Below are 57671 nucleotides of genomic sequence, written 5' to 3' on the forward strand. Positions count from 1 at the left end.
AACGCCAAGGATATGACCGGAGCTGAAGCCCATGACCATTTCACTCCTCCTTCTACGAGTATCACCATAAGAGTGGATATGGATAACGTCAATAGCGCTGCACCTAGGTAATCGATATCACGTTTTTTCTTTTCGATTTTTTCATGAAGGAAAAACCAAATCCCAATAAAAGATAACAAGCCTAAAGGAACATTAACCCAGAAGACAAGCTTCCACGTCAGGGATTCAACGAGCACGCCGCCCAAAGCGGGTCCCATTACCGCTGAAATGCCCCAAACGCTCGATAGATACCCTTGAACGCGGGCCCTCTCTTCATTTTTATAGATATCACCAACAATCGTCGACGCTACAGGAGCTACAGCCCCAGCCCCGAAACCTTGTACAAAGCGATAAATGATGAGTTCCGTCATAGAATCTGCAAAGCCGCAAAGAATGGAGCCAATTAAAAAGACAACGATTCCAAATAATAGGACAGGTTTTCTCCCGAGAATATCCGATAGCTTACCATAAATCAAGACTGTTACGGCGTTCATTAGCAAATAACTTGAAAACACCCAGCTGTAAAGTGAAAAACCACCTAAATCACTTACAATGGCTGGCATTGCCGTCGAAACGATCGTTCCTTCAATAGCATTCATAAACATAGCCAACATGATGGCAGCTAATATGAAGGGACGTTTCAACTTTTTATTCTGCACCTTAGCACTATTCACTTCTTGGCCCAATTTCAGCATCCTCCCCATAGACCCTACCTGTTTATAGACTTTACCACTAGCTGGATCGAATATGTAAAAAACAAGAAAACTCGCCAACTGGCGAGTCTCGAGGTTAACCATCATTTTATGCCTTGCTTATTTATCAGGTGTATTTTGTTTAAATACCTTTTTCAAGATTGCCCTTCTCGTTAAGATACCTTCAAATACATGTTCGTCATTTTCTACACAGACAAACGGATGATCAATCAACAATTCCACACCTTTTGTCAATGTATCTTCAATATGAAGGCGAGGTATTTCTATATTCATTATTTCGGAAACTTTTTTATTCTCAAGATTATCAAATTCAATTCGTTCCAGTCCCAAGATTGAATCAAGAATGACTGGTGTGCTAATTAAACCATGCAGTTTATACATCGGATCTAACACAGGAATGGCCGTATAACCGCTCTTTGTTAATACCAATAGTGCATGTTCTAAATTATTGGTTACCTGCACGTGGGCCACGCGTTCAGAAGAAATCATTAAGTCTTTAACGCTGGATTCCAATAAATCCCCATCATGAGTACCGATCATGTTAAAACCCCTTACCATATGTTTTTATATACAGCTCTTTCTATAGTTTAACATATGTAAGCGGAAAAGGCTCCTTCCTAGACCAATAAAATCCCAAACGACGGGATTTCCGCAATAGACCCTTAGCCCTTACTTGTTTGGATGTTAACCTGTTTAAAACCGCATTCCGGGCATTGGTAAATCACATTTTGATTGGATTGTGCCGTTAATACATTTTCCATTTCCCTTTCCTCACCGCATTCCGGACATATTACCATTGGATTTTTCATTTACATCCCTCCAATTAATAAGATGTCGTAAAAATCACTACTTCATTCAAGTAAATATTGACCGGTTCACAATAAAAAAGCCGCTTCCAATGGAAGGCGGCTTTTTGTGATTTTTTTAAGATTGAAGAAGATCAAAGATTTCAATGGTAATCATATCAATATTATCGAATTGATATTTAGATGATTTCCCTTTATCACTGTATACTTCAAGCTCGAACATTTCTGTTTTGCTGAAATATGTAACCTGGCACTTTTTCACACCATCTATTTCAAAAAAACGTTGAGCAGATTCAGATTCCTTCGCTTGCTCTTGAAGACTTTTCAATCTGGTAAGGATGCCCTGTAATTGAGACATACTCCCTCTCCTTTCTGAATAAAACCTTTTCGATAGGTTCCACTATACCATACTTTTCTATCCAGTAGCCACGCTGAAATAAATTCAGAATAATTTAAAACTTCATTCTTTACATGGCACTATTAACAGAATAAAATAAGGAATGGATTTTGTACATGAAAAAATTTCTGGGGGTAGATTCTGTTGCAAAACATTAGTGAGCTTGGATATCGCATTTCATTGATTGATGGTTTTGATTTGGATAGAAGAAATCGTACAGGAACATATGTAATTGCCGATGAAGACATCACCTTAGTCGAAACTTCTGCCAGCCCTTCCATCCCCCGCTTAATGAAGGGGCTCGAACATTTGGGAATCGCCCTCGAAGATATTACATATATCATTCTTACCCATATTCATTTGGACCATGCAGGCGGAGCTGGACTTTTTTTACAGCATTGTCCGAATGCGAAAGTGATCGTCCACCCAAAAGGTGCACGGCATCTAGAAGACCCAACACGTTTGATCGCTGGGGCTAAAGCAGTCTATGGTGAAGAATTCAACAAGCTTTTCGATCCGATATTACCTATTCCATTAGATAGAATCCTGACTAAACATGATAGGGAAACGCTAAAAACAAGTGAAAATTCCAAGTTGACCTTTTATGACACGCCAGGACACGCAAACCATCATTTAAGCATTTTCGATTCAGTTTCTAAAGGGATGTTTTCAGGTGACACCGTAGGCATCTATTATCGTGAACTTGATGAAGAAGGTTTGGAATTTTACTTACCTTCCACATCGCCAAACCAATTTAATCCCGATGCGATGCTTGCTGCAGCGGATTTGTATGAAAGCATCGGCGTCGAACGTATATATTTTGGTCATTACGGGGTATCGGAAAATCCTAATGAAGTCTATAAACAACTTCATTACTGGCTGCCTAAATTCGTTGAGACTGCCAAATCGGCATATAGGGAATATGCTAGCTTCGAGGAACAAGTGGCAGCTACCAGTAAAAATATTTTCACGGAGGTCGCTGTTCATTTAGGTGAAAAAGGAATCACCGGTGATCATCCTGTTTTTGATATCATTGCCATGGACCTTAACGTTTGTTCTATGGGATTGATAGACTACCTGATAAAACAGGAAAAAGATCGGTAGAATGTTCCTTAAGGTTTTTTCCTATTCAAATGTCTTGGCATTCTCTATAATGAAAAAGTAAACCTTACCTAAAGCATATATGGAGGAATGAAATGAAAGACGTTACGCTCTATACCCAACCTGATTGCCCTCCCTGCAAAATCATGAAAATGTTCTTTGATGATAATAACGTCGTATACAAAGAAAAAGATATTAAAGCGGATGGACACGCACGAAATGAACTAATGAATAAATATGGCGCGTATTCCACACCGACGGTCGTCATCGATGGGAAAGCCATTATTGGTTTTGAATTGGACGAAATAAAGAAAGAACTGAATATATAACAAAAAGTCCAGGGAAGGCTGTAGCCTTCCCTGGACTTTTTCTTTTTAGCCTCCATACTTTTCAGCTTTGAAGGACTTTCCTCTAAATCACTTATTTCATTTTTTCGCTTCCATACTCAACTTCCGTTATTTTCCAAGTTCCATTTTCCTTTTTCAAAGTAACTGATTCAACATGTTTTTCCATCGATACAGGTCCGTCCCCTGTGTCCTGGAATTCCTCCTGTACATAAATGAAATCACCGTTTTTGCCATATATAATTTCCGTATTTTTGTCGTAACTGAAAAATGGGATATAATATGGAGCGAAATCTGATCCAAATGCGGTATAACCGCCATCAACTTTCACTACATTCGCTTGGACGAACTTCTCGATGAAATCATCTGTGAAATGTTTATCCAACTTCCCTTCAATCGCTTCCTTAGTACGCACTTCCTCACTGATCGAGCCTTGATTCTCCATGGCATCCTGTACTAAGGACAGTACTTCCTCTCTATGTAAGCCCTCCGCTGAAGCAGTGAACCCTCCACTTAAAAATAGAAGGATACTGGCAAGACATGCAACTAAATATTTACTCATTACAATCATCTCCTCGTTATAGAATTTCTTCTAATGATTCGGATTTGCCCATATCTTTCAATACCCGTCCAGATCAAAGCCAAACTACAAAATCACATTCTCCGTATTGCCCATCCTTTACAATAAAAAAAGAAGATTCCATTATATTGAAATCTTCTTCTTACAGCTATCGAAAAGCATAGTAAAAAATAAAACCGGCAACCAAAATCGTCCCAACTAAAAGAGAAACGAATATCGGGTTCTTTAAATAAGGATGTTCTTTAACTGAATCATCGATAGTTGAATCATATTTGGCTTTCACTTTCTGTGCCCTTGCCACAGAATAAGTATAAAAGAGCAGATATAACGCCATGACTGTAACGATTATGATTAGAATCCAGATGTACGTGCTCAAAATATGTCTCCTCCAAGCGCATCATTTCTGCTTATCGTTACACATTTAAAGCGATTATATTCATGTTTCGTTTTTTATAATAGTGCTTCATTTTCATATAAATAACTATAAGAAAGATCACAGAAAATGTATTCCTTATTATTCAGGGGATATGAAAAGGTCCGAATGGTTTCTCCCGTTTCGATATCACTGTATAAATCGGATAGTATTCCTGTTTTCCGATTACGCATCTTTACGATATTTTCGAGAAAATAAGGTCTCCAGCTCCAATTTTTATTCATATAGCTCGGTTGGACTAACCATTGCCCGTCCTTATGGAGGATATTGGGGGATTTTTGGTACCCCTCTTCATCACAAATATAAAGCCGGAAACATACGGAATCCAACTTTTTCGCCAAAACTCCGAGAAACTCTTCATGGGAGCCGGCCCGCTTATGCTGTTTTAAGAAGTTTTGCATATTCTCGTTGAATTGCAAAGTCTTTTGATAAACTGCTTCAAGCTTCTTGGTCTCTAAAGAAATGAAAGATTGACATTCTTGATGGAATTTTTCACGAAGTAAATCTTTATTAATGAACTCGCCTTCCGGTTTCGCCAGAAAATACCCTTGATAATATCGTCCCCCATTCTTCCATGCGAAGCGAAGCTGGTATTCGGACTCAATGTTTTCAAATAGTAAATTGGCGCCGATTTTTCGTGCAAGCATGCTTAGAGAAAACAAAATGACCTGATAGGCATCTCCACCTGAAATGCGAAGCTGGTCCAGGTTAACTTTTAAAATATTCGGAGAAATCTGGGCGATTCGGTCCAATTGCGTATCTTCCCCTAAATGATCTAAAGCTATCTTAATCCCATATGTTTTAAAGTAAGCAAGCACATGCTGCAAAGGATCTAAGTTTTCCGGACTGATCGTATCTGATAATTCCAGCACGATCCGGTGCATTTCCTCCGGTTGAAAATGACGATGTAAAATCTCCATGAATTCTTCGCCATGATCCAACATAAGCAAATTAGGATCTCTGTTGATAAAGATAAGAAAATCTTCACCATAGTCTTTTATTCTCTCCAAGGCAATTTCAAGTACGTAATTATCCACTTCCACCCTATACTCTTCCGGCACTGCAGAATCGTGAAAAAAAGGGCCAAGGCTTTTATATTCCGCTTGTTCCTCATAGCGCCCTAGAATTTCATACCCGATTACCTGATGTTGATCTGCACTGAAAATCGGTTGAAAGAATGGTGTCACCTTGTCTAAATTCTTTAATATCTTTTCTGTATCCATGATGCATCTTCCCCCTAATTACGAAAACACCAATATGCCAAAATTATACCATTAGTTTCTGGCATTGATAATAAATAATTTTAATTCCTACTGAACAACTCTTTTTTCAGAGCATTAAAATCCCCGTTCATCTTATCGATTTTTAAAAAAATATATGGAAAAGGCATTGTCCATAAATGGAAACAATGCCTTAAGTCTGATCAAAATGGGAAGAACCACGGAATGGTGATCACCATGATAACACCAATGAAGATCTGTATGGATATCCCGATCATGATAAAATCTTTATGCTTGTAATCACCTGCCGTCATGACAAGCGCGTTGGTAGTGGCCACCCTTGGAGTGGATAACGCCAAACTGCCAGCAACGGCCAGGCATAGAAACACAGGAAGCGGATCGATTCCTTGATTCACCGCAGCTGTCAGGGCAATGGGCGTCATGATTACCGTCGCGGCTCCATACGGGATGAATTGGCTCAGTATCAGTGTCAGGAGGTAAAAGACCGCCAATATGCCGTGTGCCCCGATATTACTGAATAAAACGGCCAGCCAATCACTTATCATTCTCACACCACCCGTATTATCCAAAGCAGCCGTTATTCCGAACATGGCAGCAATCAAGAGAACAGGTTCCCAGTTAATCTTTTGGTAAGCATCCTCCATCGAACGGACACAGCCAGTGATCACCATCAACAAGGCTGCCGTCAATACCGATAGTACAGCAGGGACGGACTCCATCGATAAAAGAATGACCATCAATGCAGTGATTCCCAAGGCGATCCATGCTTTACCCCTGGAGTGGACCGGAGAGCCATCATCCGAGGTACTTCCAATAACGATGACATCCTGTAAATCCGAGGAAATCCTCTCAATGTTCTCCCATTCCCCATGTATCAGGATTGCATCCCCCGGTTTCAAGCGTTCCGTTCCGACGTCCGCTTGAATATATTCGCCATTCCGATTGATTGCCAGCACATTACATTGGTATTTCTCACGAAAATGCACATCTATCAAGGTTTGATTTTCATAATCCGAATTCGGGACGATCAATATTTCTGTCAATCCAAATCTACTGCTAAGAAAATGTTTCTTTATTTGTTCGGTATTGAAATGTTTAAACTCCAGTTCATAGTTAAGTGCCAATCTCTCAACTGCTTCCTCTTCTCCAAACACCAAAATGACATCTTCAGGATGAAGAACTTCATCCGCCCTGGCTGAAATCGTCAACTGTCTTTGCAGCAGCGGCAATTGCTTATCCTTTGGCTTTCGCTGGATTTCAATCAAAGTCAATTCATACTGAATAGGAAGCTGGAGGTCTGACAGCCTTTCTCCAACAATATCGGAAGTAGCGGGTATATGCAGATAATGCAATCGGTCATATACTTTGTACATGCCGGCAAGCTCCCCTGCCGACAGTCCCTTGACACTGTTGTTTGCGGCAATCGTTTTCTCGGGAAGCAACAGGCGCCCGAGTGTCAACATGAAGAATAACCCAGCTGCAAAGGCGATTAAGCCAACAGGTGTAAAGTCAAAAAATTCTAAAGTGCCTATTCCGTTTTGCCGTAATACATCTGCAACGATCATATTTGAGGGAGTACCGGTAAGTGTTAATAGCCCCCCAATACTGCTTGCATAGGCAAGGGGCAATAAATACCTTGTCGGACTTGTTTTTTGTTGTAAGGCCATGCTCATAACGAGCGGAAGCAGTATGGAAACAATTCCTGTTCCGCTTAAAAATGCACTTAATATTCCTGCAGTCAGCATGACGATAAGCAGCGATTTCCATTCACTGCCCCCACATAACCGCAACAACTTATTCCCTGTTTTTTCCACGATCCCTGTATTTAACAGGCCGGCACCGACAATGAATAGCCCAGCCAGCATGATGACCACTTGATTCGCAAACCCGGCCACCAGTTCATCCAGGGTAAGAATCCCCAATAAACCCAGTATGGATAGTGCACTAAGTGCAATTAAATCAGCTCGAAATTTTCCTTGTATAAAAAGCGCAATCGCGCATAGAAGTATAATCAGTGTAATAAACATTGGTTCGGTCATCATGTTACCTCCGTATAGATGTTCAATTTCAAACCGGATACGGTTTCATCAAACCCCAGTTTACATGTTTTTCATAGGCTCATAGAAGATATTTTCTTCAATTTATGTATATTGTTTGTTAGTATGAGGAAGTAACATTTTTATATTAGATAGGTTGATTAATTTGAATAAACCCATATCAAGAAGAACATTCTTAAAGAAAAGTCTTGGTACCTTGGCTACCATAACCGGTTTAGGTATTGGCGGAAACTATTATGCCCATAATTTGGAGCCGAAATGGTTAGAAACCAAGCATAAAATCATCAGCCACCCGCTTATCCCAAAAGGTTTTCATGGAATGAAAATGGTCCAATTCAGTGATACGCATTTAGGCTTTCAATTTCAGCTTAAAGATTTACAAGCAATTGTCAATAAGATAAATCAACTGGACCCTGATGTTATTTTATTTACCGGAGATTTAATGGACCAGCCTAATAAATACAAGGCTCATCAGAAAATCCCTCTCGTTTTGAATCAGCTCAAAGCGCCGCTTGGAAAGTTCAGCATCTACGGGAACCATGATCATGGGGGATATGGCTCAGAAATTTACAGCGATATCATGGAAAAATCCCATTTTACCATGTTGCAGAATACCTCAGCTAAGATAACCTTATTAACGGCTGAAGAAATAATCATTGCCGGGGTTGATGATGCCATGCTAGGAAAGCCGGATTTTGAAAAAGCCCTTTCCGGCATCCCGGAAGAAGTGTTCACCATTATGCTTTCACATGCCCCTGACCTTGCCGACATATCAAGGACTTACGACATCCAATATCAAATAAGCGGCCACAGTCATGGAGGCCAAGTACAAATTCCGTTTGCCGGTGCACTTGTAACTCCTCCATATGCTGAAAAGTATCGGGAAGGCACATATGAAATCGATTCATTAACGTTACATGTTAATAGAGGGCTTGGCACTACCCGTCTCCCCTATCGTTTTCTTTCACGTCCGGAGTTGACTGTTTACGAATTACAAGCCGAAAAATGAAAGAAAAAGAACACAGGGGAAAACCGCCAGACTTATTAACAAAACCTGTGCGGATAAAACAACTAGTTGCCATGTATCATTTGTAATGGACTCCTATGAATTATAGCATTAGAAGTATATCCGAGAAAACCAGGTTTTTTTTACCAGCATCAACGGCAATGCCATAAAGGTTATACCACACTTAAATAGCCACAGAGGAAAGTGCCGATGCACCCTAAAACAGACACCGTTATATAGATAAGGCTATCTATATAACGGTGTTTTCTAATAAGTTCAAGCGTTTCCATACTGAATGTCGAAAAGGTCGTAAAGGCTCCCAGAAAACCTATCGTCAGAAAAACCTGCAAAGATAAAGCCCAGCTCTCTTTTTGCGGAATCACCAACCCCAGCCCAAAGGAACCTATAAGGTTAATCAGTAAAATGCTAATGGGTATAGAGACCGCTGGCAATAGCCTATTAAAAATAAGCTGCAAGACATATCTAGAGGCCGCCCCAAAAAAGCCACCTATAAAAACTGAAAGAACCTCAATCAAAGGGCGTCACCTCTTTGACTATTAAAAAGGCCCAGTCCGAGGAAACCAGCGACCAAACCAAATAAAAGCGTAGCTCCAAGATAGAGTCCCGCCAATGCCAGAGAAGTCTGCAGTAGATTCACCACTTCTTGGGAAAATGTGGACATTGTGGTGAAGCCGCCGCAAAACCCGCTGCCCATCGCTAAAAAAACAAGCGACTTCTTTTTCGCGGCGAAATAGCCATTGATCATTCCAAGCAAAAAGCTGCCTACTATATTTATCAATAGGGTTCCAAACGGGAAGAAGGAATGGCCAGCAATCAAGATTACACAATATCGCAATATCGCTCCTGCCGCTCCTCCAAAACCGACTGCAAAAATGCTTTTTAATCGATCCATTAAGGTCCCCCCGAATTTTTCTCATAAGTAGACTCATTATAACAGATTAAGATGAAACAGGCTCTTTTCTTAAAAAAAACCATACTATGTAAAGAATTTGAGAAAAGGAGGCTAATTATGCAAACACAGTATTTTCCTTACTACCACTATCCACAGACCATGATGCTACAGAACGAATACAGAAATGTATATGGGAATGAATATGGACCTGAAAATTGGAATGACGAGCGCTTCTTTCCTTTCTTTCCTCTATTGGCGCCTGTAGCTTTTGTTGCAGGATTGGCAATTGGACCATTGCTATTCAATAACCGTCCACCTGTCTATCCTCCATATCCTCCTCCATACCCGCCCGCTTACCCTCCTTACCCTGCTTATCCAGCTTATCCTGCTTATCAAGGCTTTCAGGGTTACCAGCAACAACAATTCGGCGCACAGGCTGGAGTATCCGAAAATATCAATATATACACTCAATAAAGATTGCACAGAAGGCGACATTGAACGCCTTCTTTTTCTTGGACCAAAAGCCGTCAGATTGAATTTTACTTCCCTATATATTTTGAAGTGGTATAATATGAAAATGAATAGATGGTAAAGTGTTAGGAAATGATGGTCATACCCTAGAGATGTACATGCATTGTTTTTTCACTGTTTCTGCCTGGTTGCATATACGTCTCTATTTCAACCAATATATAAGAACAGGTTTTGATTGAAGGACGTCTGTTTGTAGCGTCCTTCTAACCTTATTAAGAAAAGGAGTTTCCATGATGAACCAAACGAAAGGACATTCTGAAAGGGATGAGTTTTCGATTAACTCCATTGCCCAAGCCGTGTTTATTGTCAATAAACATGCAAAGACCGCATTGGAGCCCAAAAATTTATATAATTTAAAACGGCTCGCATTAAGCAAGCTTATGCAAGAAGGAAAAGCGAAGAAGATTGGACTTCATTTCTCTGATAACCCTCGCTTTGCAGCACAACAATCCGACGTCATTGTCGAATGCGGATCATATGTTTTTCATTTACCTCCCACTAAGGAAGATTTGAAAAAACTACCCCACCTCGGCAGCCGGGCAGCCTCCATACGGAACCCTAAAGCCGCATTGTCATTATCCAAGGCAAAACAGATTCTGCAATCTTACGTTGGACAAGCAGGTGAAAAACAACCGAATCCTGCCAACACCGAGAAAAGGGCTCACGGGCGTGGGTCGGTCAAGCAACCTTTCCACAATCCATTCCCATCCTCCTTTTTAGGAAAAGGTTCCAAGTATTGATCATTGATAAACCAAACGGGCCGTGAGGTAATGCCTCACAGGCCCGTTTCCCATTCATAATACCAATCTGTCTATCAACTTTATTAGCTCTGCAATTTCAGGCTTGCTGATTTGTGCGTCAGCCCCTACGACCTGACCTTTATGACGCAGGCTATCCGTAATCAAAGAAGAGAAAATAATCACCGGCAATCCAGCGAGTTCCCCGTTTTCCTTTATTCTTCTAGTCAAATGATGCCCATCCATTTGAGGCATCTCAATATCGGTAATCACCAGTTGCACTTCTTCTTCAACCAATTTTCCTGATTCGATTAAATTCTCCAGATAATTAAATGCATCAAGTCCATTTTCATAAAACTCCAAGTACTTGAATCCAGCTTCTGACAATGTTTCAAACAGCAGCTTTCTCAGTAATGGAGAATCCTCTGCAATCAGGATTCTCTTGTCTGAATTTTGCCGGATACCAAGCTTTTTAACCTGTTGGATGTTTATTCCTGATTCTGGATTGATTTCGACCACTATTTTTTCAAAATCGAGTAACAGTAACATTTCACTATTTAATTTTATTACTCCGATAATCTGACTTTCAAGGCCTTGATACATATCCGAAGGCTTTTCGATTTGTGACCAGGAAATACGATGGATCTGTGTTACGGTATGGACATGGAAAACCACTTTTTGCTGATTGAATTCAGCCACTATGAATTTATCCTGCTCAGGAGTTTCAGATGGCGGAAATCCTAAAGCATCCGCCACATTCACAACTGGCAGGACTTCTCCGCGAAGCTCAATGATCCCCTCCACATTTGGATGCGAATGCGGGACAAGCGTGATGGGGACAGGATTGATGATTTCCTTCACCTTAATTACGTTAATGCCGAATTTATTCTTTCCGAGACCGAATTCCACGATCTCAAGCTCATTCGTTCCACTTTCAAGTAATATTCCTTTATTTGCTTCCATTGTTTCATCTCGCCCTTCTACTTTTTCATTTCATCATCCATAAATCATTTAACCGCCAGGAAAAATATCATGGTTTCATCAATGAACTCATACCTAATAATTCGGTTAAATATTTCTTTTGTTTAGAGGACAGCTAAAAAAAGAATCAAGAAGTGATTATTTATTAATACCAAACTAAAAAGGGACCCATCAGGGTCCCCTTTTTCCATTCTCATTTTCCACCGCTGCCATTCCTGCCATCCTATCGATCGTAAGGCTGTCTCTTCGATAAAAGTGATCAGCATATAACGCCTTGCGGCCCTTCCAAATCCACTTAAAATAGGAGGTCAGTTGGGTCTTTTCACTTCCTTCGAGACCTTTTCTTTGGATTGAGCCAACCTTTTTTTACAAAGAATAAAAACATCATCAAGGCAATTCCGCCCATCATTCCGAGAATGAGGAAATAGCCATAATGCCAATTTAATTCCGGCATATATTCAAAATTCATTCCATATACGCCCACTATGAAGGTCAGCGGCATGAAAATGGTAGTGATGACAGTCAATGTCATCATCGTTGAATTCATATTATTAGAGTTCACAGACAAATAGCTATCTCGGATATCGGACGAAAAATCTCGATACGATTCAAGCATTTCAGTCAATTTAAGAAGGTGATCGTATACATCATTAAAATAAAGGTGCTGATCTTTCAAGTAATTCAGACGCTCAGATGAAATCATTCTGTACAATAAGTCACGCATCGGCAATATGGTCCGACGGAGCCTGGACATATCTGTACGTAAATCGAATAGCTGATCCATCAATTCGTTAATCGTGTCATTTTCAGTATTTTCCTCAATGCTGCCCAATTCACTTTCAATTTTATAAACAGGCGGGAAAAATTCATCGACGATCCTGTCAATTATCCTATGCATCAAGAAAAATGGACTTTGCTTCAACATTTTGTTACCAGCAATTTCTTCCCATACTTTTTCCAGTTCAAGCATATCTTCCTTATGAAAACTGACTATCCATTTTTCACCAACAAACATATCCAATTCCACTGCTTTAAATACCTTCTCCCTTAGAGCATGTATTACAAGAAATTGGTAGCCCTCATAAAAATCCATTTTGGGACGTTGGTTAAAATCATCCAGGCAGTCTTCGATTGCCAGTGGATGAAAGTGAAAATGATTGGTTAAAAGTTCGATTTCCTTGTTTGTGGGGTTGGAAAAATCCACCCAGAACCACTCGATATCCGGATTATTCATTTCGGTTAGCGGTAAACCAAAACTGACTTCATGATTAGAAGTTATTGCGCAAGTCCTTATCATATGTATCAACCCTCAAAATTTTCTTATCAAACATTATACCTTTAATTCATTAATCTCAAAAAGTTTTCTCCCCCTCAAAACTAAATGATAAAATAGAATGAATGAGTCAAACATAGTACATAATTCATGAAGTTAGAAAAGGGAGGACATTCATAGATGGAACATTTAATAAACCCTCTAGTAAAAGACGTTAAAATATCAGGAATCCGTAAATTCTACAATATGGTAGCTGATATCGAAGGCACCATTTCCTTAACGATAGGACAGCCTGACTTTCCAACTCCGATGCATATTAAAGAAGCTGCAAAACAAGCCATCGATAATGATTATACCGTTTATACTCACAATGCGGGCTATTTGGAATTACGGGAAGCCGCTTCAAATTATGTAAAGGATAAATACAAGCTTAACTACGATCCGGCGAATGAAGTGATAGTGACCTCTGGTGCCAGCGAAGGCATAGACATTACCTTTCGGACGATCCTCATCCCAGGGAACGAAGTCATATTACCGGGTCCGGTATATCCGGGATACGAACCCATCATTAAGATGTGCGGGGCAACACCTGTTTATGCCGATACAACAAAAAATGGATTTCGTTTGACTGCAGATATACTTGAAAAATACATAACGGAACATACTCGGTGCATCGTTCTGCCCTATCCATCGAATCCGACCGGGGTTACATTATCTGCCGAAGAATTATTGGACATTGCCGAACTTGTTAGGGGCAAGGACATCTTCATATTGGCTGATGAGATATACAGTGAACTGGTATTCGATCAGGAGCATGTTTCGATTGCCACTTTCTTAAAAGAACAAACCATCGTCCTGAACGGACTTTCCAAGTCCCATTCCATGACCGGGTGGAGGATCGGCCTTCTGTTTGCGCCTGCAGCCATCTCTCAGCATCTTTTAAAGGTTCACCAATACAATGTGACCTGTGCCGCCTCGATATCGCAGAGAGCTGCCTTGGCAGCATTGACGGCAGGCAGAGATGATGCCATTCCCATGAAGACTGAGTATGCTCGGAGACGGGATTACGTATTCAGCCGCTTACAAGCGATGAACCTGGAAACAGTCAAACCAAACGGGGCCTTTTACTTCTTTATAAAGCTGCCTGAAGGCTATGCCACTTCGCTTGATTTTTGCCTAAAGCTTGTTCAACAGGAAAAAGTGGCAGTGGTCCCTGGAGATGCATTTTCTCCCCTTGGTGAAGGGTACTTCAGGATATCTTATGCATACTCCATGGAAACCCTGGAAAAGGCTTTGGATCGTATTGAGGCTTTTTTAGCCATAAAGTAACCGAAAAAAAGTGGCCTTCAATTGAATGAACAATTGAAGGCCATTTTCCTATTTTCAAAGATGTCATCCCTACCGAAGGTTTCACCAAGTCAGTCAACTAATACAGCCTCCGTAAGAAACGAATTTCCCGATATCCCTCTTCCTTATTTGTCGTGGTAAGACTCACTTCAACGATTGACCCAAGTAAATCCGCCATCACTTCTTCAAATTCCTTTGCAGAGCGCGGCTTTGAAAAACCTAAACTCTTCAATTCGCGCATCAGGATCTGAAAACCGGCATTCGTTTCGATATGACTGAATTTCACCGGCAGTATCAGCGGACTTTCATTCATTAATTTCAGATCCCAACGAATGGGCTTTGTTTGATGAATGGTTTTTTCTCGCTTAAAACCTTCAATCCTTACAATATATCGACCATCTTCTAATTCCTGGAATTTCATATTGATATCATCGAATTCGCCCATAGCTATCACTCCTTTTTGTAAAGGCTGTCGCTATCAGCTTATTCATGATATAGAAATGCTAGCACTTATTATAATGTTTATATAATGCCTGTGTACCGCTATTTTCCTCACCAGCTTCTGCCAGCCCCTCATATAGGGATTTGCTCAGGCTTAATCCAGGAGCGTCCATTCCCATTCTTTCCGCTTCATCAAGTGCAATCTTCATATCCTTGATAAAATGCTTGATATAAAAACCCGGCTCAAAATCCCCTTCAACCATTCGCGGTACAAGATTGGACAGTGACCAGCTTCCGGCAGAGCCCGATGATATGCTCCTTAAAACCCGGTCCGGATCCAACCCCGCCTTTTTGGCATAGGAAATCGCTTCAGTCACTCCGATCATATTGGAAGCAATGGCGATTTGATTGCACATTTTCGTATGCTGTCCTGAGCCAGCCGGGCCTTGATGGACTACATTGCTGCCAATGATATCAAAAATGGGCAGGACAGCTTCAAATGCCTCACTAGAACCGCCGACCATGATCGTAAGCTTCGCATCACGAGCACCAATATCTCCTCCGGAAACCGGTGCATCCAATGATTCCATGCCTTTTTTCTTGGCTTCCTCTGCTATTTTCACTGCCAAAGATGGAGTGGAGGTCGTCATATCGATTAAATGGGTTCCTTGTTTCCCGTTCTCAATAAGCCCATTTTCCCCAAGATAGATTTCTTCCACATCACTAGGGTATCCTACCATGGAAATGATCACATTAGCTTTCTGCGCAATTTCCCTTGGTTCAGATGCCCACTTCGCACCCTTTGAGAGCAGTTCACTTGCCTTATCTTTCGTCCTTGTATAAACAAACACCTCAAATCCCGCCTTAAGAAGATTTGCGGCCATGCTTTTTCCCATCACTCCTAAACCTATGAAGCCGATCACTTTGTTCGATTGCATATTGCAGATTCCTCCCAATCATTTTGTTTCAAAAATCCTTAAATGGACTTTATCATTCCTCCGTCAACTAGATACGACTGGCCCGTTAAATATGTATTGGCGCCTGAAACAAGGAAAGTAACGAATTTTGCAAATTCCTCGGGTTCCCCATAACGGCCAAGAGGGATTTTGTTAATCGATTGTTCAGTCACCTTCTCAGGAGTGATGCCTAGTTTCTCCGCATTCATTTCATCAAGGTGCTGAACCCGGTCTGTTGCGATTCTTCCTGGACCGACTGTATTGATCAAAATCCGGTCCGGTGCTAATTCTGAAGCTAACGTCTTTGACAATCCAACGATTGCCGTCCGGAATGTATTCGATAATATCAAACCTGGAATCGGTTCCTTAATAGATGAAGAAGCAATATTAACAATTTTCCCGCCCTGTTTTTTTAAATGTGGCAAGCTTTCACGGATCGTCCTTATGAAACTTAGTAAATTAAGTTCGAAGGACTGTTGCCATTCTTCATCATTGAAATCTGTAAACGAACCCCCTGGAGGACCTCCGGCGTTATTAATAAGGATATCGATACCGCCGAATTCCTCAGCAGTTTGCCCAACCAGGCTTTTAATATCTTCAGCTTTTGTTATATCCGTTACCATATAAGAAACTTTACCCGTCCCAAGCTCGGATAACTCCCTTTGTACTGCGGCAAGCTTTTCTCCATCACGGCTTGCCAGCATGACATTTGCCCCTTCCTTAACCAATTCAGCTGCCATAGCCTTCCCCAAACCTTGACTTGAAGCTAAAATCAAGGCATTTTTCTTTTTCAAATGTAATTCCATATTATATTTAACCTCCATTTTCTTAAAATCATAATTCCATTATATCGCCATTACCGTAAAGTGAAAAATCTGAATAATCATTATTGTGATTTTTATTTACAAAAAAATAGCCGGTTGGATAACCCAACCGGCGTCAAAGGGGGAAATGAGAATGTCAGCTGCCCTAATAGAGCCAAACAACTGTGCTTGCTTTTTATTTACCCCGATTTTAGTGCAATAAACATTTTTTCTTAAATGTTCAAGAAAAAATTACAGGAAAGCACCCCATCCGAAGATTCTGTGGATGGGGTGCCATTTTTCCTCATTTTTTTTATTTCTTCAAAGCGTTAATTACCGCTTCTTTCACATTATCATTCGTATCCAGCCCTAAAACTTCCTGAGATAGTTTTTTCATCTCTTCAAGCGAAAGTTGGCTAATTAAAGCACGTGCTTTTAAAATCGAAGTGGCACTCATTGAGAATTCATCAAGACCCAATCCGATCAAAATCGGTATGGCAATTTCATCTCCAGCCATTTCCCCGCACATCCCGGCCCATTTCCCTTCTTTATGAGCTGCATCTATGACCATTTTAACCAGGCGTAGAATCGCTGGGTTATATGGTTGATATAAATAGGATACTCTCTCATTCATTCGGTCAGCGGCCATCGTATACTGAATCAAGTCATTAGTGCCTATGCTGAAGAAATCGACTTCCTTAGCAAATATATCCGCCATCACTGCAGTTGAAGGGATTTCAACCATGATTCCGACTTCAATTTTTTCGGCAACCTGAATACCATTGTCAAGCAATTCCTGCCTAACTTCAGCCAAGACGGCTTTAGCTTCACGGAATTCAGCAAGCGTGGCAATCATCGGGAACATGATTTTCAAATCTCCGTAAATGCTTGCACGAAGCAGGGCACGGAGCTGGGTCCGGAAAATCTCCTGTTCATTTAAGCAAAGGCGAATCGCACGGTATCCAAGGAAAGGATTCATTTCCTTAGGAAGCTCTAAGTAAGGCAACTCCTTGTCTCCGCCTATGTCAAGCGTTCTGACGACTACAGGCTTACCTGACATTCCTTCCAGCACCGCTTTGTATGCCTCGAACTGTTCTTCTTCACTTGGAAAGTCGTTTCTGCCCATATAAAGAAATTCCGTACGATATAACCCGATGCCTTCACCGCCATTTTGATGTACGCCCTCCAGGTCTTTCGGCGTACCAATATTGGCTGCCAATTCCACATGATGGCCATCATTTGTAACGGTTTTTTCATTAACCAGCTTCGCCCACTCAGCCTTTTGCCTAGCATAAGCTTCCTGCTCCTCTTCGTAGCGTTTCACGAGTTCAGGAGTAGGATTGATGTGAACTTCACCCTTTAATCCGTCAATTATGACCAAGTCACCATTATCAATGGAAGAGGTCACTGACTTCGCTCCAACGACTGCTGGAATTTCCAATGAACGTGCCATTATGGCTGAATGGGATGTACGTCCACCGATATCGGTCGTAAATCCTTTAACATATGCCGGATTCAACTGCGCTGTATCGGATGGAGTCAAATCCTCCGCAATGATGATCACTTCTTCAGCAATCATGCTCGGATTTGGAATATGAACACCTAAAAGATGCGACAGCACCCGTTTCGTGACGTCACGGATATCCGCTGCACGTTCCTTCATGTATTCATTATCCATTTGTTCAAACATCGTAATGAACATGCTTGCGGTTTCATTTAAGGAAAACTCAGCGTTGACGCCTTCTGATTGAATTTTATCCTGAATTGGAGTGATAAGTTCCGGATCAGCCAAAACAAGCAGGTGTGCGTCAAAGATAGCGGCCTTATCCGCCCCTAAATCCTTTTCGGCTTTATCCCTGATTATCTCCAATTCATTCGTTGACTTTTGAATAGCTTCCTTAAAACGGGATATTTCAGCCCCGACATCTTCTATGCTTCTTTTTTCGATCGATAAATCAGGCTCAGTCAGTCGATAGGCTTTAGCGATGGCTATTCCGTTTGAAGCTGCTATTCCACTAATCAAAGTGGACATTATTCTGCTAATCCTTCTCTATTCAACGTTTCAGCAAGTGTGTTCAGTGCATCATTTTCATCGCTTCCTTCAGCAGAAATCGTAATTTCCGCCCCTTTGCCAATACCTAGAGACATTACACCCATAATGGACTTAAGGTTCACTTTTTTCTCTTTATAAGCAAGGTTTATTTCTGAATCGAATTTTCCTGCAGCTTGTACAAGCAATGTAGCCGGACGAGCGTGAATTCCTGTTTCTGCAGTTACTGTAAATGTTTTTTCTACCATATAAATCAATCTCCTTTAAGATAAATTAACAAAAATAGGTTATGTAAGGGGTTTTCTCCATCCAATCAGGAAAGAAACGAAAAAAAGAAATGCCCTTTTCCTTATCAGGATAGCATTATCATTCCCAACAAACAAACCAAAACTATTGGTACCTACAAAATAGTACAAAAATATAGAAAGAACTGCAACTATTACTTTTCAGATTCTTCAATGATTAAATGGACAGCTGTGCATTTTTGGTAAAAAAAGCCCTGAAACTCAGCATAATGAAAAGGACCACCGTTAAAGAAACACTTCCGAGAATCCCGATTAGTATCGCAATCTGGTATTCAATAGCGATTAGCGGGTTTATCCCCGACAGAATTTGCCCTGTCATCATTCCTGGAAGGAAGATAATCCCCATCCCGAGCATATTGTTCAAAGTCGGGAGAACTGCCGAGTCGAATGCAGCATCCACATATTTCTTCACAGCCCTCGCTGGAGTCGCTCCAAGCATCAACATTGCTTCTACCTTTTCACGATTACTGCTAATCCCATCATGGAGGTTTTTAAGCGCCAAAGTCACTCCTGTCATCGCATTTCCCACGATCATCCCTGCAATTGGAATGAAATACCTTGGCTCATACCATGGAGTGAAATGGATCACGACCACATTAAAATAAAACAAGGCAGCCATGGGACCTGACAACATACTTAGGATAACCATCCTTTTGATTTTCTTATTAAGTGTATGGGACACTTGCTTAAAAATATTATGGATGGAAAAAAGGGTCATCGCACATAAAAATCCTAAAGAAAGTAAAGGGTGGGGATTTTCAAAGATATATGTCAAAACATATCCGGCGAGAATGAGCTGGACCGTCATTCGCACCGTAGCGAGCATGATTTGCTTTTCCCGTGAAATTCCGCGCCACTTCACGATTATGAGCAGGATTACTACAAACACGTAGGCCGCACAAAGACGCCAGAACTCAATATCTATTATCCCATTCGCCTCCATTAATAATCACCCTCTTTCGCCTTTTTCAGAACGATCCTTTTTTCAGAACAGGTGTCCGCAAGCTGTTTTGAATGGGTAATCATGATGACTGTTCCTTTTTCCCGCTTTACTTCTTCTAAAAACCGGCTCATGACCGCCAGCTCAGCTTCCTCATCAAGAGCTGAAGTGGGCTCATCCAGTAAATACACCTCAGGTTTCAATAAAAGTAACCTCGCCAGTGCCAGCCTCTGTTTTTCCCCGCCAGAAAGATTCTCAGCCCCCTCGTCTAAAGACTTCTGCAACTGGACGGTTTCAAGTGCTTTTACCAATTCGGCTTTATCCTTTTTTTCCTGTTCTGTCAATTCCAGGCCAATCTGAAGGTTTTCTTCAATCGTACCCGGTAAAGTGAACGGTGCCTGGGAAAGCATTGTGACTTTACGCCGGAGCTCAATCGGGTTGAATGTATCCAGCAGCTGATCCTGATAATAGATCGAACCGCTATCCGGGTCATCCATCCTGTTCAATAATCGGAGCAGTGAGGTTTTTCCTGCACCGCTTTCCCCAGTCAAGCAAGTAACCATACAAGCTGGTATTTTCAAATCATCAATTTTCAAAATCCCTTTATACGTAATATTTTCAAGCCTAAATATCAATTTGCACGCCTGCCTCCCTTACTCCACCATATCATTATAAGAAACTATCATGATATGGGGTAGCGATGCATGTTAAAATTTTCATTTTCTTTCGCTTTTTTATGGGTTAGTATTAGTCCTGCCGAATATATCCATGACGGACGTGGAAAACACCTTAATAAATGGAGGGACTATCATGAACGGAAATTCCTTGTTACATTCTTATCTGAATGTTTTTCTCCTGACTGCACTTTGCCTGATCACGTTGTCTGGCTGCCAGGCAGCATCAGATAACCAGGTTAATCAATCCAAGCAGGAAGATTCAATTTCAAATGAAGTAAAAGGCAAGACATTCACAGCCGAGATCATCAAAGTTGTTGACGGAGATACAGTAAAAATCAAAATGGCTAATGGAAATGAAGAAACGGTCAGGCTCCTATTGGTAGATACTCCAGAAACCGTGCACCCATCCAAGCCCGTTCAGCCTTTTGGACCTGAAGCAAGCAAGTTCGCCAAGGAACTCATGCCTGCAGGCTCTGAAGTGGAAGTAGAAACCGGCATAGGTGAAAGGGATAAATACGGCCGGCTGCTGGCCTATTTTTATGTTGATGGTAAAATGGTGAATAAACTCCTGCTGGAAAAAGGACTGGCAAGGGTAGCTTATGTATATGCACCGAACACGAAATATCTTGATGAATTGGAAGATATTCAGAAACAAGCCCAAAGAGACGAAATCGGTATTTGGTCTATTGAAAACTATGCAACTTCAAATGGGTTTGATGAGTCCCGGTCAAAGGAAGTATCGGTGGAAAAGCCGACTGGCTCTTGCAGTAACCCGCAAATTAAAGGGAATATAAACTCTAAAGGCAATAAAATATATCACATTCCTTCGGGCCAATATTACGAAATAACTAAACCAGAAGAAATGTTTTGTACTGAACAGGACGCACAGGATGCCGGTTTCCGAAAATCGCAAAGTTAACAAATTCAACGGTATATCAATATGCCCGCTTCCGTATTTATAAAAACTAAATGATGATTTACCTTTCTAAACTCCTTTTGTCGACAAACGGAGCATTCATGTGTTTGGCTTTACATTGAATGAAGAGGAAAAATTAAAAGAAGACGCAGTGAAATGTTTCGGCACATCCAATATCAGGATGTGCTTTTTTCATTTGGTCAACTTTTTCAAGATTATCTGAATCTACGTTTTCCCTTCAATAAGGTTCTTTTTAGCTCCCTTGAAAACCCACTTTTTCCCCCCTCCATTTTTCCGTTACGCATTTTGGCTATATATGATCGATTTATTTATGGTAGAAGCACCCGGGAATACAGGAAAGTGCACTTTCTAAAGGTGACTTGCTTAATGGAAGATTTCTCAGCACTGACGAAGGAATTCACCCCGATGATCCATCATATTATCCGCTCACTTTCCATCTATAAAAATAAGGAAGAATATTTTCAAGTAGGCTTGATTGCTTTATGGGAGTCATTGGGGAATTTCAATGAGGAATACGGAAAATTCTCCAACTATGCCTATACGGTAATCAAAGGCAAAATTCTGAACGAATTAAAGCATCATCATAAATATGAGATTCGTACCGAACCCTTTGATTCCTTCATATTAGAGATTAAGGATCCTTTTGCGATGCATGAAGAGGCCTTTGCCATCGATAATATCCTAACCTACACCGAAGGATTGACACTGAATCAGCAACGCTGGCTTTTACAGACATACCTCGAAAATAAAACGGTATCCGAAATAGCTGATGTCTATCAAGTCACTGCAGCAGCCGTCAAATCATGGAGAAAGTCCGCTTTAAATAAATTAAGGAAACAAGTGATTTTTCCATTGTAAATGATTAGGGGTGGCTCAAACATGAGCCACCCCTAATCATTTACATCGATTAACTTCTCGCTTCTTCTAAATACGTATAAATTATCACACCGTCATGTTGGGCATTTCCCCGAAAATGTTTAAAGTCTTCCCTTTTAACTAGAACCTCTCGAAAAGCTAAAAATTCTTCTTTTGTTATCCTGAATTCATCCATTTCCCGATTTGCCAGTTTATCGAGTACATCTTTTGCTTCATCTGCATTCATCATATTATCCTCCTTAATTATCAAATGTTCCATCATATTTAGTCAGGAGAAATTCCGTTTTCATTTTAACATAAGCATGCCACTAAATATAAATCAGAATTTTTTGAGGCCCTCTTGCTACATTATTCTTTACGTATGCTTTAAAATAGTGCAAACTGTATAGTAAAATATCATATTGTAAAATGATTGGCATATTTTGTACATAGAATTACATACTGGTACGTATAACTGCGTTTTCAAGATATACCAAATTATGCCACTTTATTACAACTGCTCCATTTCAAAAATCGCATCTCTTTAAAAGTTTAGCTTACTGTACCGACATAAGAGATAACTAATTCTCTTACTAGCACTTCCCACGTCAAAATCTAAACGGCAAGATGTTCGAATAATCCAATTACTCCATAGTTACTTTTTGATCATTGGAAACAAAATGGGAAAGGATGATTACCATGAAGAAAGCGGAAGTTGGAAATATCATTGAATTTAGAGAAGGCTTAAAAGGAATCGTCGAGAAAGTGAACGAGAACTCAGTAATCGTGGACGTCACGTATATGGAAAATTATCGTGATTTGGAACTTGAACAGAAAACCGTCGTCAACCATAAAAATTATAAAATCATAGGTTAATTCAAAAACGGGATGGTTTCTCAATACCATTCCGTTTTTCACTTTTTAGCAAGCGCACGAATTGATTCTCCAGTTTTTTGTAACCATTTCCATTTTACTCCGTCTAATTCATTAAAGGGCAATACACTTGTATGTGATGCAAAATATTAAAATTCAGATTGGAATTTCCATCAGAAAGATGAGGGAAACAAATGACTCGTTGGACACGTTTTATTGGCTGTGTCACATTCGCCGCTTTTCTGCTCACTGGCTGCGGTACGACCACAGACGAAAATGCAGGTGAGCCACAAGAAGGTTCAGTAAAAGAGGGGAACGAAGGCAATACTTCTCAAGGAGAAAATCGCAATAACAAAGTAAGACTGATGGAGCAAAACCTGCAATATTCAATTAACGGGGAAGCAAAGGAAAAAACAGCGTTCTTAAAAAAAAGTGATAATCAACCGTTCAGCCTTTATGTTTTACAACAATTCAGATTAAGTGCCGAAGAACCTGGAAAGGATATTGTTTTCCTGACTGAAGATGACTCCATTTTTATGAGAATAGAATTATTGAAGACGGATGTCAATTGGGATGAGGTGGAAAAAAATGTTCAATCCCAGCTGGAAAGCATTTCAGAAACGATTAGGGATCCTTCACTTGATATCGAGGGCGGCACGGGATTTGAAGTGGAAAGTGGGAATGATGTAATCACTTCCATATTGCTCAAGGATGAAAAAGCGCCCGTCCGCTTAACTATGTTCACAAAAAAAGATCGAGATTACCGGGATGCTTTTTTAGAGATGGCTAAGACGCTGATGAAAGGATGAACATTGATTCCCTGTAACGGAGGGCTAAGAAGTTCAGGCCCCCCGTTCTTCATCACTCCTTCCCCGCTTTGCTTTTCCAGACCAGCATTAAAAAAAGGAGGCTTATGTATCCAAAAACCGGATAAATATATCCTAGTAACCTTCCATATCCGAATTCACTAATGATCAAAGCAATTAAAAAAATGACCGCTATGATCAGCATGCTTGGCAATTTAATATAACTGCTGATTTGCCTCTGTAATCCATATATGTTTCCGATGACCGAAGTGAAAATCTCCCCGTAAATCACCAAAATGAACATCCAATATAACTGACTGGCTGCCGTTCTCATAATAACTGCTGAAGGAATTTCATAACCATTCACGTCAGGAAGAGTCATAAGTGAAAAATGCCCCGTCAATAAAATGATCGTTAGGAATATCCCACCAAGGATTGCACCTTGTTTAATGACCTTCTCATCTCGAACTTCATACGCAACCGGAACCAGCACAGCCTGAGCCAAAGCAAGGTTAAAGGCTGTATAGGCAAATGGTGACAAAATCATTTTCACGGTGATCACATCATCTGGAACCTTTGTAAGGGTCTTAAAGAAATCCCCATTACCCAGGGTAGAGAAAAAAAGGATTAAACTAAAACAGATCATGATTGGTACTACAAACGAGTTCACAGTGAAAACACCTCGCATGCCCATCATCAGGACCAAGGATGCCAGAATGATCGTAGACCAACTTCCTATACTTTTAGGCACGCCAAGTTGTTCTTCGAAAACGGCTCCTGAACCCGAAATCATGACAGCCGTCACCCCTAACAGCATGATAAGGAAGAAGATGTTGATGATTCCTGCTATTTTCCTGCCAAAAAGAAATTGATTAAACTCCTCATAAGAAGATGCTCTGATCCTTGTGGAAATGAGCATGATTTTCGTTCCAGTGAAAATGAAAATATAGCCTGCTATTAAAATCCCGATAAAGCCATAAAAGCCATAACGGGTAAAAAACTCGACAATCTCTTTTCCAGTTGCAAACCCTGCCCCGACGACCGTGCCTACATAAACCGCTGCAATCTGAAAACTTCCTGACCACCTTGACAGCATACTCTCCCCTCCTCCCTACATTTATATGTAAGGAAGAGACATTTAAGACAAGCCGAGCAATATTCCTTTCGTCGGGTGTTTTTTTACTGTGCTAACATTCTCACATTAATGTTAACTGAACCCCCATATGCATTTCTTCTTAAGGCTTATACAGCATTTTTCATGCCCAACATTTCAAACGAATAGAAGATTTAAAAAAACGCTTGAAATGATCTCCAAGCGTTCTTTCTAGTATACAGCCTACTATTTCATAATGCCTTATCATCTACAGTGGAGAGCCATTCGTCTATCACCTTCACAACGGACTCTACAGTCCCGTCAACAAACGGGGATTTCAGATTAGCAGATTCAACGAGATCAAGGAAAGACTTGCTGCCTCCCAGTTGGCACAGATTCAAATAATCCTCCCAAGCCGTTTCATCTTTTTCAGTCGACCTTTTCCAGAATTGGAAAGCACAAATCTGGGCCAATGTATAGTCGATATAATAAAAAGGTGATTGATAAATGTGGCTTTGCCGCTGCCAATACCCGCCATTCTCCAAGAATTCATTTTCTTCATAATCGCGATGCGGCAAATATTCCTTCTCGATCTTACGCCAAGCCCGCCTTCTTTCAACTGGGGTGGCATCAGGATTTTCATAGACAAAATGCTGAAATTCATCAACAGCCACGCCATACGGAAGGAATATGAGGGCACCGCTTAAATGGGAAAACTTATACTTTTCCGTATCTTCCTTGAAAAATAGCTCCATCCATGGCCATGTTAAAAATTCCATGCTCATCGAATGGATTTCACATGCTTCATATGTGGGCCAATAATACTCAGGAATGTCAAGATCACGGCTGCGATACACTTGGAATGCATGGCCTGCCTCATGTGTCAAAACATCTATATCCCCGGAAGTACCGTTGAAATTGGAAAAGATGAATGGAGCCTTATAGTCTTCTATAAAAGTACAATAGCCTCCGCTCTCTTTTCCCTTCTTCGCCACAAGGTCCATCAGGTCATTATCTATCATATAGTTGAAAAACTGATTCGTTTCAGGCGAAAGCTCCTGGTACATCTTTTTCCCGTTTTCGATGATCCACTCGGCATCGCCTTTTGGAGTGGCATTACCCGTTCTGAAATGAAAATTCTCATCATAATAGTTCAGGTTCTCTAATCCCAGACGTTCGCGCTGTCGTCCCTTCAGCCGGGTGACAAGCGGTACCACTTCCTCTTTCACCTGCTTGCGGAATGCAGCAACCATTTCAGCATCATAATCAGTCCTTGTCATTCGATAATACCCAAGTTCCACGAAATTCCCATAACCGAGCGCTGTCGAAATTCCATGCCTCACCTTGACAAGTTCGTCGAATATACGATCCAATTCCTCCTGCTTTTCTTCAAAGAAACCGTAATATGCCTCACTTGCATTTTTTCTTAATTCACGGTCCGGGGACTCCATAAAAGGCTGAAGCTGCGCTAGTGTTAATTCTTTGCCATCAAAGGGAATTTTTGCTGAGGCAATCAATTGTGAATATTCACTTGATAATTTATTTTCTTTTTGCAGCTGTGGTATGATTTCGGGCGAAAAAGTTTTGAGTTGGGCTTCTGCCAGGTCAAATAGTTGAGTTCCCCATTTCAACTCAAGCTCCTTGCGATATTTCGAGCCAACGAGTTCATTGTAAAATTTGGAGGTTAACTCTTCCATTTCAGGGGAGAAGTCATCTAAATAATCATTCTCCGCTTTATAAAAATCATCATTGGTATCAATGGAATGCCGTATATAGACCAAATTAAACATCGTACCTACATAATTTCGAATTTCATTTATTTCTATCATGGCTTTTATTTGTGCATCGGCATTATCAGCGTCAGTAAATTTTTCCAAAGCTTTCATGAACCGTGTTTTAATTTCATCCATTTCAGGACGTTTATATTCATACTCATTAAATTTCATATGTACGCTCCTTTTCACGATATATAAAAATTTTTTCCTGTATAATCCAGAGTAACATTTTCCAATCCAGGTCACATTCATCATTATCGCGGTTATCGTAATATAATTAATTCGCCGCAGCGTTATTAAAAACCTCTATGTCCTAGAAACAAATTCAGGTTTTAACAGACATAAAAAACCAGCACCTGCGGATAAGTCCGGGTGCTGGTTCTTTAGCTAATTTTGAGCGGAATACCCAATTTTTTTAAGCAATTCGATCACGGTTGCCTTTTCATCTTGCGTAAGTACACTCATGATATCATCGATTCTTTTTTCATGCTCAGGAAATACTCCTTCAATGAAGGCCTTTCCTTTATCTGTTATTTTCGCAAAGGTTACACGGCGATCCTCTTTACATGCTATTCGCTGCAGATATTCCTTTTGTTCAAGTTTATCCACGACATAGGTAATGCTGCCGCTAGCTAGCAAAATTTTTCCGCCTATTTGCTGAAGAGGCTGATCCCCTTTATGATAAAGTAATTCCAGTACGGCAAACTCTGTTGGATTCAAACCTTCTTCAGCTATATGTTTATTTACCAAATCATTAATGGATCGATGAGCTCTAGACATCACAATGAACAGTTTCAAAGACTGTTGGATGTTATTATTCTCCATAACTTCACAACCTTAAAAATTTTTAATTAAAATATCTTGAATTAAAAGTTATTATATGACATAAAGACTTTTTTGTCAATCTGCCCTGTTAGTATGCACTATTGTTTAATCAATCATTTTGATATACTTGAAAAAAAAACTAAAGTAGTGACAAACATGAAAAAAAGGCATAAATTCACCACATATCTACTTATTGTTATTTTACCATTAATATTTCTCTCTATCATTTATTGGATGCATTTAGAACGTTCCATTCAAAAAGAAAGTCAGGAACAAGCTAAATGGGCGGGAACGTTTTATCAAGAATACATAGACCAAGTTATCAGTGAAACGAAGGAAAGCCTTGAGCTGCTTAGCCTTAGCAGCTCCGTGCTTGATAAGGATGATAAAAAAACCGAACTTCTTTTGAAATGGATCAAAGATACAGATTCCAGGTATGCAGGAGTGTATTGGCTAAATCGCGACGGTGTATCCATTTCAGGTACGAATAAGGATTTCGATCATTACGATTTCATTGAACAGAATGATATTGAGCGTGCCGTAAAAACTCAAAAAGCGTTTGTTGCAGGAACAGAAGAGCTACATAACCGTAATTTTAATCATTTTTCCATTTTTGCTCCCATTCTGGATCAAGAAAGAAAAGTCCAAGGGTTTTTATTGGCACATATCAGGCTGGATCATTTGGAAAGAAGATTAAAGATCCTTAGCCCCGGTCATACCTTTACATTGGAAACAAAGGACAAAACCCGAATTTTAGATATAAATGCCGAAGGATTCTCTGGACATTCAACATGGGTGGATGTCCCTTTGACCGAAGTCGATTGGACACTGTCGGTCAAAGTCCCCGACAAGATTAACTCAAATAATATGAATGTTTTTTTAATGCTTGTCTTTTTCACCTTCTTTATTACCCACATGATCTATATCATCGTGGAGGAACTGATCGTTCGCAGGAATATTAAAAACCAAAAGTTACTAAACGAAAGCCAAAAAATAGATTTTGTCGGTACATTAGCTGCCAGTACTGCTCATGAAATAAAAAACCCACTTACTGGCATAAAGGGGCTAGTGCAATTATTGGTTGAAAAACACCCTGAAGAACAAGATCAGTTCTATTACTCTGTCATCATGAAGGAAATTGAACGGATCAATAGCATCGTCAGCGAATTTTTGATTTTAGGGAAGCCAATGGCCCAGACTTTATCCTTATATGATATTCGCAGTATCATTGCTGAATTGAGACCAATAATAGAATCAGAAGCACGTCAATTCAATATTGAAGTGGAATGGAATATCATAAAGGAGCCGGTCCGGGTTCATTGTACAAAGGACCAACTCAAACAAGTCATTCTCAACATTGCTAAAAACGGTTTCGAGGCCATGGAAGTCGGGAAAAAGTTAAGGATTCAAATTCACCATGAAAATGAATGGGCTAAAATCATGATCATCGACACCGGGCAAGGACTGAATGAAAAAGATATAGATAAAGTGTTCGATCCCTTCTATACATCGAAAAAGGAAGGAACCGGATTAGGGCTATTTGTGTGTAAACGAATTATTGAATCTTTTAACGGTATCATCGAGTTTTCAAGTAAACCTCAAAACGGTACAACCGTTACAATCAGCTTACCGCTGATAAAACATTCATAGCAATACTTTGAAGGGTTTCATTTTTTATGAAGACTAGTAACGATTCCGATTTATTTTAAGATGTCATGCATACGGTGCATGCCTCTTGAATCTATTTATTGAATAGGTAAAAATCTCAATCAGGAAGAAGGAAATAAACAGATGGGAAGTATGGCTGCCATTAAAACAAAACCGCAAAAACAGGATATGACTCTTAAAATCATGATCATCATAGGCATATGCCATTTAATGAATGATTCTCTACAGGCCGTCGTACCGGCCATGTTCCCAATCCTCGAAAAATCAATGTCGTTAACGTATACACAGCTGGGGATGATCGCATTCTGCCTGAATATCGTCTCATCGCTTCTGCAGCCGGCAGTTGGGTTCTATACGGATAAAAAGCCATTTCCATATGCATTGCCCATTGGGTTGACCAGTACTTTAATCGGGGTCATCATTCTTGCACTTGCCCCAAACTATACCATTATCCTTGGTGCAGTCATCTTGATGGGCTTAGGGTCAGCCATATTCCATCCGGAAGGGTCCAGGGTTGCCTACATGGCAGGCGGATCAAAGAGAGGCCTGGCACAATCAATTTATCAAGTCGGAGGGAATAGCGGGCAGGCACTTGCCCCGCTCATCACAGCCATCGTACTTGTTCCTTTTGGGCAAAAAGGCGCTCTCTGGTTTGCCCTGGTTGCCTTAATGGCCGTTATCCTATTGCTGTATATTGCCAAGTGGTATTCCCAAAAATCAATTCACTTCCAGCCTAAAAAGCGTGCTGCAAAAGTAATCAATAAAGAGCGGTCCCATAAAGTGGCAAAAGCCCTGGTACTGATTTTATTCATTATTTTTGCACGTTCCTGGTATGTATCTTGCATGACGAACTTTTACAGCTTTTATTTAATCGAGCAGTATTCATTCACGATAAAATCCGCACAATATTTCCTATTTGCCTTTTTAGCCGCTGGTGCTGTAGGTACGTTTTTTGGAGGTCCGCTTGCTGATAGATTCGGTCGTAAAAATGTCATTTTCTTTTCTTTCGCTGCCAGCATGCCAATGACCGCACTTTTACCATTCGTACCTCCTACAGCCGCTTTTATCTTATTATTGATGGCGGGATTCATTATCATGAGCAGTTTTTCCGTCACTGTTATATACGCACAGGAATTGGTCCCGGGAAAAGTCGGGACGATGGCTGGCTTGACTGTTGGGTTGGCCTTTGGAATGGGTGCCATTGGATCCGTTTCATTGGGAGCCATTGCGGATATAATTGGAATCGAATCCATGATTAAGCTAGTGGGATTCCTGCCATTGCTGGGGATCATCAGCATGTCGCTGCCGACTGATCAAACATTGAAAAAATGGTATGCAGAAGAGTAACTGCAAAATTGTTAATTCCTGGAACATATTTTTCGCGTCTAAATACAATAAATTATTGTTTCACCCAAAAGTTTACAAATAAGTAACGATAAGTACCATACAAAGGAGAAATTTATGAGTGGAGTTTTATTAGGCAGCATCCTATCTGCTATGTCTACAGGGTTTGGTGCGTTACCGATCTTGTTCATTCAAGGTTCAATCACACATCGATTCAGAGACACGCTTCTGGCATTCACCGCTGGAATCATGATGGCTGCTTCGTTATTGAGCCTGATCCCGGAGTCTCTGGCCACCGGAGGGTATATTCAGCTAGTCATTGGAGTGTTTCTCGGGGTATTGACATTAACGATCATGGAAAAAAACATTCCTCATATTGATCTCAGCCATACGAAAAGTGGTATTCAGTTCGATGAAAAGGCTTTGCTCATCATCACTGCCATTACACTTCATAATATTCCTGAGGGTCTTTCCGTCGGGGTCAGTTATGCCTCTGATACAGCTGATACAGGTAACTTGATCGCTTTTGCCATCGGCCTGCAAAATGCTCCGGAAGGCTTACTGGTAGCCTTGTTTTTAATTAATCAAAAAATCGGTAAACTCACAGCGTTTCTGATAGCAACCTTAACCGGTACCATCGAAATAATTACGGGCTTATTAGGTTATTATTTAACCTCATACATTGGGTTCCTGGTTCCATACGGCCTAGCTTTCGCAGCCGGGGCCATGCTTTTCATCGTTTATAAAGAATTGATTCCTGAAAGCCATGGGGATGGTAATGAACGCACATCTACCTATTCCTTCATTATCGGCCTTTTGTTCATGGTAATATTATTGGAAGTTTTGTAATTTCCCCCACCTGCCATGGCTGGCTCCATCAAGTGAGTCAGCCCTTACTTTTTATTTTAATCCATTCAGAAAAAGTAAGGCCTCTAAACGAATCCCTATGCATGAAGGACACCTTCTGGTGGTCTCCCGCGTTATATACCTCAAGCCCATGAAAATCACAAAGATATTTCTTGTATATATGAGTCTTTCTTTAATTGTTTTAAATGATTTGTTCATAAAGGTTCCTTCATGGGAAATCGCAAAAAGGCGAGAATCTCCCTGCCTGCCAGTTTAAAAAGTCATGCATGCATTCAGTTCCCTCTAAAAGGTTATGTCATCATTAAAGGGCTGCTGCACTATAACAACCATTTCTTCCCGCTTATTCCTCACTTCCGATGAATGATGTTGAAGGATCAAATATTCATTTATTAGTTTATCAAGTTGCTCGCTTTGGCGAAGGGTATACTCATGACCTAGTCCATACATTTTGGCCAACTCCATCATTTCCCAACGCTTCATTCGAATCTCAGAACAAATTTCCATTGCACACCTAGAATTCATAACTACATTCACTACTCCTGCCCTTTTAAAGTTACATTATAATAAAGAAGTATTACAAAATATGCCTTATATGTAAATAGATTCGCAAAAAAAGACAAAACTTCTTAAATTGTGATAAAGCTTTACCCACTAGCAGACAGGATATGACGGAAATTTCTAACCATAAACCCTTCTAATGATCAGAAAGAAATCATATGAAGTCAGCTCCCAAAGATGATTCGAAAGTTCCCCAATTTGAGGGGATTCTTAGTTTCCTCTTCATTAATTCAGCAGCTTCCCATTAATGAAAGCACAACATTTTTAATAATCTCAATTGTGCTTCCAAAATAATAATGATGGAACAAAAAAAGGAATCCAATAAGGATTCCCCAGACTGTAGAAAATTCGAAGAAAAAGCCAGTTTGACTGCAGTTTTTTAGTTTGTTTTATAAATTAGATAGAACCTTTCTTTACGAAAAACGTTAGTTATTTTCAGAAATCCGCTCCCTTTCCCCCGACTGCCTGCCAAGTCTAACTAGCGGTGTCCCGGCTAGCCCGTAATTCGGCAGTATATCGAAAAAATCTACTACTCGAAAGGCAAATAAATATGAAAGCATGTCCCTTTTCCTACTTCGCTTTCCACTTCTATATAGCCATTGTGCTCTTCAATGATTTTATAGCTGACCATGAGCCCGAGCCCCGTTCCCCTATCCTTCGTCGTATAAAAAGGTTCACCCAATTTTTTTAGCATTTCCGCTGAAATCCCCATGCCTTTGTCAGTAATTGAAATGCAAACGTATTTCTCTGAAAATCGGCTTGTTTTAATGGAAACAGATCCCCCATCCGGCATGACTTCCAATGCATTTTTAATGATGTTAATGAACACTTGCTTTAACTGGTTCGCTTCACATAAAACGTTACATTCCTCTTCTTCAAAGTCAGTCTCGAATTGAATATTTTCCAACAGTGCCTGAGCGGCCAGTAATTCCAGTGTCTCTCTCAAAATGGTATGAACATCCTGTTTGAAAATTTTTAGCGCCTGCGGTTTTGCCAGTACCAAAAATTCCGTGATAATGGTTTCGATTCGCTTAATTTCGGAAGTAATTACATGAAAGTATGTGGAAAATTCCCCCTTGACACCATCCTCAAGCAATTGGATAAAACCTTTTAAGGCTGTCATTGGATTCCTGATTTCGTGAGCAATTCCGGCCGCAAGTTCACCAACGACATTCAAAGTATCCGATTTCCTGATCTGTTCCTGCATTTCGAGATTTTTACTCACATCTCGGAAAATGCTTAAATTCAGGTTCGAATATAAATTTTTCCTTGTCAAAAATTCAATATGCTTTACTCTTCCATCTTCGAATGTTATTGGAATGATGGATGAGTAGACCTCATGCTTATAAACATTTTCAATGTGAGCGTTCAAGACAGGAGCATTTTCAGGGATTTTTTCGATGAATCCCTTAACAGATAAAGAAAGCAGTTTACGCTTTGAAATCTCCAATATTTTTTGACCCGCTTCATTAATATCCGTGAACCCTTCATGATTCCAGAGAATCAAGCCGTCTAATGTTCCCTCAAAAATCTTCCTGAACTTCTTCTCACTATCCCTTAATTCCTTCTCAATCAACCAGCGCTCACTGACATTTCGAAATATCGTTACGTTATACCCGTCACCTTCGTGCTTTTTGGCAGTCAATTCAAGCAATTTAATTTGGTTATTAGGCATTTTATAAATCAGCTCACCCCGAACTTGGGTGTCTCTTGTAAACGTTTCCATCATCTGACCAAAATGGTGATTATTGCTGTACACGTATTTCCAGATATAACTGCCTATTAAATCCTCTCTGCTGGATTCGAATATTTTACATGCTGAATGATTGACCCGAAAAATGATTCCATCATCATTCCAGAATATGATCGCATCCATGGACTGGTCGAATAATTCCGCAAAAATCCGTTCACTCGTCTCTAACTTTTTTTCTATTATATTAGAATCTGTGATTCTTCGAAGCACCGACATATATAATTCATTTCCTACCGTTGAACTTATGGAAAAAGTAAAGTGATACAGCTCATCCCCAACCTTAATCTCTACCTCTCCTTTGAAGTTCGACTCATAAAAGGCTTTTTGTATGCTCTCATCCCAATATCCCCGATAATCAGGGGATATGAGGTCCCTCATATTCTTACCGACAATCTCTTTTTTCGGTATGCCCATGACATGGATAAAGGCATGGTTCACTTCCATGATTATTCCTGAACTGTCGAATAGAACGATACTTTCTATGGCTGTATCAAAAATGTCCAAAAACATCTGCCTTGACATCCTTGTTTCCCTTGACGAAGAAACATCCAATGTCACATCTCCCAAACGATAGAACTGCTGTCCTTCGGAAAGATCGCCTATACGCACAAACTCTATTTGCTTAAGGGCTCCGGTATGAAGCTGGATAATTTGCCTTTCAGATTCATTCGAGGTTTTTAGGGAACTTGACACTTCCTGATTATTTAAAGGGATGACATCGAGAAAATCAGTTATCTTCATGGACTCCAGCTGATCTTTCGATGATTCCAGCAGGGCACATGAGGCATCATTGGCAAAAGTGATACGCAGTTCCTCATCAACCCTAATATAAGGCTCTGACATTGAATTGAAAATATTCAAATACCCTTCGATTTGTTTATTCAATTTTATAATTTCCTGTTTATATCCCGTTTCATTCTCATAACCGATATTCATATTAACCCCCCTCATCAAGACCCCTACTTACCAACTTTATTCGACATCCATCTTGATTTTCCTCGGTATTTTCGAAAATCGGAAAAATTCCAAAATCACCCTATATATCAAATTATAGTATATTGAATACTATAAAACTTAGCGTTAAGCTTAATTTAAGATTTTTATAATAAATTTAATAAATATTGATTTCGTACAAGGTATTTAGGGTATAAAAAATAACAATGCTTTCTTTCTAGCTACCTTAAAAATTTATTAAATGGAGGCAATAATGAAACAACGTGATTTTTTCTTCGATAACGCCAAGTTCATTCTCATGGCTTTTGTCGTCTTTGGACATTTGCTGAATACGTATATACATGACAGTGAAACGATTTATGCATTATATAAAACCATTTATTCCTTTCACATGCCTGCCTTCATCCTGGTTTCAGGCTTCTTTGCGAAAGGTTTTTATCAAAAAGGGTATTTAGCTAAAATTACTAAAAAACTGATTTTACCCTACATCATTTTCCAATTGATATATACCGTTTACTATTATTTCTTATATGAACGCTCTGCCATCACCGTTGACCTGCTCGACCCTCAATGGTCGCTATGGTTCTTGATCAGTTTATTCTGCTGGAACATCATGCTGCTTGGTTTTTCAAAGCTAAAGCCATCAGTAGGCATAGGTTTATCTATTTTAATCGCATTAGTGATTGGATATATTGACAATATCTCCAATTACCTTAGTCTTTCCAGGACATTCGTTTTTTTCCCGATGTTCTTGATCGGATACCATTTAAGCAAGGACCATTTAAAAAAACTATTCACTCCCAAAGTTCGTTTGGCATCACTTAGTGTCATGTTAGTGATTTTTATCGGTTTTTATTTAAATACCGATATCAATTATAAATGGCTGCTCGGTTCGAAACCATATGCCGAACTCGAAGATGCGACAATCGTGTCCATGTTCAAACGCCTAGGATTTTATGGATTGAGCATCATTTCAGTGTTCAGCTTCCTTTCATTCATCCCACGCGGACAATATTTCTTTACAAATTGGGGTAAACAAACCCTTTATGTCTATCTGCTGCATGGTTTCTTCATTCGGTTTTTCCGTGAAAGCACTATACAGGAATACTTCAGCAATACAGAGAGCTTCATCATGCTCGCCGGCCTCTCTTTCTTGATTACGGTGCTATTATCAAGTGAAATGATCGCTACGATGGCACAGCCGATCATCGAATTGAAGGCGACCAAAACAAAACGTTTCATGACTAAAACAAAAGAATATATTAAACAAGCTTTTTAAATAAAACGGATGAAGCATTTTCTGCTTTATCCGTTTTTATTTCATATCGACCTTCAAGGTGAAAAGATTAATAACCCTTCAACACAATAACTCATTTTTCAAATGAAGCACGCTATGGTAAAATTACTCGTTAGTGCTTGTTGGCTTAAAAAGACATGTACACGAAAGGAGTCAGGCGTTTATTTTACGCCCTTTAAACATGAATATAATAATCAGTACTCTTAATGCAAAATATATCCATACATCGCTATCCATCCGATATTTAAAAGCTTATGCCCAGCCAGATTATGATGTACAGCTGGCAGAATATACAATAAAAGATCCGATTATGAACATAGTTGGTGACCTTCATTCCAAAAAACCTGACGTAATCGGGTTCAGCTGCTATATTTGGAACATCGAGGAAACAATGAAGGTCGTAGCCATGCTGAAGAAGATCAATCCAAGATTGGTTATCATCCTGGGCGGACCTGAAGTCACCTATGATGTTGGGGAATGGCTTGATCAGATTCCCGGGGCTGATTTCATCGTAATTGGTGAAGGTGAAGTCACCTTTAAGGCCCTTTTATCTGAAATAGAAGGTTCGAATGACTATAGGAAGGTCGGCGGCATTGCGTATCGGCAGGATGGGAAAAAAATCATCCAGCCTCAGAACGGCAAGGTAGATTTGAAATCCCTCCCTACTCCATATCGTTTGGAGGAAGACCGTGGCGACCTATCTAAACGTGTCACCTATATCGAAACTAGCCGAGGTTGCCCTTTTAGCTGCCAATTTTGCCTTTCATCGATTGAAGTGGGTGTCAGGTATTTTGATCGTGAAAAGATTAAAGAAGATATCAGGTACCTAATGTCTAATGGTGCAAAGACCATTAAGTTCGTTGACCGAACCTTCAATATCAGCCGAAGCTATGCCATGGAAATGTTTCAATTCTTAATCGATGAACATCTTCCCGGTGTGGTTTTCCAATTCGAGATCACGGCGGACATCATGCGTCCGGAAGTTATCCAGTTCTTGAACGATAATGCCCCTGCAGGTCTGTTCCGCTTTGAAATAGGCGTACAATCGACGAATGATCATACGAATGATCTAGTTATGAGAAGGCAGAATTTCGAAAAGCTGACAAGAACCGTAACCATGGTAAAAGAAGGTCAGAAAATTGATCAGCATTTAGACCTAATTGCCGGTTTACCAGAAGAAGATTATCATTCTTTCAGAAAGACCTTCAATGATGTTTTCGAACTCAGACCCGAAGAGATGCAGCTTGGTTTCTTAAAGATGCTTCGAGGCACTGGCTTACGGATACGTGCCGATGAACACCAATATATATACAGCGAACATGCTCCCTATGAAATCCTGGGGAATAATGTTTTATCCTTCGATGACATTGTCCGCATTAAACAAGTTGAAGATGTCCTTGAAAAATACTGGAACGATCATAGAATGGACCATACAACGGAATATCTTGTCCAAACGGTATTTCAATCACCGTTCGACTTCTTTCAAGATTTCGGTACGTATTGGGATGAACAAGGGTGGTCACGAATCGGACATCAGCTTGAAGACTTGTTCAGACGTTTACAGCAGTTTTTGGCTTCCCGGGAATCTGCCGAACTGAAAAATATCATCGGACTCATGAAATTGGATTATTTCATGAATCAAAAATACAAACCACGTAAACCTTGGTGGGAAGCTTCATTAGATAAAAATGGGCGCAAAGAGATATATGAAGATATTCTGAATAAACCTGAACAGCTTGGTTCCTCTTTCACAGCTTTGGCCCTTAATGAAAAGGAAATACACAAACACACATTGCTCGAGGCACTTCCCTTTGATTTGGAAACGTATTTAGCTGAGGGAACAATCGTCGATAAACCATCGTTCATGCTTGCCTATTTTGATCCGAGTGGTAAGGGATCAACGATATTCCCTCTCTCAAACTCTGGCAGCATCATGCTTTAAGAATAAGGACGGACCCAAGATTTGGGTCCGTCCTTATTTACTTATCAGTTTCACGTTTTTTATTTTCTTTTGCCAAAATTTCATAAATTTTTGTTGCGTTCATATCGCCGCTGAATTCGATTCCAAATTCCGTTCGTACATGTTCTCCCAACTTTTCTTCGCTGTCCCGTTTTTCTTTATCCATTAACTTCTTCCTTTTCTGCCTTGCTTTGAATTGCGGTTGGCACCTTTCATTGCGTTTTCCTCCATTGCGAACTCATTGGAAAATTCATTTTCAGCTTGGTTTCTTTTTGGTGTTTTACTTGCTTTGACAGCACCATCCACATTGGCTTTCCGTTTCATTTTCATCCACCCTTTTTAATATAGTTTACATCTTTAGAATGGGGTAAAAATGCCGGAAATTATTCAGGGATAATATAGGGACAGACGAGAAAAATAACCGTAAAACGGAAAGGGAGACACTATATGAAAAAAAAATTGGATTCACCCATTATCGACGATACTCAACCACACCAAATTAACGCACCAAGCTTTAAAGGAACCGGCATAAAACCACAGGCTCCATTCGTTAATGATTATGGAGTCGTCATCGGCGACAGTAAATATGCCTCCGAAAACTCACCACTCGAAAATTGGAGTGAAGATACAGATCCGGAAATCATGGCTGGAGACGAATGGATACACCCCACCAATGATATAGGCTGGAATTCAACCGAAAACCGTGAATTGTTAGAGTCTAAAAGAGCGCCGCAGCCGCCTTTCATGCATCCCGATAAAGATGTCAGCACCGATACGGATTGAGTCGTTCCAGAAGGGCAAAAATCCCATTATCATACGAGGGGTGCATCACACCCCTTCTTCTCATTTAACCTGCAAAATCAACTTCCCTTTTGTTTGACGGGCGTTCATTTCCTCATGGACGGCTGCTGCCTTTTCAATTGGATAGATGCCGCCGATGGTTAGCTTAAGTTTCCCAGACGCGACATATGCAAAAAGTTCTTGAATGCTGGGCAACAGTAAATCTGGGTGTTTCATGATCTGTGGCAGGAAAAACCCTACGACGGATTGATTGCGCCTCATTAATTGCTGCGGGTTCATCGTATAAGGCTTACGGCTGGCATTACCAAAAACAACTAGACGTCCAAATGGTGCCAGACATTTCAATGTTTTATTGAAAATATCCCCTCCAGCCATTTCCAGCGCCACGTCCACTCCCTTGCCGGACGTGACCTCACGGACTTGCATTTCCCATCCTTCTTTCGTGTAATCGATGAGTTCATCTGCCCCCATCTCTTTAGCCAGTTCCAACTTTTCCACTGTGCTGGCTGTGGCAATTACTTTTCCAGCCCCGAAGATTTTAGCTAGCTGGACAGCAATCGTTCCCACTCCACCTGCAGCAGCATGAACCAATACCGTATCCCCCTGTTGCATGCGTCCCATTGTCTTTAAAATATGATAGGCGCTCAGACCTTGAAGGGGCAGGGCAACAGCTTCATGGAACTGAATGGCATCAGGAAGCGGAATGGCCGAAAATTCATCAGATAGGGCGTACTCTGAATATCCCCCTGATTCAATTAAACTCACGACCCTTGTACCAGGTTTGATTTTAGTCACCTTTCCGCCAACTTCCACCACAACGCCAGCCACTTCCGCACCTGGAATGAACGGAAGCGGAGTAGGTACTACATATTGCCCTTCCCTTCTGGCTGTATCTGCATAATTGACGCCGACACAATCGATTTCAATCAGAACTTCATGCCCAGTTGGCACTGGTCTTTCCATTTCAGTCAATTTCAGTACTTCCGGTCCGCCGTATTCTTCAAAATGAATGGCTCTCATCTTTATCCCTCCCTTATTAATTCCCTGTAAATTCCGGTTTTCTCTTTTCTTTGAATGCTGCAACTCCCTCCAGATGATCTTCTGTTGAAGCCATCAAGGTTTGCGTGATGCGCTCCTGTTCGAGTATTTCATCAAGTGTAGCCGTAAATGAATGACTAACGAGCCTTTTCATCATTCCATAAGCTTTTGTCGGTCCATTTGCCAGCTTTTCCGCAAGTTTCAATGATTCTTCTTCAAGTTGATTGAGTGGGTATATATAATTAATGACACCTAACTGGTATAAGCGCTCCGCAGAAATCGGTTCGGCAGAAAAGAAGAGCTGCTTTGCAAGGTGGGGCCCTACTAATTTAGGTAAAAAATAAGAACCCCCCCCATCAGAAATCAGGCCTACCTGTGAAAAACTCATGGCAAATTGACTATCATCGGAAGCCACGATCAAATCACAAGCGAGTGCCAGATTGAATCCTGCCCCTGCCGCAAATCCATGGACGGCAGCGATTACGGGAACCTCAGATGCATCCAAAGCCATTATGCATTCGTTCATTCTGCCGACATGATCATACAATTGACCTGCCGAGGCCTTCCCCATCGACTTTACGTCTCCTCCTGCAGTGAATGACCTTCCCGCCCCTTTGATGATGACGGCCCTTATATGTGGTGTATGTTTTACATCCTTAATCGCTTTCGTTAAGCTTGCAATCATATCAGGACTAAACGCATTCAAGCTTTCAGGACGATTCAAAGTCAGGATCATTACATTATCGATTACTTCTGTCAATAAGTGTTCTTTTAACATGTACCCATCCCCTTTTTCTATTTGATCAACCAGCCGCCATCCACCAATAAATCCGTCCCAGTCATATAGGAAGCCTCTGGGGAAGCAGCGAAGGTAATGACATTACTTATTTCTTCCGCTTTCCCCACTCTTTCCAGTGCTGTGTTCCGTTGAATGGACTTTACGAATTTTTCATTTTGCAATCCATTCTCCGTTAATGGAGTTTCAATGAATCCAGGTGATACGGAATTGACCCGAATGCCTACTGCAGCGAGTTCCAATGCCAATGATTTAGTTAAACTGATGACACCTGCTTTAGCGGAGCTGTAATGCGGGATGACTGCCCCTGCCTGATGCCCTGACAGTGAAGCCACATTCACGATTGCCCGATTGGCGGCGCCCTCATTACCACTGCCCGCTCCTTCTTCCATCACTTTCCCCAAGTACTTGGAAACAAGGAAGACACTTTTCAAATTGACATGCTGAATCATATCCCAATCAGCTGCAGATGTATCTAAAAGCTTCGAGGACTTTGATCCACCTGCGTTATTGATTAAAATGTGAAGGTCACGATATTGTTCCTTTACATACATGGCCAGCTCTATTACATCCTCCTCGACGGTAACATCTGCAGGGAAAATGTCGGCCACGGGAATCGTATGCCTGGCATTGATTTCTGCAGCTGCTTCCTCAAGCTTTCCTTTCGTCCGCCCTACCAACAACACTTTTGCCCCTTCGTCCGATAGGCGCATCGCTGTAGCTTTCCCAATACCGGAGCCTGCACCCGTCACCACCGCTATTGATTGTGAAAACCTCATCCCCTTCACTCCTTATCTGAATATTGAACTACGTTTCCTGCCTTTTCAATTCAGCTTCAATCCTTCCATCCACCAACTCCGGGACAAGATCGAACGAACCTTTTTGCGCTGCCAATTCCAAATCGGCGATCAAACTATGTTTGTCAAACAGCTGTCCTACATACGATGATTTCAGGATATCAAAGGCATTTTCGCTATTCGTGCGATAAAGCGCATTGGCAGCCTTGGCTGCATCGTTGAGTATGAACGAGCCTTGCGATCCAGCAATCAGGCAATCTATCAAATGGCCTGCACCGTAAAAATCTTCCAGACTGAATTCACCTGAATTTCCCGAACAAACGATGAGAATCGTTTCTGTTTTATGATATTTTTTTATTTTTTCCGCAACAGACGGATTATTCAACAAAGAAGCAATATAAACCCTTTTGGCAGCGGCTGAATTTCTCAACGCAACCGTTCCATTAGTAGTGGACAATATTAAAGTTTTGCCGCGTACCAACTTACTCAATAGCGTTGGACTTGGATACATTAAATCATCAACCGGCTTTGCTTTTAGTTCCCCTGCCATTACAAAATCCCCATGGTCCAATTCCTGGCTTTTCACCAAGGCATCCAGTGGATCCATGACGGGTATCACCTGGCGTGCTCCCTCATGAAGTGCTGAAATAATCGTTGTGGTCGCTAATAACACATCCAGGATGACCGCAACTTTCTCCCCTTCTTGAAGCTTTTCCACATCTATCTCTTCTTTTTTTAGTAGTAAATGAATGTTTTGAATATATTCCATTTTATTGAACTTCCTTCGCAGCTACATTTGCAGCATGAGTGAGTAAGCTTTTAACCGTTTTACCAAGATTGGAAAAACGGGGATCATCAGTCTGGCCTTTTTTATATCGATAATAGATTTGCTGAAGGATGACAGCCAACTTAAAATAACCAAAGGTTAAATAAAAATCGACGTTGGTAACATCCCTGCCACTTCTTGCTGCATACGTCTCGATAAATTCCCTTCGAGTCAGGAAACCAGTTAAAGTCGTGACGGACGCTTGACCCACACCGATTTTGATAAGTTCCGGGTCACCGCTTTCCGTCCAGTAGCTTAATGCCACTCCTAGATCAGCTAGCGGATCACCAACGGTGGACATTTCCCAATCAAATAAACCAACCATCTCTGTAAGGTCCTGATTGAACATGGCATTATTGATCTTATAGTCATAATGGATTATTGAATTCTGGCTATACTTCGGGATATTTTTTTGAAAATAATTAATAAGCGGACGAATTTCCTTGATTTCATCAGTTCTTGCTCTCTCATAGCGGGAAATCCATCCGTGTACCTGTCTTTCAATGAACCCTTCAGGTTTAGATATTTCGACCAAACCCGTTTTCTCATAGGGAATCGAGTGAAGGTCAGCAAGCCGATTGACCATGATATGAGAAAGCTGTCGGCACTTTTCAACAGTAGGCTCGATTCCCTTGGGAAATTCAGTATCTATTACAATTCCATGTTTCCTTTCCATTAGGAAAAAAGAGGCCCCCGCAACCGATTCATCATCCGAGAACAGAATAGGCTCGGGAGCTGCTTGAAAATATGGGTTGATTGAGGAAAGGATATGATGTTCACGCTTCATATCATGTGCCTTTGGAGCAACAGGGCCAAGCGGCGGCCTTCTGAGAACAGCCTCCCACTCACCAACTTTCAGCTGATAGGTCAAATTGGAATAGCCCGTAGAAAATTGTTGTAATTCCAACGGTTCATTTGGAAGATCCAATACATTTTTTCTTAGGAAACCTTCTAATGCACCAATATTCAATTCCTCGCCGGGCCGAACAGGAATCGTATCGTCAACCATGTTCTTCCACTCCTTTAGACTTTGTCATTCTAATTATGAACAAGATGTGAAATGAGCTTTTCCTTAATAAATTCAGGAATAGGTTCACTTTTTTGTTTCAAAAAATTAAAACAGACTAAAACTGCGCTTCCTTTAGCAATCACTTCCCCAGTTTGTGAACAGAGAATATCATGTACCATATCACAGCTTTTCGTACCTACCTTTGTCAAAGATGTACGAATCGTCAAGAGTTGATTGAAATATCCCTGAGCAATAAAGTCGCATTTAGTGGAGGCTAACAAAAAATTCCAAGATTCAACATTCGTCGCTAGGCCCAAAGCTTCAAAAAATTTCATGCGCGCTTCTTCAAGGTAAATGAAATAGCTTGTGTTATTGATATGGCCCAAAGCATCCGTTTCGGAAAAACGGACGTTGACTTCCAATTCATGCATAAGACCCCTCCTTGATTAACGATGTACGAAAGCAGGTTTACGTTTATCCAAGAAAGCGGAAACCCCTTCTTTAACATCTTCAGTTTGGAAGATTTCTTCAAAAAGATTCGCTTCAATCTCTAGACCTTGTTCAAGTGTTGCCTCACTTCCTTCATTAATCGCCTTCTTGATTCTCGAAAGTGCCTGAAGTGAGTGCCTTGTCATTCGTGAGGCCAAGATTTTCGCTTCCGATAAGCCGCTGCCTTGCTCAACGACTTTATTGATAAGCCCGATCTTTTCCGCTTCCGCGGCACCAAGCGGATCACCGGTAAATATAATCTCTTTTGCCTTTGCATTACCTACAAGTCTTGACAAACGCTGTGTACCGCCACCTCCAGGGAATAAGCCTAATTTCACTTCCGGCAGACCAATTTGAACCTGTGTTTCAGCCACTCGCAAATCACAGGCCAGTGCCAGTTCGCATCCGCCGCCCAAGGTCAGGCCATTTAATACAGCCATCGTGGGTTTAGGAAACTGTTCGATTTTAGTTAGGACGGCATGACTTTCCTTTACCATTTCTTTCATATTCGGGTTCCCCATCATGCTAGGGAATTCTTTTATATCAGCCCCGGCCGCAAATGCGATATTGCCTGCACCGGTTATGAGTACCGCAACAGTTTCAGTATCTTTTGAAAGTTCATCGAAAGTTTCTCCCAATTCTCTGAATACTTGTTTGCTGATTACATTTAATGGAGGATTATCGATGGTGATGACCGCAAGCTTATTTTCCTTAACCACTTTAATTAATTTTGTCATCAATTCTTCACTCCTTGGTTTGGATAATCATACCAGCCTTTTCCTGTTTTCCTGCCTAAATGTCCTTTATTCACCTTTTCTTCTATACAAGCATTTGGCTTGTCTTCTGGATTTCCAGTTTCATTGAAACGCTGCTGCATGACAAAATACCCTACATCAATACCTGATAGATCCATCAGTTCAAAAGGGCCGATGGGATGGCCTAAAGCTTTCCTGCAAATTAAATCGATATCCTTATAATCCACAATTCCTTCTTCATACAAATATAAGGCCTCACGCTGCAACGCTCCCAATATTCGATTGGCTACGAATCCCGATATCTCTTTCCTCAACAAAACTCCTGTCCTATTCATTTTCTCTGTCACTTCCATCGCAAGCTTGGCTGTTTCCTCCGATGTTTGTTCACTCATGACAACCTCAACGCAATCCATGACTAGAGGCGGAAAAAAGAAATGCATATTAATAAACTTATCCGGACGATTCGTTACACTCGCAAGCAGGCTATTGACGATCGTTGAACTATTCGTTGCAAAAATGGTTTCCGCGGGGGCAATTTCTTCAAGTTTAGCGAAGACCTCCTGTTTCACATCAAGTTTTTCAACTACCGCTTCAATGATCAGATCGGCTCCACTCGCAGCTTTCTCAAGATCGGTAGTATATTGAAGACGGCTAAAAGCAGCCAATTTACGATCTTCAGACAATTTTCCTTTTTGAACCCATTTAGTCAAAATGACGTCCAATTTTTCTTTGGCTGTATTCAACGCGTTTTCCTGAACATCCTGAAGAATCGTTTCGTATCCTCCAAGTGCAGCAAGCATCGCAATTTGATGCCCCATCTGACCGGCCCCAATTACGGTTATCGATTGAATTTGCTTGTTGGCCATGCCTTCTATCTCCCTTCAACTAACTGGTTAGTATGTGACCTGGTCACGCTTCAATTCCCTGCAGGATCATTCCCATAAAAATGGAGGCAACTTCCTGTTCGGTTTTTTCACCTTCTGGGTCGAACCAATGATAGCTCCAATTGGCTACACCCAAAATAGCAAAAGAGATGATGGATGCATCGAGATTGGAACGCAGTTCTCCGCTCTCGATGCCGCTAATCAGCACTTGCTCGATTTTATTACGGAACTCATCCCGCTTAGGAAGGATTTGTGCAAGTTTTTCGTCACTTAGATTTTTCATTTCACGGAAAAAGACCGTTGCGCTCGATTTTTTGGTTTTGATGCTTTTTAAAAGCATATATACCATATCGAAAAGCTTATCCTTACAGCTTTTCCCTGGTTCCGAAATGATCATTTCCTGCTCACTAAGCAACTCGTCTATATATGCGAGATGAATATCCATAAGCAATTGCTCTTTGCTCGTAAAGTAATAATAAAACGTTCCCTTCGTCACCCCGACCGATTCGACGATATCGGAAATCGACGTTTCACTAAAGCCCTTCTTTTCAAATAAGCGTATGCTATGTTCTGTCATTTTTTCTTTCATGTAAGTACCCTCGCAATCTGTTAAAATTTCAGCTGAATTGATATCATACGCTTTCGTACTATCAAAGCCCTCTTATTTCCTGGAAAGTTCTTCTCTTAAAGCCCGCCTTAAAATCTTTCCGACATTTGTTTTCGGTAACTCTTCACGAAATTCAACGAAATGCGGAACTTTATAGGCCGATAGGTTGGCACGGCAGTAATCGATGATTTCCCGATCATTTGCCGTTTTATTATTTTTAAGTACAAGCACCGCTTTTACCGACTCCCCTCGGTACGCATCCGGAACGCCGATGACAACCGCTTCCTGGACAGCAGGATGTTCATAAAGCACTTCCTCCACATCTCGCGGATATATATTATAACCACTTGCGATGATCAAATCTTTTTTCCTATCGACAATATAGAGATACCCGTCTTCATCAACTTTGGCGATATCACCCGTATAAAGCCAACCATCCCTAAGGGTTAACGCCGTTTCCTCCGGCATATTCCAGTACCCTTTCATCACTTGGGGGCCTTTGACGACCAATTCCCCCATTTCGCCAGTGGCCACTTCTTTAGTTCCGTCTCCCAGGTCCATCACTTTATATTCAGTCGAAGGGATACCGATCCCGACGCTCCCCGGCTTCCTTTTTGCAAATACCGGGTTACAATGTGTTGTTGGCGAAGCTTCCGTAAGACCGTAGCCTTCCAATATCTTTGCACCTGATTTTCGTTCGAACTCACGGAGCAGTTCCACGGGCATCGGAGCACTTCCGCTGTTACAGACCTGAATGGAGCCCATTCCATATTCTTCTGCCTTCGGGTGATTCGTCAACGCTACATACATGGTAGGTACACCAGGAAAAGTGGTCGGCTGTTCACGCTTTATCGTTTCCAGCACTTCTTCTATTTCAAATCGCGGCAGCATGATCGAGTCACCCGCAATATACACGGATAAATTCATTGCGGACGTCATTCCAAAAACATGAAAAAGCGGGATGACCGACAGCGTTCTTTCAGAGCCCATTTTTAATTCATGCTTGAAGAATTCGTACGATTGAACGACATTGGCCAGAATATTGCTGTGAGTCAGCATCGCCCCTTTTGAACGGCCAGTCGTCCCACCTGTGTACTGAAGAACGGCTATATCATTTTCCGGATCGATTGATACTGGATTGACTTTCCCATCACCTGTCTTCATGAATTGGTCAAAAGAAGCATCAGGCTGGAAATCTGCATCCGAAGGCTGAAGGCTTACGGCGATAATATTTTTCAGATTTGCATGTTGCTGAACACTTTTCACTTTCGGGTATAATCCGTCCAATACCACGATCGTTTCTGCACCGGAGTCCTGTAAAATATGCTGCAACTCCCTTTCAACCAGCATTGGGTTGATTTGGGTGATAATGGCTCCTGTTGTCAACGAACCATAATACGCAATGACGTATTGCGGACAGTTAGGCAGCATGATGGCGACACGGTCGCCTTTTTGAACACCTTTTTTTTGCAGGGCTGAAGCAAAGGCTTGCGACGCATGAAAAAGTTCCTGATAAGATATCTTTCGGTCATAAAAAGTAATAGCTGTATTGTTTGGATAAGACTGACATGCATTTTGAAGGATTCTTTGCATCGGAAACTCCGGGACTTTTATTTCCTTTGAAATTGAATCTGGATAAACGGACAGCCATTTTTTTTCATTCATCATTTCATACCCTCCAGCTATATTTACTTACCTTTCATTACTTTGCATGTGAACCTCCATCCACAATCAGGATATTTCCAGTCACAAAATCAGATGCCCTCGAGGCCAGGAAAACCGCTGCCCCTTTTAAATCATCATCACTCCCTAATCTTTTTAGCGGGGTGGAATCCAAGATTGGATTCTTCCCTTGCTCAAGAACCCCTTTCGTCATTTTTGTCGGAAAGAATCCAGGAGCGATCGCATTTACATTGATATTATGCTGACCCCATTTAACAGCTAAATCCTTTGTTAAAGTAATGACCGCCCCTTTACTCGTATTATATCCGACCGTATCGAGCACCCTGGGGTCGGTCCCCCCTAATCCGGCGACGGAAGCGATGTTTATGATTTTCCCATGTCCCTGCTCAATCATGACCCTGCCTGCTGTCTGGCTCATGATAAAGGTTCCGGTTACATTGACATTCATCACCTTCTGCCACGCTTCAAGGGGCATGTCAATGGCCGGTGCCCCCCAAGATGCCCCGCTATTGTTTACTAAAATGTCGATGGCACCGAATTCACGGTACGTTTCGTTAACCACTTCCTGTACATCTGACGGATTGGTGATATCACACTTGAAGGAAAGCGCCTTGACTCCTAGCTTTTCGATTTGCGAAGCAACTTCGTCGCATGCCTCCTTCTTCCTTGAACAAAGAACGACATTTGCCCCAGCTTCGGCAAAGCCCGTCGCTATTTGAGCTCCCAATCCTCTCCCTCCGCCGGTTATGATCGCCGTCTTTCCAGTCAAATCGAATAAGTCGGTCACTTTCATATTTTCACCTCATGCTTTTGTTGGTATTTTCGAAGTTCTAATTTAGCAACTTGTGAGCGGTGAACTTCATCGGGCCCATCAGCAAGCCTTAACGTCCGTGCATTTGCCCAATGTGCAGCAAAAGGGAAATCATCGGAAATCCCTGCAGCTCCAAAGCCTTGTATGGCCCTGTCCAGCACTTTCAATGCCATATTTGGTGCCACCACTTTTATCATGGCAATCTCCGCCTTCGCTTCCTTGTTCCCGACTGTATCCATCATATAAGCGGCTTTTAGGGTCAGAAGTCTCGCTTGTTCGATTTCAATCCGTGAATCGGCAACCCACTCCATGATCACACCTTGTCTCGCCAATGTTTTACCAAAAGCGACACGGCTTTGAATGCGCTTACATAATTCTTCAAGTGCTCTTTCAGCAGCGCCGATCAGCCTCATGCAATGATGTATCCTTCCAGGTCCGAGTCGTCCTTGGGCAATTGCAAATCCTTTGCCTTCCCCCCATAGAATATTCGTTGCCGGGACCCTCACATTTTCAAAAGTGATTTCAGCATGGCCATGCGGGGCATGATCATAGCCAAACACAGGGAGCATTCTCTCGATTTTGACACCCGGTGTATCCAGCGGTACAAGAATCATTGACTGTTGTTCATGCTTGGACGCCTCAGGGTCTGTCTTCCCCATGACGATGGCAATTTTGCATCGAGGATCGCCTGCTCCCGAAGACCACCATTTTCGGCCGTTTATGACATACTCATTACCCGTCTTTTCTATCCGACATTCGATATTGGTCGCATCGGAAGACGCCACTTCCGGTTCCGTCATCGAGAAGCATGAGCGGATTTCCCCAGCAAGCAAGGGCTTCAGCCAGCGTTCTTTATGTTCATCAGAGCCGTACCTCACCAACACTTCCATATTACCAGTGTCCGGCGCATTACAGTTGAAGATTTCAGGTCCTATCGTCGACCTACCCATGATTTCACAAAGCGGGGCATATTCTAGATTTGTTAAACCCGCGCCATAACCGCTATCAGGTAAAAATAAATTCCATAATCCTTCTTCCTTTGCTTTTGCCGTCAATTCAGCTAATATCGGGGGTATTTCACTCCAGCGGCTCTTCTGTGCTTCGAGCTGCTTTTTGTATATTGATTCATTTGGGTAGACGTGCTTTTCCATGAATTCCGTTAACTTCTTTTCCAAGTTTTTCACCTTTTGAGTATGTTCAAAGTTCAAATTGATTCCTCCTTTTAAACTTACTAACCGGTCAGTATGTTATTACTTTTAAATTATATACACAACATTCAGATTTTTTCAACAATTAAACCATTTAATTTCTTATCATTCAAAGCCCTGAACATGGATCTTTTGGTCCCCACTATATTCCTTTTTCTGGACGGTGGGAAATATACAAACGATTTTCGTACCTTTTTTCAATTCACTTGTGATGAAAACTTTTCCGCCATGATTTTCGATGATTCTAAAACAAACGGAAAGTCCCAATCCCGTTCCTGATGCTTTTGTAGTAAAAAATGGTTCTCCTACTTTTTGCAGGGAGTTTTCCGGAATACCCTCCCCTTCGTCCAAAATGCTCAAAAAAACTTCCCCATTTTTCCCATTTATGCTCACAAAAATATTTCCGCCATTCGGCATCGATTCTATGGAATTTTTTATCATGTTTATTAGTACTTGCTTGATTTGGTTTTCATCAAAGTACATAAAAATAGGTTCTAAATCATAATTTTTATGAATTTGAATATCGTTCAGTACGGCGTTAGTCTCCAATAACGTCACGACGTGGTTACAGCTTTCCTTTAAATCCTTCTCAAGAAAAACCGCCTCAGCAGGCTTCGATAGCAGCAAGAGTTCATTCAGCACTTGCTCAATTCGATTTATTTCCGAAAAAATAATATCATAGTACTCCTGTTTTTCGGCACCGCCATCTTTAATCAACTTCACGAATCCCATTATGGCTGTCATCGGGTTTCTGACCTCATGTGCAATCCCTGCCGCAAGTTGGGCAGCCGTTGATAATTTGCTTGATGTGATCGCCAAATGTTCGTTTAGGCTCACAAGCTTTTCCTCCGCATGTTTACGTTCATTGATTTCCGATAATATGCCCGCCGTCCCGATGAATTTCCCAGCGTCATCATAAATTAGTTTAACGAATGCTTCAACCCAACTTGTTCCCTTTTTCGCATTTAGTTTTATGTCCGCACGAAAATATTTATTCCCTCGATGAAAGGTGTCTGCAAAGGCCTTTAAAACGTCTTGATAAGAATTGTTATCCATATGTTTAGAAAAGTGAAGCCCTAGGGATTCATTCACGGTTGCACCACTCATCGATTTCCATGCTGGGTTTAAGTACAGCCAATTTCCTTTATCATCCGTTTGGAAAATAACCTCATTGAAGCTATTGACCAGTTCTTTGGAGTAATTTGAGATAATGCGATAACGCCCTTCGCTATCCTGCAATAAAGCAATCGTTTTACGTTGATGATCAAAGAAGGCACCCAAACACCAGGCTATGGTTAATATTACAATTAAATATATTCCTGCAAAGGCGGAAAACCTGCGTTCTTCATGACCGATCCACCCTATATAGGTCAGTATCATTATAAAGAAAAGGGCAGGGACAAAGATTCTTCCTGTATATTTCTTCACTTCTTCCACCTCCTTACCAAATGATTTATACTTCATCCGATCAAATTCCAAGTAAGGGGCCAAATTAGCATATCTTTTAAATAGAAATGGTGGAAAACTCACTTATAGGTAAATTTCAACATTTTATCAAAGATTCCTGCAAACAACACAAAAAACCTTTCCACGTGTGGAAAGGTCAATGTTAAACTAAAATCATTTATCCAATGATGACACGTTCTTTTGGATAATGGAAATTTTCCGTTACTTCTTTATGGCCTATGATATACAGGAGGGAGGTTATCCCGACACGGCCAATGAACATAATGATCATAATGACAATTTTACCGGTATAACTGAGGTCAGGCGTGATTCCCATCGAAAGGCCGACTGAGCCGAAAGCCGAACATACCTCAAAAATGATTTGCATCAAAGTGAAATTTTCGGTAATTGATAAAATGAAGACCGCCATTATGCAAAGAAGGGATCCCATGATCATAACTGCTGTCGCTTTGCGGATATCATCAGGGTGAATCTCCCGTTTGAACACTTTAATGGAACGCCTTCCTCTCATGAAATTCCATAAAAATAAAATCATGATGGCCAGTGTAGTTGTCCGGATTCCGCCCCCGACTGAACTTGGGGATGCGCCAATGAACATCAAAATGCTCATTAATAAAAGGGTCGGTTCCGAAAAGTCACTCACATTCATGGTTGCTAACCCGCCGCTTCGCGTATTGGAGGACATAAATAAAGAGTAGAAGAACGATTCATGCCAGCTCTTATTTTTAAAAAATCCATTTATTTCCAATAAATAAATCAGGATCGTTCCCCCTATGATAAGGGAAAAGAAAGTGACTGAGGTCAACTTCGTGAATAAAGAAAAATGAAACTTATAAGTACGGGCCCTATTGGACAAAAACTCTTTCAGCTCAATTAAAACAGGAAAACCAATGGCGCCAAGGGTAAGCAGGATAATCGTAATGAACTGTACAAAATAATCGTCTTTAAATGGAATCATCGATATACCAGTAATATCAAAACCAGCATTCGTGGTGGCACTTACGGCTAAAAATAAGCCATTTAAAAAGGCCTCTTTCCAGTCTGGAAAAAAATTCAGAAAGTAAATGCCTAAAACGAGAGCTCCAATCATTTCAATTACGACAAATATCTGAATGATTTGGATCAACAATTTAACAAGGCCAGAAAGATTCGATTGGTTTTGATCAGTCATGATCAATTGCCTTTCCTTCAAGCCGATTTTCTTACCCACTATAAGCCAGAAAAAGGTTCCGAGTGTCATGATGCCAATACCGCCAAATTGGAGAACGAACATTAGAATGAAATAGCCTACCTCATTATACACTTCGGGCAAACTAACAACTGTCAGACCTGTCACACTAACTGCACTTACGGCTGTGAATAAAGCATCCATGAATTTAAATTCCACGCCTGGCTTCAGAGCAACCGGCAAACTCAACAGTATGGTCGAGATAGTGACGGCCAAAAAATAATAACCGACAATAAGCTGAGCTGGTGTTAACTTTGATAATATTTTTTTGATAGCAAACATAAAGAGTTTCCTTTCTTACTCCTATATAGTTATGTGAATCACATAACCATTAAAAATCTAGTTTACCCTTTTTTCATTCTTTTTTCCATTCTCTTTTAAAACTGACTTACTTACAACAAAAAGGCAGGATTACCAATAAGTTTGATGCTGCTCATATAAGTAAAACTCGCCATTCTACTTATACTATCATTACAGCGGCAAAAGCCGTTGAAAAAGTAAAGGGGAGATTCAAAAATGGCTAACAGCAGTAACAATCTTCTTGTTCCTGGAATCGAACAAGCATTAGAACAAATCAAATATGAAATAGCATCTGAATTCGGTGTACAATTAGGTTCTGATACTTCAGCACGTGCCAATGGTTCAGTTGGCGGAGAAATCACGAAACGTCTTGTACAACAAGCACAATCTCAGCTTAAAGGTCAATAATTCCTAACACAATTAAATATCCATGGCTAAGAGTCCAGCTGCATGCTGGACTCTTTTTAATGATTATGTCCATTTTCGTTTCCATTATTGCCTTTACCCCTTTTCGACTTATCCCAATCTTGCTTATCTTGTTTATTTTGCTTATTTTGTTTATATTGCTTATTCTGTTTTGCTTGCTGCTTATCCCGTTTAGCCTGCTTCACTTGGTTAGCTTGTTTCCTTTTATTTTCGTGCTCCAAGTGATCATTATTATTGTTTTCTTTGGCTGATGAAACTTTTTTTACATCGAACTTTTTATCATGTTTTTCATTTTTCTGCTTGTACTTTGATTGGTTGCTGTGGTCGCTATCGGGTTTTCCTTTTGACTCATTGCTTTTTTCCTTGTCTCCATTTTTTGCATTCCGTTTTCCATTTGTATCTTCCCGTTCAGTTTGCTCCTTAATTTTGGTAACTTCCATACCCGCGTTTTTCCGTTCAGCTTCATTGGCCGGCTTTTGTTTTTTTTCCATTTCATTATTCTCTTTTTTCTTTTCTCCACCCGATTTGTTTTCCGTACTCAGTGTTACGCTCTTCTCTTTCGGAATAACAACCTTTTCCTCGACTTTTTTATCTGGTGCTGGAGCTGGCTCCCTCTTATTGACTTTTATCTTATCTTTATCTTCATTCAACTTCTTTTCGAGATACTTACCCGTGGATATGCCTTGTTCCCTTGCTTGCTTCCGATCACTTTTTGTTGCCTGGATCACTTTCATTTTTGTGTTAGAAACATTATCCTGCTCAGAAATTTCTTTTATCTCTTCTTTTAAATTTTTATCCAGTTCTTTATCTTTTTCCAATAACGTTGTGGAAACGACAATTTGTTTATTTCCTTTCAAATAACCAAGTTGCTTCGTCGTTTCAACGATCCGGTTTGTAACAGTCTTTATATCCTTGCCTTTCCAGTCCTTCAGCTGACCAATCACAAGCTTGCCGTCTTCATTTAAACCGGTAAGTTTGAGAACTTCTAAATCATCGTCAAGCTCCAATTCAATGCTTGGATTCACATCTATCGTCATATATGCCGACACAGGACCGGAGAAATAAGAAGGAAGAATCGAAAACAGAATCAAGAAGGTGGAGGCAATGCTTAGCACGGCCGTTTTTTTGAAAGATGAATGAAAATTGGAAAAGGCTAAAGTGAACGTTTGTTTAGCAGGTGAAAAAGTGATTTCCTCACCCACTTCATACTCCCTTTCCTGCCTTTTGGTTTTCAGAAATTCACCCTCGGGGGTCAATAGGGTTACAAATCGCTTATTAACTGTAAGAATAACTCCTTTTTTCATCCATCGATAGCCCCTTTTATATAATCATTCAAATACAAAAAATCTCCGTTTATTATGATTGCCACTGCAATGATGTACTTTCTGTTCCGTTCAATCGTTTTTCTGCTTACTTCCACTTTTCCCTCAAGCTGTTTTACGGGCAGCCGCTTTTTTGCAAACAGGATTTCTTTCAGTTCGTCATCTTCCATTAACAATTTAGCGATCATAATAGCTCCCTTCCTGGCATCTGCATGTTTGGGAGAGTTTTCAACTAAATCCTCAAATGACAGACCAAAATCCTCTAGATGGCTTATATAAAGCAGAATTTCTTCTTTACGTCTTTCCGATTCCTTCTGCTTCTCGTATTCATTGATGGAATTTTCATTATCGATATATATATGGCTTTGCTCATTATCATCATTCAGTGATAAATCCAATAGGACTTCTTTTTGTTTGGACTGGCTTCTTATATAATCTATAACCCTTCGTTTAACGAGGGTTTCGGCAAATGCCAATAAAGAACGGCCTTTTTCCGGGGAATATTTATCGATTGCCTCGTTAAAAGCAATCAGTCCAATACTGAATTCATCATCTGATTCGTATATGTAACGTTTACAAACCGATGACACTGTTTTCGCAATAAAAGGTTTGAATGACTCTATGGTATCATTGCGAAGGCTAATATCGCCTTGTTGAATTTTCAATACGGTTTCTTCTAAAGAACGCTTTTTTTTGAATGCTGTAAACAACAATCCAAGCATTTACTCACCTCGCTCCTGTTGAACGTAAAATACGCATCAACATACTTATCTTAAGCGGAGGGAGTCTAAAAGACAGTACCAAAAGAACTATTTTTGCATTAAAAATGAAATCACACAATATATCAACATGATAAAATACTTAGTTTTTTCTCGTTTATTACAGTGCAATTACAGTAAGTTATCTTTTTCCTGATATTCGTCCAATACAATGGGACAATTGTCATTTTTATAACCGGAATTTAATATTCACATCTTTTAACATATCATTCGTAAACACCCCTGCGCTTTTGAGGGTCATCTCATAAATACATGAAAAAGCAAAAAAAATAGGCGTGACCAGCACGCCTGTTTTTTTAAGCTTCCTGTATTTTTTTCTCTTCTTTTTCTTTTTTTTCTTTTTTGCTTGAAATGATCCATGCACCTGCTGCAATTCCAATCAATACAACCCAGAAAATCGATTTCCAAAGAGTTGATTCAGGAAAATGATGATCGATGACAGCCAGTGAAGGGTGTGCGAGTGTGTGTACCGCCAACTTCACTCCGACCCAACCCACTATCAAAAATGCAGCCATTTCTAGGGAAGGACGCTGATGAAGCAACTTCACGAACGCATTTGCAGCAAATCGCATAATGATCAATCCAATCATGCCGCCGAGGAACATTACCGCGAATTGCCCTCCGTCAATACCGCCGACTTTCATCCAGCCTGTTTCAGGAAGTGTAACAGCCAGTGCGACGGCTGCCAACATTGAATCGATTGCGAAAGCTATATCAGCCGCTTCAACCTTTACCACGGTCATCCAGAAGCCTGATTGCTTTTTAGGTTTCGTGATTTCCTTCTCACCTTTACCAGCGTATTTTTTGTAAATGTGCTGAAAAGCAATGAAAAGTAAGTAAATCGCACCGATTGCTTGAACTTGCCAAACCTCGACAAGAAAGGAAATAAGGAATAAACTTGCAAATCGGAAAACAAAAGCTCCCATCAGACCATAAAACAAGGCTTTTCGCTGTTGTTCTTTTGGCAAATGCTTAACCATGACAGCCATGACGACTGCATTATCCGCAGCAAGTATCCCTTCTAACCCAACCAAGATAAGAAGGACCCAGCCATATTCCAATAATATTGATGCTTCCATGCATTCAACCTCCAATAGTTAGTATTTCCTTCCTACTGGCATTGGCAAAATAAAAAGACCTCTGCCATATAGGCAAAGGTCTTGCTGAACATGAAATCATGTCAACAAAGCCGATGAATGTTTAACATTCACGTAATGACGACTTTGTTTTAGGGCGAACCCTAACGCTACTCCCCTTTGAAAAGGAAAATCAGTTATTAAGTATATTAATAGTATACGCGCTCGTTATGAAAATAACAATCTTTTTTTAAACGGATCTCATTTTCTGGTCCCTTTGGATAATTTTATCAATCGCAAATATTCTTTGCCGAAACGAATCCAGTTCGGTTTGGCAGAAAAGTAATTCTGGAACAGCGATAAAAAACTCGTGTATTTCCCTTCATATGGATACCATTGTATTTCTGTATTGTTTTTACCTTTATCGACCATGATCGCTTTTTCATGGCAGAAAATCTTCAATCCATGCTCGCCATGATAGCGGCCAACCCCGCTTTGTTTGGCACCGCCAAATGGTAAGTGATGATTAGCAACTGTTATCAGCACATCATTGATCGTCACCGCTCCTGTTACTAACCGAGACGCAATTTTGCTTGCTTTTTCCCTATCCATCGTCCAAACGCTGGAATTGAGTCCATATTCACTTTCATTTGCCAGGGCGATTACTTCTTCCTCCGTATCAAAAGGCACAACAGGCAATACTGGTCCGAACGTTTCTTCTTTCATGATTTTCATGGAATGATCGACATTGGACAGAATCGTCGGCGGAATGAAATGGGTCTGTCCCGTTTTCCACTCTTTCGGAGGTATTCCTGCTTCAAGTACGGCCCCCTTATTCAGTGCATCCTCCAGTTGTCCAGCCACAATATCAACTTGTGCCGGGAAAGTCATTGAACCGATATCATCCTGCGAATGCACCCCCTGCCTCATGGACTTCGTTTTTTCTTTAAGAAGCATGAGGAATTCCTTATAAACAGGACGTTCCACATAAACCCTTTCAACACTCATGCACACCTGCCCGCTGTTTGTGAAAGCCCCCCAAAGGGCCCCGTTCACAGCCCGTTCCAGGTTGGCATCACGCAGAACGATCATTGGATCCTTCCCGCCAAGCTCCAAAGTAGTTGGGATCAGTT

Annotated in this window: 62 protein-coding genes (2 of these 62 cut by a window edge); 17 read left to right on the plus strand and 45 right to left on the minus strand. The window is 40.8% G+C overall.

Annotated elements, in window-relative coordinates:
* From MPH60_RS15075 to MPH60_RS15090, 4 genes are all read right to left on the minus strand, one after another.
* Positions 1-734, minus strand: partial view of an MDR family MFS transporter gene (locus MPH60_RS15075; RefSeq protein ID WP_241615854.1) — the 5' end (the start) only. It extends 781 nt beyond the left edge of the window; the window shows 734 of its 1515 coding nt (coding positions 1-734); it begins with the start codon at positions 732-734; the stop codon falls past the left edge of the window.
* A 117-nt stretch (positions 735-851) separates the two neighbouring features.
* Complete coding sequence (gene cbpB, locus MPH60_RS15080; RefSeq protein WP_063232001.1) at positions 852-1292, minus strand: cyclic-di-AMP-binding protein CbpB; 441 nt, start codon at positions 1290-1292, stop codon at positions 852-854.
* Positions 1293-1414: 122 nt separating this feature from the next.
* Positions 1415-1561, minus strand: coding sequence for a hypothetical protein (locus MPH60_RS15085; protein ID WP_241590437.1), 147 nt, complete (start codon positions 1559-1561; stop codon positions 1415-1417).
* A 115-nt stretch (positions 1562-1676) separates the two neighbouring features.
* Positions 1677-1916: a YkuJ family protein gene (locus MPH60_RS15090; protein ID WP_034314086.1), complete on the minus strand. Its 240-nt coding sequence runs from the start codon at positions 1914-1916 to the stop codon at positions 1677-1679.
* Positions 1917-2099: 183 nt separating this feature from the next.
* Between MPH60_RS15090 and MPH60_RS15095 the strand changes: the two genes are divergently transcribed.
* Both MPH60_RS15095 and MPH60_RS15100 read left to right on the plus strand, forming a co-directional pair.
* Positions 2100-3059 (plus strand): MBL fold metallo-hydrolase, encoded by a 960-nt coding sequence (locus MPH60_RS15095; protein ID WP_241590438.1) that lies wholly within the window; start codon positions 2100-2102, stop codon positions 3057-3059.
* 92 nt (positions 3060-3151) lie between these two features.
* Positions 3152-3385: a glutaredoxin family protein gene (locus MPH60_RS15100; RefSeq protein ID WP_241590439.1), complete on the plus strand. Its 234-nt coding sequence runs from the start codon at positions 3152-3154 to the stop codon at positions 3383-3385.
* A 91-nt stretch (positions 3386-3476) separates the two neighbouring features.
* On the opposite strand, the gene MPH60_RS15105 is transcribed toward MPH60_RS15100, so the two are convergent.
* The 4 genes from MPH60_RS15105 to MPH60_RS15120 all read right to left on the minus strand — a co-directional run bounded on the left by MPH60_RS15105 (position 3477) and on the right by MPH60_RS15120 (position 7696).
* Positions 3477-3962, minus strand: coding sequence for a DUF3993 domain-containing protein (locus tag MPH60_RS15105; protein ID WP_241590440.1), 486 nt, complete (start codon positions 3960-3962; stop codon positions 3477-3479).
* A 166-nt stretch (positions 3963-4128) separates the two neighbouring features.
* A complete protein-coding gene (locus MPH60_RS15110; protein WP_241590441.1) occupies positions 4129-4356 on the minus strand; it encodes a hypothetical protein in 228 nt (75 codons plus the stop codon).
* A gap of 74 nt (positions 4357-4430) precedes the next feature.
* Positions 4431-5636 carry an EAL domain-containing protein gene (locus tag MPH60_RS15115; RefSeq protein ID WP_241590442.1) on the minus strand — a complete coding sequence of 402 codons (1206 nt, stop codon included), beginning with the start codon at positions 5634-5636 and terminating at the stop codon, positions 4431-4433.
* A 200-nt stretch (positions 5637-5836) separates the two neighbouring features.
* Positions 5837-7696, minus strand: a complete 1860-nt coding sequence (locus MPH60_RS15120; protein WP_241615846.1) for an SLC13 family permease — start codon at positions 7694-7696, stop codon at positions 5837-5839.
* Positions 7697-7856: 160 nt separating this feature from the next.
* On the opposite strand from MPH60_RS15120, the gene MPH60_RS15125 reads away from it, so the two are divergent.
* On the plus strand, positions 7857-8720 hold the full coding sequence (locus MPH60_RS15125; RefSeq protein ID WP_241590444.1) for a metallophosphoesterase: 864 nt from the start codon (positions 7857-7859) through the stop codon (positions 8718-8720).
* Between the two features lie 170 nt (positions 8721-8890).
* Here MPH60_RS15125 and crcB read toward each other — a convergent pair whose 3' ends face one another.
* Together crcB and MPH60_RS15135 are read right to left on the minus strand one after the other, a co-directional pair.
* Entirely contained in the window at positions 8891-9253 is a 363-nt protein-coding gene (gene crcB, locus MPH60_RS15130; protein ID WP_241590445.1) for a fluoride efflux transporter CrcB, read from the minus strand.
* Positions 9250-9630, minus strand: a complete 381-nt coding sequence (locus MPH60_RS15135) for a fluoride efflux transporter FluC (RefSeq protein ID WP_241590446.1) — start codon at positions 9628-9630, stop codon at positions 9250-9252. Before MPH60_RS15135 ends, crcB begins: the two co-directional genes overlap by 4 nt.
* A 162-nt stretch (positions 9631-9792) precedes the next feature.
* Between MPH60_RS15135 and MPH60_RS15140 the strand changes: the two genes are divergently transcribed.
* On the plus strand, positions 9793-10104 hold the full coding sequence (locus MPH60_RS15140) for a hypothetical protein (protein ID WP_405390614.1): 312 nt from the start codon (positions 9793-9795) through the stop codon (positions 10102-10104).
* Positions 10105-10394: 290 nt separating this feature from the next.
* Positions 10395-10901 (plus strand): YkyB family protein, encoded by a 507-nt coding sequence (locus tag MPH60_RS15145; protein WP_241590448.1) that lies wholly within the window; start codon positions 10395-10397, stop codon positions 10899-10901.
* 54 nt (positions 10902-10955) lie between these two features.
* On the opposite strand, the gene MPH60_RS15150 is transcribed toward MPH60_RS15145, so the two are convergent.
* Positions 10956-11861, minus strand: a complete 906-nt coding sequence (locus MPH60_RS15150; RefSeq protein WP_241590449.1) for a chemotaxis protein — start codon at positions 11859-11861, stop codon at positions 10956-10958.
* Between the two features lie 340 nt (positions 11862-12201).
* Positions 12202-13176, minus strand: a complete 975-nt coding sequence (corA, locus tag MPH60_RS15155; RefSeq protein WP_241590450.1) for a magnesium/cobalt transporter CorA — start codon at positions 13174-13176, stop codon at positions 12202-12204.
* 156 nt (positions 13177-13332) lie between these two features.
* Here corA and MPH60_RS15160 point away from each other — a divergent pair, with 156 nt between their 5' ends.
* Entirely contained in the window at positions 13333-14481 is a 1149-nt protein-coding gene (locus MPH60_RS15160; protein WP_241590451.1) for an aminotransferase A, read from the plus strand.
* Positions 14482-14578: 97 nt separating this feature from the next.
* On the opposite strand, the gene MPH60_RS15165 is transcribed toward MPH60_RS15160, so the two are convergent.
* From MPH60_RS15165 to MPH60_RS15195, 7 genes are all read right to left on the minus strand, one after another.
* Positions 14579-14944 (minus strand): hypothetical protein, encoded by a 366-nt coding sequence (locus MPH60_RS15165; RefSeq protein WP_034314117.1) that lies wholly within the window; start codon positions 14942-14944, stop codon positions 14579-14581.
* Positions 14945-15002: 58 nt separating this feature from the next.
* Positions 15003-15878, minus strand: coding sequence for an NAD(P)-dependent oxidoreductase (locus MPH60_RS15170; protein ID WP_241590452.1), 876 nt, complete (start codon positions 15876-15878; stop codon positions 15003-15005).
* A gap of 38 nt (positions 15879-15916) precedes the next feature.
* Positions 15917-16702 carry an SDR family oxidoreductase gene (locus MPH60_RS15175; RefSeq protein WP_241590453.1) on the minus strand — a complete coding sequence of 262 codons (786 nt, stop codon included), beginning with the start codon at positions 16700-16702 and terminating at the stop codon, positions 15917-15919.
* Positions 16703-17012: 310 nt separating this feature from the next.
* Complete coding sequence (gene ptsP, locus MPH60_RS15180; RefSeq protein WP_241590454.1) at positions 17013-18731, minus strand: phosphoenolpyruvate--protein phosphotransferase; 1719 nt, start codon at positions 18729-18731, stop codon at positions 17013-17015.
* The gene (locus tag MPH60_RS15185; protein WP_034314127.1) at positions 18731-18997 is read right to left on the minus strand and encodes a phosphocarrier protein HPr; all 267 of its coding nucleotides are present in this window, start codon (positions 18995-18997) and stop codon (positions 18731-18733) included. Before MPH60_RS15185 ends, ptsP begins: the two co-directional genes overlap by 1 nt.
* Positions 18998-19211: 214 nt before the next feature.
* Positions 19212-19997 (minus strand): ABC transporter permease, encoded by a 786-nt coding sequence (locus MPH60_RS15190; protein WP_241590455.1) that lies wholly within the window; start codon positions 19995-19997, stop codon positions 19212-19214.
* A complete protein-coding gene (locus MPH60_RS15195; RefSeq protein ID WP_241590456.1) occupies positions 19997-20629 on the minus strand; it encodes an ABC transporter ATP-binding protein in 633 nt (210 codons plus the stop codon). Before MPH60_RS15195 ends, MPH60_RS15190 begins: the two co-directional genes overlap by 1 nt.
* Positions 20630-20804: 175 nt before the next feature.
* Here MPH60_RS15195 and MPH60_RS15200 point away from each other — a divergent pair, with 175 nt between their 5' ends.
* Entirely contained in the window at positions 20805-21590 is a 786-nt protein-coding gene (locus MPH60_RS15200; RefSeq protein WP_241590457.1) for a thermonuclease family protein, read from the plus strand.
* Positions 21591-21974: 384 nt separating this feature from the next.
* Complete coding sequence (locus MPH60_RS15205; RefSeq protein ID WP_241590458.1) at positions 21975-22466, plus strand: sigma-70 family RNA polymerase sigma factor; 492 nt, start codon at positions 21975-21977, stop codon at positions 22464-22466.
* A gap of 49 nt (positions 22467-22515) precedes the next feature.
* Here MPH60_RS15205 and MPH60_RS15210 read toward each other — a convergent pair whose 3' ends face one another.
* The gene (locus MPH60_RS15210) at positions 22516-22710 is read right to left on the minus strand and encodes a hypothetical protein (RefSeq protein WP_241590575.1); all 195 of its coding nucleotides are present in this window, start codon (positions 22708-22710) and stop codon (positions 22516-22518) included.
* A 452-nt stretch (positions 22711-23162) separates the two neighbouring features.
* On the opposite strand from MPH60_RS15210, the gene MPH60_RS15215 reads away from it, so the two are divergent.
* Together MPH60_RS15215 and MPH60_RS15220 are read left to right on the plus strand one after the other, a co-directional pair.
* Entirely contained in the window at positions 23163-23339 is a 177-nt protein-coding gene (locus MPH60_RS15215) for a YkvS family protein (RefSeq protein WP_064505160.1), read from the plus strand.
* Positions 23340-23530: 191 nt separating this feature from the next.
* Complete coding sequence (locus MPH60_RS15220; RefSeq protein WP_241590459.1) at positions 23531-24145, plus strand: hypothetical protein; 615 nt, start codon at positions 23531-23533, stop codon at positions 24143-24145.
* Between the two features lie 52 nt (positions 24146-24197).
* On the opposite strand, the gene MPH60_RS15225 is transcribed toward MPH60_RS15220, so the two are convergent.
* From MPH60_RS15225 to MPH60_RS15235, 3 genes are all read right to left on the minus strand, one after another.
* Positions 24198-25238 carry a YkvI family membrane protein gene (locus MPH60_RS15225; protein ID WP_241590460.1) on the minus strand — a complete coding sequence of 347 codons (1041 nt, stop codon included), beginning with the start codon at positions 25236-25238 and terminating at the stop codon, positions 24198-24200.
* Positions 25239-25486: 248 nt separating this feature from the next.
* A complete protein-coding gene (locus MPH60_RS15230; RefSeq protein ID WP_241590461.1) occupies positions 25487-27181 on the minus strand; it encodes a M3 family oligoendopeptidase in 1695 nt (564 codons plus the stop codon).
* A gap of 216 nt (positions 27182-27397) precedes the next feature.
* Entirely contained in the window at positions 27398-27835 is a 438-nt protein-coding gene (locus MPH60_RS15235) for a MarR family winged helix-turn-helix transcriptional regulator (RefSeq protein ID WP_241590462.1), read from the minus strand.
* A 156-nt stretch (positions 27836-27991) separates the two neighbouring features.
* Between MPH60_RS15235 and MPH60_RS15240 the strand changes: the two genes are divergently transcribed.
* The 3 genes from MPH60_RS15240 to MPH60_RS15250 all read left to right on the plus strand — a co-directional run bounded on the left by MPH60_RS15240 (position 27992) and on the right by MPH60_RS15250 (position 31696).
* On the plus strand, positions 27992-29485 hold the full coding sequence (locus tag MPH60_RS15240) for an ATP-binding protein (protein WP_241590463.1): 1494 nt from the start codon (positions 27992-27994) through the stop codon (positions 29483-29485).
* Between the two features lie 141 nt (positions 29486-29626).
* Positions 29627-30850 (plus strand): MFS transporter, encoded by a 1224-nt coding sequence (locus MPH60_RS15245; protein WP_241590464.1) that lies wholly within the window; start codon positions 29627-29629, stop codon positions 30848-30850.
* 114 nt (positions 30851-30964) lie between these two features.
* The gene (locus MPH60_RS15250; protein WP_241590465.1) at positions 30965-31696 is read left to right on the plus strand and encodes a ZIP family metal transporter; all 732 of its coding nucleotides are present in this window, start codon (positions 30965-30967) and stop codon (positions 31694-31696) included.
* A gap of 300 nt (positions 31697-31996) precedes the next feature.
* On the opposite strand, the gene MPH60_RS15255 is transcribed toward MPH60_RS15250, so the two are convergent.
* Together MPH60_RS15255 and MPH60_RS15260 are read right to left on the minus strand one after the other, a co-directional pair.
* Positions 31997-32236 carry an aspartyl-phosphate phosphatase Spo0E family protein gene (locus MPH60_RS15255; protein WP_101224501.1) on the minus strand — a complete coding sequence of 80 codons (240 nt, stop codon included), beginning with the start codon at positions 32234-32236 and terminating at the stop codon, positions 31997-31999.
* 565 nt (positions 32237-32801) lie between these two features.
* Positions 32802-34961 carry a PAS domain-containing sensor histidine kinase gene (locus tag MPH60_RS15260; protein ID WP_241590466.1) on the minus strand — a complete coding sequence of 720 codons (2160 nt, stop codon included), beginning with the start codon at positions 34959-34961 and terminating at the stop codon, positions 32802-32804.
* Between the two features lie 271 nt (positions 34962-35232).
* Here MPH60_RS15260 and MPH60_RS15265 point away from each other — a divergent pair, with 271 nt between their 5' ends.
* Together MPH60_RS15265 and MPH60_RS15270 are read left to right on the plus strand one after the other, a co-directional pair.
* The gene (locus MPH60_RS15265; protein WP_241590467.1) at positions 35233-36258 is read left to right on the plus strand and encodes an acyltransferase family protein; all 1026 of its coding nucleotides are present in this window, start codon (positions 35233-35235) and stop codon (positions 36256-36258) included.
* Positions 36259-36457: 199 nt separating this feature from the next.
* Positions 36458-38218: a B12-binding domain-containing radical SAM protein gene (locus MPH60_RS15270; protein ID WP_241590468.1), complete on the plus strand. Its 1761-nt coding sequence runs from the start codon at positions 36458-36460 to the stop codon at positions 38216-38218.
* Positions 38219-38255: 37 nt separating this feature from the next.
* Here MPH60_RS15270 and MPH60_RS15275 read toward each other — a convergent pair whose 3' ends face one another.
* Together MPH60_RS15275 and MPH60_RS15280 are read right to left on the minus strand one after the other, a co-directional pair.
* Positions 38256-38402: a hypothetical protein gene (locus MPH60_RS15275; protein WP_241590469.1), complete on the minus strand. Its 147-nt coding sequence runs from the start codon at positions 38400-38402 to the stop codon at positions 38256-38258.
* On the minus strand, positions 38402-38560 hold the full coding sequence (locus MPH60_RS15280; protein WP_094246584.1) for a hypothetical protein: 159 nt from the start codon (positions 38558-38560) through the stop codon (positions 38402-38404). Before MPH60_RS15280 ends, MPH60_RS15275 begins: the two co-directional genes overlap by 1 nt.
* Positions 38561-38683: 123 nt before the next feature.
* Between MPH60_RS15280 and MPH60_RS15285 the strand changes: the two genes are divergently transcribed.
* Positions 38684-39019, plus strand: coding sequence for a DUF3905 domain-containing protein (locus MPH60_RS15285; RefSeq protein WP_241590470.1), 336 nt, complete (start codon positions 38684-38686; stop codon positions 39017-39019).
* 60 nt (positions 39020-39079) lie between these two features.
* Here the strand turns inward: MPH60_RS15285 and MPH60_RS15290 are convergent, their stop codons facing one another.
* The 14 genes from MPH60_RS15290 to MPH60_RS15355 all read right to left on the minus strand — a co-directional run bounded on the left by MPH60_RS15290 (position 39080) and on the right by MPH60_RS15355 (position 52917).
* On the minus strand, positions 39080-40057 hold the full coding sequence (locus tag MPH60_RS15290; RefSeq protein WP_241590471.1) for a quinone oxidoreductase family protein: 978 nt from the start codon (positions 40055-40057) through the stop codon (positions 39080-39082).
* A gap of 16 nt (positions 40058-40073) precedes the next feature.
* Positions 40074-40853, minus strand: a complete 780-nt coding sequence (locus MPH60_RS15295) for an enoyl-CoA hydratase/isomerase family protein (RefSeq protein WP_241590472.1) — start codon at positions 40851-40853, stop codon at positions 40074-40076.
* A 17-nt stretch (positions 40854-40870) separates the two neighbouring features.
* Positions 40871-41650 carry an SDR family NAD(P)-dependent oxidoreductase gene (locus MPH60_RS15300; protein ID WP_241590473.1) on the minus strand — a complete coding sequence of 260 codons (780 nt, stop codon included), beginning with the start codon at positions 41648-41650 and terminating at the stop codon, positions 40871-40873.
* Between the two features lie 28 nt (positions 41651-41678).
* Positions 41679-42437, minus strand: a complete 759-nt coding sequence (locus MPH60_RS15305; RefSeq protein ID WP_241590474.1) for a 2-phosphosulfolactate phosphatase — start codon at positions 42435-42437, stop codon at positions 41679-41681.
* Position 42438: 1 nt separating this feature from the next.
* Entirely contained in the window at positions 42439-43503 is a 1065-nt protein-coding gene (locus MPH60_RS15310; protein WP_241590475.1) for a phosphotransferase family protein, read from the minus strand.
* A gap of 29 nt (positions 43504-43532) precedes the next feature.
* On the minus strand, positions 43533-43934 hold the full coding sequence (locus MPH60_RS15315; protein ID WP_241590476.1) for an acyl-CoA thioesterase: 402 nt from the start codon (positions 43932-43934) through the stop codon (positions 43533-43535).
* 15 nt (positions 43935-43949) lie between these two features.
* Complete coding sequence (locus tag MPH60_RS15320; RefSeq protein ID WP_241590477.1) at positions 43950-44729, minus strand: enoyl-CoA hydratase; 780 nt, start codon at positions 44727-44729, stop codon at positions 43950-43952.
* Entirely contained in the window at positions 44729-45613 is an 885-nt protein-coding gene (locus tag MPH60_RS15325; protein ID WP_241590478.1) for a 3-hydroxyacyl-CoA dehydrogenase family protein, read from the minus strand. The genes MPH60_RS15320 and MPH60_RS15325 overlap by 1 nt, the downstream gene beginning before the upstream one ends.
* 43 nt (positions 45614-45656) lie before the next feature.
* On the minus strand, positions 45657-46220 hold the full coding sequence (locus MPH60_RS15330) for a TetR/AcrR family transcriptional regulator (protein WP_241590479.1): 564 nt from the start codon (positions 46218-46220) through the stop codon (positions 45657-45659).
* 72 nt (positions 46221-46292) lie between these two features.
* Entirely contained in the window at positions 46293-47903 is a 1611-nt protein-coding gene (locus MPH60_RS15335) for a long-chain-fatty-acid--CoA ligase (protein ID WP_272492813.1), read from the minus strand.
* Positions 47904-47940: 37 nt separating this feature from the next.
* Positions 47941-48714 carry an SDR family oxidoreductase gene (locus MPH60_RS15340; protein ID WP_241590481.1) on the minus strand — a complete coding sequence of 258 codons (774 nt, stop codon included), beginning with the start codon at positions 48712-48714 and terminating at the stop codon, positions 47941-47943.
* Entirely contained in the window at positions 48711-49940 is a 1230-nt protein-coding gene (locus MPH60_RS15345) for an acyl-CoA dehydrogenase (protein WP_241590482.1), read from the minus strand. The genes MPH60_RS15340 and MPH60_RS15345 overlap by 4 nt, the downstream gene beginning before the upstream one ends.
* A 105-nt stretch (positions 49941-50045) precedes the next feature.
* Positions 50046-51368, minus strand: a complete 1323-nt coding sequence (locus MPH60_RS15350; RefSeq protein ID WP_241590483.1) for an ATP-binding protein — start codon at positions 51366-51368, stop codon at positions 50046-50048.
* A gap of 196 nt (positions 51369-51564) precedes the next feature.
* Positions 51565-52917: a TrkH family potassium uptake protein gene (locus MPH60_RS15355; RefSeq protein ID WP_241590484.1), complete on the minus strand. Its 1353-nt coding sequence runs from the start codon at positions 52915-52917 to the stop codon at positions 51565-51567.
* Positions 52918-53151: 234 nt separating this feature from the next.
* Here MPH60_RS15355 and MPH60_RS15360 point away from each other — a divergent pair, with 234 nt between their 5' ends.
* A complete protein-coding gene (locus MPH60_RS15360) occupies positions 53152-53343 on the plus strand; it encodes an alpha/beta-type small acid-soluble spore protein (RefSeq protein WP_034314196.1) in 192 nt (63 codons plus the stop codon).
* A gap of 56 nt (positions 53344-53399) precedes the next feature.
* On the opposite strand, the gene MPH60_RS15365 is transcribed toward MPH60_RS15360, so the two are convergent.
* From MPH60_RS15365 to MPH60_RS15380, 4 genes are all read right to left on the minus strand, one after another.
* Positions 53400-54665, minus strand: coding sequence for an anti-sigma factor domain-containing protein (locus MPH60_RS15365; RefSeq protein ID WP_241590485.1), 1266 nt, complete (start codon positions 54663-54665; stop codon positions 53400-53402).
* Positions 54662-55405, minus strand: coding sequence for an RNA polymerase sigma factor SigI (gene sigI, locus MPH60_RS15370; protein WP_241590486.1), 744 nt, complete (start codon positions 55403-55405; stop codon positions 54662-54664). The genes MPH60_RS15365 and sigI overlap by 4 nt, the downstream gene beginning before the upstream one ends.
* A 353-nt stretch (positions 55406-55758) precedes the next feature.
* Positions 55759-56541 (minus strand): TerC family protein, encoded by a 783-nt coding sequence (locus MPH60_RS15375; protein WP_241590487.1) that lies wholly within the window; start codon positions 56539-56541, stop codon positions 55759-55761.
* Between the two features lie 258 nt (positions 56542-56799).
* On the minus strand, positions 56800-57671 hold the 3' portion of the coding sequence (locus MPH60_RS15380; protein WP_241590488.1) for an aldehyde dehydrogenase family protein. The gene runs 688 nt beyond the window's last position; 872 of the gene's 1560 nt are visible here — the last part of the coding sequence; the start codon falls outside the window, past its right edge; its stop codon occupies positions 56800-56802.

It is taken from the genome of Peribacillus sp. Aquil_B1 (genome assembly GCF_022603275.1).
Classification (GTDB): domain Bacteria; phylum Bacillota; class Bacilli; order Bacillales; family DSM-1321; genus Peribacillus.

Excerpts from the sequence above, each read along its gene's own strand:
- MPH60_RS15185 (WP_034314127.1), bottom strand. The coding sequence starts at position 18,997 with ATGGTAGAAAAAACATTTACAGTAACTGCAGAAACAGGAATTCACGCT.
- MPH60_RS15340 (WP_241590481.1), bottom strand. The coding sequence starts at position 48,714 with ATGAAAGTGACCGACTTATTCGATTTGACTGGAAAGACGGCGATCATA.
- MPH60_RS15190 (WP_241590455.1), bottom strand. The coding sequence starts at position 19,997 with ATGGAGGCGAATGGGATAATAGATATTGAGTTCTGGCGTCTTTGTGCG.
- MPH60_RS15270 (WP_241590468.1), top strand. The coding sequence starts at position 36,458 with ATGAATATAATAATCAGTACTCTTAATGCAAAATATATCCATACATCG.
- MPH60_RS15200 (WP_241590457.1), top strand. The coding sequence starts at position 20,805 with ATGAACGGAAATTCCTTGTTACATTCTTATCTGAATGTTTTTCTCCTG.
- MPH60_RS15330 (WP_241590479.1), bottom strand. The coding sequence starts at position 46,220 with ATGAAAGAAAAAATGACAGAACATAGCATACGCTTATTTGAAAAGAAG.
- MPH60_RS15115 (WP_241590442.1), bottom strand. The coding sequence starts at position 5,636 with ATGGATACAGAAAAGATATTAAAGAATTTAGACAAGGTGACACCATTC.
- MPH60_RS15225 (WP_241590460.1), bottom strand. The coding sequence starts at position 25,238 with ATGCTGTCAAGGTGGTCAGGAAGTTTTCAGATTGCAGCGGTTTATGTA.
- MPH60_RS15220 (WP_241590459.1), top strand. The coding sequence starts at position 23,531 with ATGACTCGTTGGACACGTTTTATTGGCTGTGTCACATTCGCCGCTTTT.
- MPH60_RS15170 (WP_241590452.1), bottom strand. The coding sequence starts at position 15,878 with ATGCAATCGAACAAAGTGATCGGCTTCATAGGTTTAGGAGTGATGGGA.
- MPH60_RS15255 (WP_101224501.1), bottom strand. The coding sequence starts at position 32,236 with ATGAATTCTAGGTGTGCAATGGAAATTTGTTCTGAGATTCGAATGAAG.
- MPH60_RS15375 (WP_241590487.1), bottom strand. The coding sequence starts at position 56,541 with ATGGAAGCATCAATATTATTGGAATATGGCTGGGTCCTTCTTATCTTG.
- MPH60_RS15100 (WP_241590439.1), top strand. The coding sequence starts at position 3,152 with ATGAAAGACGTTACGCTCTATACCCAACCTGATTGCCCTCCCTGCAAA.
- MPH60_RS15135 (WP_241590446.1), bottom strand. The coding sequence starts at position 9,630 with ATGGATCGATTAAAAAGCATTTTTGCAGTCGGTTTTGGAGGAGCGGCA.
- MPH60_RS15310 (WP_241590475.1), bottom strand. The coding sequence starts at position 43,503 with ATGGTTGACGATACGATTCCTGTTCGGCCCGGCGAGGAATTGAATATT.
- MPH60_RS15360 (WP_034314196.1), top strand. The coding sequence starts at position 53,152 with ATGGCTAACAGCAGTAACAATCTTCTTGTTCCTGGAATCGAACAAGCA.
- MPH60_RS15355 (WP_241590484.1), bottom strand. The coding sequence starts at position 52,917 with ATGTTTGCTATCAAAAAAATATTATCAAAGTTAACACCAGCTCAGCTT.
- MPH60_RS15280 (WP_094246584.1), bottom strand. The coding sequence starts at position 38,560 with ATGAAACGGAAAGCCAATGTGGATGGTGCTGTCAAAGCAAGTAAAACA.
- MPH60_RS15120 (WP_241615846.1), bottom strand. The coding sequence starts at position 7,696 with ATGATGACCGAACCAATGTTTATTACACTGATTATACTTCTATGCGCG.
- ptsP (WP_241590454.1), bottom strand. The coding sequence starts at position 18,731 with ATGTCCACTTTGATTAGTGGAATAGCAGCTTCAAACGGAATAGCCATC.
- MPH60_RS15210 (WP_241590575.1), bottom strand. The coding sequence starts at position 22,710 with ATGAATGCAGATGAAGCAAAAGATGTACTCGATAAACTGGCAAATCGG.
- MPH60_RS15320 (WP_241590477.1), bottom strand. The coding sequence starts at position 44,729 with ATGACAAAATTAATTAAAGTGGTTAAGGAAAATAAGCTTGCGGTCATC.
- MPH60_RS15250 (WP_241590465.1), top strand. The coding sequence starts at position 30,965 with ATGAGTGGAGTTTTATTAGGCAGCATCCTATCTGCTATGTCTACAGGG.
- MPH60_RS15215 (WP_064505160.1), top strand. The coding sequence starts at position 23,163 with ATGAAGAAAGCGGAAGTTGGAAATATCATTGAATTTAGAGAAGGCTTA.
- MPH60_RS15265 (WP_241590467.1), top strand. The coding sequence starts at position 35,233 with ATGAAACAACGTGATTTTTTCTTCGATAACGCCAAGTTCATTCTCATG.
- MPH60_RS15230 (WP_241590461.1), bottom strand. The coding sequence starts at position 27,181 with ATGAAATTTAATGAGTATGAATATAAACGTCCTGAAATGGATGAAATT.
- MPH60_RS15245 (WP_241590464.1), top strand. The coding sequence starts at position 29,627 with ATGGGAAGTATGGCTGCCATTAAAACAAAACCGCAAAAACAGGATATG.
- MPH60_RS15285 (WP_241590470.1), top strand. The coding sequence starts at position 38,684 with ATGAAAAAAAAATTGGATTCACCCATTATCGACGATACTCAACCACAC.
- MPH60_RS15150 (WP_241590449.1), bottom strand. The coding sequence starts at position 11,861 with ATGGAAGCAAATAAAGGAATATTACTTGAAAGTGGAACGAATGAGCTT.
- MPH60_RS15335 (WP_272492813.1), bottom strand. The coding sequence starts at position 47,903 with ATGAATGAAAAAAAATGGCTGTCCGTTTATCCAGATTCAATTTCAAAG.
- MPH60_RS15235 (WP_241590462.1), bottom strand. The coding sequence starts at position 27,835 with ATGGAGAATAATAACATCCAACAGTCTTTGAAACTGTTCATTGTGATG.
- MPH60_RS15160 (WP_241590451.1), top strand. The coding sequence starts at position 13,333 with ATGGAACATTTAATAAACCCTCTAGTAAAAGACGTTAAAATATCAGGA.
- corA (WP_241590450.1), bottom strand. The coding sequence starts at position 13,176 with ATGATAAGGACTTGCGCAATAACTTCTAATCATGAAGTCAGTTTTGGT.
- MPH60_RS15325 (WP_241590478.1), bottom strand. The coding sequence starts at position 45,613 with ATGGCCAACAAGCAAATTCAATCGATAACCGTAATTGGGGCCGGTCAG.
- MPH60_RS15240 (WP_241590463.1), top strand. The coding sequence starts at position 27,992 with ATGAAAAAAAGGCATAAATTCACCACATATCTACTTATTGTTATTTTA.
- MPH60_RS15165 (WP_034314117.1), bottom strand. The coding sequence starts at position 14,944 with ATGGGCGAATTCGATGATATCAATATGAAATTCCAGGAATTAGAAGAT.
- MPH60_RS15315 (WP_241590476.1), bottom strand. The coding sequence starts at position 43,934 with ATGCATGAATTGGAAGTCAACGTCCGTTTTTCCGAAACGGATGCTTTG.
- MPH60_RS15260 (WP_241590466.1), bottom strand. The coding sequence starts at position 34,961 with ATGAATATCGGTTATGAGAATGAAACGGGATATAAACAGGAAATTATA.
- MPH60_RS15145 (WP_241590448.1), top strand. The coding sequence starts at position 10,395 with ATGAACCAAACGAAAGGACATTCTGAAAGGGATGAGTTTTCGATTAAC.
- MPH60_RS15275 (WP_241590469.1), bottom strand. The coding sequence starts at position 38,402 with ATGGATAAAGAAAAACGGGACAGCGAAGAAAAGTTGGGAGAACATGTA.
- cbpB (WP_063232001.1), bottom strand. The coding sequence starts at position 1,292 with ATGATCGGTACTCATGATGGGGATTTATTGGAATCCAGCGTTAAAGAC.
- MPH60_RS15295 (WP_241590472.1), bottom strand. The coding sequence starts at position 40,853 with ATGTTAAAAGAACACTTATTGACAGAAGTAATCGATAATGTAATGATC.
- MPH60_RS15300 (WP_241590473.1), bottom strand. The coding sequence starts at position 41,650 with ATGAGGTTTTCACAATCAATAGCGGTGGTGACGGGTGCAGGCTCCGGT.
- MPH60_RS15290 (WP_241590471.1), bottom strand. The coding sequence starts at position 40,057 with ATGAGAGCCATTCATTTTGAAGAATACGGCGGACCGGAAGTACTGAAA.
- MPH60_RS15305 (WP_241590474.1), bottom strand. The coding sequence starts at position 42,437 with ATGGAATATATTCAAAACATTCATTTACTACTAAAAAAAGAAGAGATA.
- MPH60_RS15105 (WP_241590440.1), bottom strand. The coding sequence starts at position 3,962 with ATGAGTAAATATTTAGTTGCATGTCTTGCCAGTATCCTTCTATTTTTA.
- MPH60_RS15090 (WP_034314086.1), bottom strand. The coding sequence starts at position 1,916 with ATGTCTCAATTACAGGGCATCCTTACCAGATTGAAAAGTCTTCAAGAG.
- MPH60_RS15365 (WP_241590485.1), bottom strand. The coding sequence starts at position 54,665 with ATGAAAAAAGGAGTTATTCTTACAGTTAATAAGCGATTTGTAACCCTA.
- MPH60_RS15175 (WP_241590453.1), bottom strand. The coding sequence starts at position 16,702 with ATGGAATTACATTTGAAAAAGAAAAATGCCTTGATTTTAGCTTCAAGT.
- MPH60_RS15205 (WP_241590458.1), top strand. The coding sequence starts at position 21,975 with ATGGAAGATTTCTCAGCACTGACGAAGGAATTCACCCCGATGATCCAT.
- MPH60_RS15085 (WP_241590437.1), bottom strand. The coding sequence starts at position 1,561 with ATGAAAAATCCAATGGTAATATGTCCGGAATGCGGTGAGGAAAGGGAA.
- MPH60_RS15140 (WP_405390614.1), top strand. The coding sequence starts at position 9,793 with ATGCTACAGAACGAATACAGAAATGTATATGGGAATGAATATGGACCT.
- sigI (WP_241590486.1), bottom strand. The coding sequence starts at position 55,405 with ATGCTTGGATTGTTGTTTACAGCATTCAAAAAAAAGCGTTCTTTAGAA.